The sequence below is a fragment of the Actinomadura sp. 6N118 genome, assembly GCF_044326415.1.
Classification (GTDB): Bacteria; Actinomycetota; Actinomycetes; order Streptosporangiales; family Streptosporangiaceae; genus Spirillospora.
The window spans coordinates 285,454-340,466 of the sequence record NZ_JBIRAZ010000002.1 but is presented as its reverse complement, the minus strand read 5'-3'; the positions used below and the strand labels follow the sequence as shown (position 1 = coordinate 340,466).

Below are 55,013 nucleotides of genomic sequence, written 5' to 3'. Positions count from 1 at the left end.
CGGCGCCGGGACGATGACGATCTGGGACCGCGGCACGTACGAGACCGAGAAGTGGTCCGAGCGCGAGGTCATGGTCGTGCTGCACGGCTCGCGGGTGTCGGGCAAGCACGTCCTGTTCCGCACGCGCGGCAAGAACTGGATGATCCACCGCATGGACCCGCCGGCGGACCCGGACGCCGAGCCGCTGCCCGAGCGGCTGCGCCCGATGCTTCCCGCCGAGAAGAGACGCCTCCCCCACGACCAGGACGCCTACGGCTTCGAGTTCGCGTGGGGAGGCAGGCGTCTGCTCGCCTACGTCGAGGGCGGCCGGACCCGCTTCACCGACGGCCGGTCGCGGGAGGTCGGCGGCCCGGCCGGACTGGGCGGCCCGCTCGGACGCGACGTAGGCGCCCGTCCCGTGCTCCTGGACGGGGAACTGGCACAGGTGGAGGGGCGCGAGACGTACCTCATCTTCGATGTACTGCATCTCGACGGCCACTCATTGCTTGACGTGCCCTACTCCGAACGTCGCGAGCGCCTGGAGGAAATGGGCCTGTCGGGGCCTCGCTGGCAGACCACGCCCTGGTTCCCCGGTGAGGGCGAGGCCGTCCGGGAGGCCGCCGCCGCCCAGGGGCTACCCGCAATCGTCGCCAAGCGCCTCGGCTCCGTCTATGAGCCCGGTGCGCGGACCGAGGACTGGCGGCTCATTCCCGTCCGATAAGACCGTCAGTAGGCCACGCTGATGCGGCGGCCGACGGCGTTCCGGTTCTCCAGTTCGTCGACCAGCGCGATGGCGTAGTCCTCAGCGCTGATCCGGCTGTTGCCCTCGGCGTCAGTCAGGAGCTGGTCGCCGCCGATCCGGAACGTGCCGGTCCGCTCCCCCGGCTCGATGACCCCCGCTGGCGAGACGTAGGTCCACTCCAGGTCGTCCGCCTCCTTCCGGATCAGGTCCAGCAGGTCGGCCTGCGCCAGGGACTCGGCCTTGTAGATCTCCGGGAAGTGCGGGTCGTCCACGTGCCGGACGCCCGGCGCGACCTCCAGGCTCCCCGCGCCGCCGACCACGACCAGGCGCCGGACTCCGGCCTCGCGCAGCCCGTCCAGCACGGCGCGCCCGGCGGCCAGAAGGGGGCCGGAGGCTTCCGAGCCGTCGCGCGGCGGCGAGATCGCCAGTACGACGGCGTCGTGGCCCGCGGCGACCGCCGCGACGGCCGAGGTGTCGGTCGCGGTGAGCTTCGCGGTCCCGTCGGCCCCGCCCCGGGTGGTGCCGGTGATCTCGTGACCGCGGTCGCGGGCCTCGCTGGCGACCCGGCTCCCGATCATGCCGGTGGTCCCGATCAGCAGAATCTTCATGGCTCTGACCTCCGTTAACGTCGTTGCGGGCCAACAGTATCCATCGGATACTGGTTACTTCAACGTTCCATTGGTACCCTCGAGAAACCATGCAGCACGGAGACGCGTTCGACCCCAACTGCCCCACCCGGCTGGTCCTTGACCGCATCGGCGACAAGTGGTCGGTGCTGGTCGTGCTGAGCCTGCGCGACGGACCACGCCGCTTCACCCAGCTCCGCGACATGATCGGCGGCATCACCCCCAAGGTCCTCACCCAGACCCTGCGGACGATGGAGCGTGACGGCCTGCTGACCAGGCAGGTCTTCGCCGAGGTGCCACCCCGCGTCGAGTACGCCCTGACCCCGCTGGGCCTGTCACTCCAGCGGCCGATCCAGGCCATCACCGACTGGGCCGAGGAGAACGTGAACGAGGTCATGACGGCCCGTTCCGCCCACGCGGGAACCTGAGCCGCCCCGCCCACCTCAAATCGGTAGAGCCCGGCACCGGCGCGCCGTCGCCGGTGCCGATCACCATCCGGTTAGAGTCCGGCCGTGGCGACGAAAAAGGTGAATACGCGGGTGAAGCTCGCATGATGGGCCGAACGCACGCTCTCAGCGGGGCGCTGGTCTGGATGGCCGCCGTGCCGGTCATCAGCCAGGAGAAACTCCTCGGCGACTACGCCGTCTCACTGTCCCCCCAGCAGGTCCTCGCGGGCGCGGTCGTCTGCGCAGGTGCGGCGATCCTGCCGGACATCGACCATCACAACGGCCGCATCGCCAACACCTTCGGCCCGATCACGAAGGTCATGTGCAAGTGGATCGGCAAGCTGTCCGGCGGGCACCGGATGGCCACCCACTCGATCCTGTTCGCGATCCTCATCGGCTGGGCCATGGACGCCCTCGCCACCCACGTCGTCTACGCCTGGTGGGCATGCCTCTTCATGATCGTCGGCCTCGGCCTGCGCGGCGTGGGCTTCGACTTCGAGGGCAAGGAGCCGCAGTCCGCCTTGATGGACTGTGCCCTCGCGGGCATCGCGGTCTGGCTCATGCACGGCCTGGACATGAGCTTCGTCGGCTTCGCGATAACGCTGGGCTGCCTGGCGCACGTCGCCGGAGACTGCCTGACACCGCGCGGCTGCCCGGTCGTCTGGCCACTCAAGATGCGCGTCGAGGTCCCGCTGATCCCCCGTACGGACGGCAAAGTGGAACGCTTCGTGGTCGCACCGCTGCTGACCCTGGGCGTCGCCATCCTCACCGTACGGTCGATGCTCGGCGACGTCGCCGCGGACTGGCTCAACCGGACAGGTTGAGCGGCTTCTCCTCTCTCAGGTCGCGGTAGTCCTCGCACGAGAGCACCCGCCAGCGGGGGGGGTGCTCTGTGGTTTCCGGCGCACTGGTCAGCCGAACGTTCACCCGGTCGTTCGCGACCAGGGCCTCCCCGGTGCACGCGACCTGCCCGAGCGCCAGCCTTGACCAGTGCGCCTCCTGATCCGGTGTGACGTCCAGGGTGAAACCTCCCTCGGACTCGTTGAACCGTGCCCACAGGCGGGCGACCGGCACTTCGGAGTACAACCCATTGCTTTCCTCGTAGTAGGTGGGCGGCACACCGAGCTGGGGAATCGCGAGCAGCCCGTAACCGGGGACCGTCGGGCGGGTCGTCTCGACCAGCTTCCCCTTCCGGACCAGGAACACCGTGATCGTGCCACGCGGCCCCCCGGCCTCGGGCGCGGGGCCCGCGCTGATGATCGCGGTGGCCCGAACACCCCATCCGCCGCCCTCCGCCGCGTTTCCCGCCTCCAGCGCGCCTCCGTGCAGCACCGCGTTCTCGCGGGCGATGGACAGGCCCAGACCGCTCCCCTCACTTCGCGATCGGGCGGCCTCCGCCTTGACGAACCGGTCGAAGATCACCGGCAGGACGTCGGAAGGAATGCCCGGCCCGCTGTCGGTGACCACGAGTTCGAGTCCCTCCCAGCCGTCCCGGGAGGCGCAACCGAAGCCCAACCGGACCGGCGGACGACCGTGCCGGATGGCGTTGCCCGCCAGGTTTGCGACGATCACGTCGAACCGGCGCGGATCGAGCCGGGCCACCAGATCGGCGGGCCCGTCCACGTCGATCTGGTCCGCCAGGCCCCGGGCACCGAGCGTGGCGGCGACCGCGTCGGCCATCACGACGTCGTCCAGGACCAGGCGCGCCGCGCCCGCGTCGAAGCGGCTGATCTAAAGGAGGTCGTCGGTGAGACGGTGCAGGCGGCGGGTCTCCTCGGCCACGAGCCGGACGGCCGTGGCCCCGTCACCGTTCGCCGCCGTCTCCTCGGCGAGCACCTCCGTGGCCGCGACCATCGCTGTGAGCGGCGTGCGCAGCTCATGCGACACGTCGGCGACGAACCGGCGCGACGCGGCGTCCTTCGCCCGCAGTTCGGTCACCATGCGTTCCAGCGCCTCGGCGGTGCGGTTGAAGGTCTCGGCCAGGTCGGCGAGCTCGTCCCGGCCGCGGACCGTCACCCTCAGTCCGAGCTCTACCCGGAGGGCATCCGGGACCTCGCGGGCAACGTCGAGACCCGCATGACGACGCTCGACGGCCAGCTATGGGCGTGGTCGGGGGCCGCCGGTCAGATCTGGTACCTCGTCGTCTCCACCTGGGGCCTGGCGGGTGTCGGCCTCGTGGCGCTGCTCGCCGCACTCTCCAGGAGAGGAACGGGCGGCACGGACCGCTTCATAGCGGCCGTCGTGCTGGCGGCCACGTTCGGAGTGGCGTACGCGTCATCCGCCGCTTTGCGCTACGAGCACCGGGTGGGCAACTTCGCCTATGGCCGGTACCTGTCCTGCCTCGCGCTCGTCTATGCGCTCATCGGACTCGCCGCCTTGATCCGTGCGACGGGGAGGCAGCGCACCGGACTGGTGGCGGGCGCGGCGGCCGTCCTGGCGGGCAGCGGTCTGTGGGTGGCCCTGTACGCGGGCGAACGGCTCCGCACCCACCAGTTCATCGGATTCGACTTCCCCGAGACCTCGTTCCTGACCGCCGACCGGACCGCGTTGCACCTGACCACGGCCTCGGTGTCGGCGTTCGTGCTGCTGGCGGGCTTTGCGGCCCTCCGGAGGATGAACGCGCTCGCGGCGGCGGCGGGACTGCTCGCGGTCAGCCTGGCCGCCATGACGTTCATCATGGGAACCAGCACGAAGCGGGTCGCGCCCGTCTCGCCCGTCGAGAGTGTCGGCGGGCGGGCGCGTGGCCATCGAGCCGTCGTTGTGGGTGATACGGATCGTCCTGCTCTATCCGGTCTGGTGGACGCAGCTGGAGCGGCTCGACCCACGGATCGCCCGGCCCGCACCGGACGTGTGCACAGTGATCGTCAATCGGCCCGCCGGGACGAGCGTGGCGGCCTCCTGGCCCGGCCGCCCGGCGGGATGGGCGGCCACGCCAGGCGCGTCGTGGGGCCTCTCCTGGGTCGTCTGGCGGGCGCCATCCTGCCCCTAGAAGCGCGTGACGAGCGCGATGCGTTCGTGGTCGATGAGGAAGCCGTCGGAGACGAAGGTGACCTCGCCGCCGTATTCCAGGGCGGTCTCGATGATGTTGTCCACGACGTCGTCGACGACGTCGGCGCCCTTGAGGGCGCCGAGCGGCCCCTCCACCGGGACGACCTCGCCCTTGGCCCGCACCGCCGGGACGTAGTAGCCGCGCTCGACCACCAGGTGCTCGCCGCGGCCCTCCTCGACCAGGCTCAGGACCTCGGCGATCCCGGCGGCGTAGCGCTGGAGGCTGCGCGCCGCCTCCAGCTCGCTGAGCACCCCGACCTCGCGGAAGTCCTCGTAGGCGTGCAGGGCCGGCCGGGCCAGCTCGGCGAGCCGGCCGGGCGAGGCGCCCGCGTGGCTGCCGTCGACGCGGCCCGCGACGGTGATGCCGGGGCCGGCGAGCTCGTCGAAGAACGCCTGGTGGCGGGTGACCCCGGCGACGATGACGGGCCGCCGGTCGTGGGCCAGCACGTCCTCGAGCGCCCCGACGACCTCGCGGATCAGCTGCCGGTGGTGCTCGTCGCCGTGCCGGGCGGGACGCGGCGAATGCCGGGCGGTGCGTTCCTCCTCCTGCACGGGAGTGATCGGGAACCCGTGCTGCGTGACCTCGGTGAGCTCGTCGCCCTGGCCGTCCCACAGCTGCGTCTGCTGGTCGGAGATCGACAGCAGCCAGTAACGCATGGTGCGGGTGTAGGCGGCGACGAGGTCACGGGTGGCGAACGTGGTGTCGACGATCACGCGTTCGTCCACGGGCTGATCGATCGTGAAGGCATGATGCTCGCCACCCGGCGCCGCGAACAGCACCAGGCTGTCCTCGGCGTGCCGCAGATCCACCTCGCCGGCCGCCTGCTCCAGGCCGCGCACGACCTCGTCCACGGCGGCCGGGTTGACCCGGGTGTCCTCGCGCAGGCGGCGGCGCACCTCGGCCAGGAGGTTGCGCAACCGGATCGGGTCCTGCCGGTTGTCCGGCGCCCGGCGGTTGGTCGGCATCATCACCGACACCGCCGGGAAGGTCCGCGGTTTGCGCAGTTCGGACAGAGTAGCGGCGTCCATGATCCCCCGATCGTTGGGCAACTCCCTCTCGTCTCATTTGTAACTAGTCCCTGGTAAACGAGGCGTAAGCGGGGCTTGAGGATCCGGCCGGTTAAGCCAGAACCAAGATCACGACCACCGCCGGGCGGTCACCTGAGCCGTTCGATCACTGGGCCGAAGGTGTCCATGAACGACCCGTGCACGGTGACGTACGAGAAGCCGTACCGCTCCCGCCGCTCCCGCAGTTGCTCGGCCATCTGCTCTTCGGTGCCGATGAGCAGGTAGGGCGTCTCCAGGATCTCGTCGGCTGTGAGGTAGGGCAGCTTCTGAACGCCCATCTCCTCCGCCACGGCCCGGCGGTCGTCCGTGACCACCACGAACTGGACGAGCAGGTTCCATTCGAGGGCGTCCACGCGTCCGCCCGCGTGCTCTCGGACGAAACGCACCCGCTCGTCGGCCTGCTCGGCGGTGCCCAGCAGGAACGTCCCCGGCGGCTCGCCCTTGGCCTGGTAGGTCCCGGCGACGCCGACGATGTCGGCGTGGTCGGCGGCCAGCTCGAGGACGGTGTCGCCCGTCCCGCCGATGAGCAATGGCGGGCCCGACCCGCCGAACCCGGTCCGCTGCTCCGGGGCGAGATCGGCCAGCCCGAACGCCTTTTTCACCGCCCTCTGCTGCTCGAAGCCGGGCCGGGCGAAGAGGCGGCGCAGTTCCTCGATCATCTCGGCCAGCCGGTCCACCCGGGCGCCGAACGGCTGCCAGGCGATGCCCGCCTCGTCGAACTCCCACTTCATGTGACCCGCGCCGAGGCCGATCTCGACCCGCCCGCCGGTGAGCCGGTCGGCGGTCGCGATCTCCCGGGCGAGCAGATGCGGATTCCAGAACGGCACGTTCAGCACGAGCGTGCCGACCCGCATCCGGTCGGTGGCGTCCGCCGCCGCGACCATCGTGGTGAACGGCGCCGCAGTGCCCAGGTGGTCGGCGGCGAGCGCGACGTCATAGCCGAATCCCTCCGCGCGGCGGCAGCGCTCGACGAAGTCCGCCCGCGACCGCACGTCGACGACGTTGAAGCCGAATCGGAAGTCCCTCATGCCGTTCATACTTCCGGATCAGCCCGGTGTGATGAAGCCCGTCTCGTACGCGAAGATCACGGCCTGGGTCCGGTCCCGGGCCTGGAGCTTGCCCAGCACGTTGCCGACGTGGGTCTTGACCGTCTGCGGGCTGACGAACAGCTCCGTGGCGATCTCGGCGTTCGAGTGCCCCTTGGCCATCAGCCGCAGCACGTCGGCCTCGCGTTCGGTGAGCTGGGTGTGCCAGCGCACGCCGCCCCCGCTCCCCGCGCCGCTGCCGTGTGTGGCGGCCAGCGACCGGATCGCGGCCGGGAACAACAACGTGTCGCCGTGCGCCACCATGCGGATGGCCTGGAGGATCTCCTCGGGCCGCGTCCGCTTGAGCAGGAACCCGCTGGCACCGGCCTTGAGCGCGTCGTAGACGTACTCGTCGTTCTCGAACGTCGTGACGACGATGACCCGGGGCGGCGTGGCCGAGCTCTCCATGATGCGCCGGGTCGCCTGGATGCCGTCCAGCTTGGGCATCCGCACGTCCATCAGGATCACGTCGGGGTCCAGCCGCTTCACCTCGGCGGGCACGTCGGCGCCATCGGCTGCCTCGCCCACCACGGTGAGGTCGGGCTCGGCGTTGATGATGGCGGCCAGACCGGCGCGGATGAGCCGCTCGTCGTCCACCAGAAGCACTCGGACCATCCTCCAGCCCCCACCCTCCACCTTCAAAGGACAAGCTGCGCTTGCAGCCTCATGATCCCGACCTTAGGGGCAGCGACACCGCGACGCGCCACTGGCCGTCGTCCGGGCCCGCGGTCACGTGGCCGCGCAGCACGGTCACCCGTTCGCGGATGCCGTCCAGACCACGGCCGCCGCTGTGGTGGCCGGCGGACGCGCCGTCCAGCGGATTGCTCACCTCGACCTCCAGCCGGTCGTCGCCGATCGTGATGCGCAGCCGCACCGGCACCTTGCCTGCGTGACGCAGCGCGTTGGTCAGGGCCTCCTGGACGATCCGGTAGACCTCGCGCGACACCGCGGGAGGCACGTGCTCGATGCCCTCGTCCACTTCGGCGTCGAGTTTCACGCCCGCGATCCGGGTCTGCTCCAGCAGGCGGTCCACGTCCTTGAGGGTGGCTTGCGGGGCGGTACGTGGCGAGGCGTCCTCGCGCAGCAGGCCCAGCACGTGGTCGAGGTCCTCCAGCGCGGACCGCGCCGACTCCTCGATCGCGCTGAGCGCCTCACGGGCGAACGCGGGGTCGGTGTCGAGCACCCGCCCGGCCGCCCCGGCCTGCAGGGTGACCACGCTGAGCGCGTGCCCCACCGAGTCGTGGAGCTCGCGCGCCAGCCGGTTGCGTTCGGCCAGCTTCACGGCCTTGGTCTCCAGCTCGGCCAGCCGCTCGGACGGCGTCGGGCCGAGGAAGACCGGGGCGAGCCGGCTCAGGGTCTCCCCCGCCGCGATGATGAGCGCGAGGAGCACGAACACCATCAGCAGCCCGGCAGGGGGGCCGAGCCACTCCCACGAACTGTGCTTCCAGTCGTGCAGGGGCGACTCCTTGTCGGCCGTGTACTTGCCGCCGAGGAACGGGAAGAAGAGCAGCGCGAGTGCGAACGGCGGGATCGCCAGGCTCATCGCGGCGATCACCACGCCGGCGTGCAGGTGCAGGCTGAACCACGCACCAGCGCGCACCCGGGACTCCCAGGTGTCCGGCGGCCTCGCGTTCAGCTCGCTGCTCGCGCCGCGGAGCAGTTCCCTGGCCGCCACGCTCTCCAGCGGGCGCACGGTCGGGACCAGCCCGGTGACGAAGGCAGCGAAGATCGGCACGATGAGCACCACCACGCCGGCGACCCAGTCGTCGGGCACGAACGGGACGAACCCCACGAGCAGCATGCCGAGGAACCAGTAGGGCATGAGCAACGCGCCACCCACGACGAGATACGACCACCGCCGCCAGGTGGTCTTGTCGGTGACGCGGCGCAGAACCATGGACACACCACGATCCTTACAGATCACCCGGAACTGGTACTCCCCCGCAGGTCCGGCACAGTGTCCCCCGTGGTTCCCCCGTACGGGTGAGGTCAGGCCTTGCGGCTCTGGTCGTCCTTCTCTGCGAGCTTGGCCAGCCGCGCGTTGTAGGCCGCCAGCTCGTCGTCCTCCTGCTGTGCCTCCGCGGCGGCGGCCCGGTCGGCCTTGCGGTCCAGCCGCTTGGCCTGCCGCTGGTCGTCGAAGTACCACTGGAACGCCAGCACGACCAGCACGATGAACGTGGGTATCTCGCCGAAGCCCCAGGCGATGGCGCCGCCGGTGTGCTGGTCCTTGATGACCGACGTACCCCAGGGCGGGTTCACGGCGGTGTACCAGGCCTGGGCGAGCGGCTGCCCGAGGTTCATCAGCGCGAGGCCGAAGAACGCGTGGAACGGCATCGTCACGAACAGCAGCAGGATGCGGCCCGGGTAGGGCAGCTTCTTGGGCGCGGGGTCGACGCCGATCAGCACCCAGAAGAACAGCGTCCCCGAGAGCAGGAAGTGGATGCTCATCGCGATGTGCCCGAGGTGGTTGCGCATCGCGCCCTCGAACAGCGACGTGAAATACAGCGTGAACGTGCTCGCCACGAAGATCACCGTGGCCACGGCCGGATGCGCGACGACCGCGGTGACCCTGCTGTGCAGGGCGACGGTCAGCCACTCGCGCGGCCCGCGGTCGCCCCGGACCTTCGCGGGCTTGAACGCGCGCAGCGCCAGCGTCACCGGCGCGCCCATGACCAGGAAGATCGGCGACAACATCGACAGCACCATGTGCTGGACCATGTGCACGCTGAACAGCACCTGCGCGTAGCGCCCAACGCCGGTCTCGGTGACCGCCACGATGGTCAGCAGCCCGATGAACCAGGAGACGGTCCGCCCCACCGGCCAGGCGTCGCCGCGCCGCCGCAGCCGGATCACGCCGGCCAGGTACAGCCCGCCCAGCACGACCACGAGCACGGCGAAGAAGAAGTCGAACGTCCACATGGACGCCAGCCGCCCCGGCGTGATCTCGGGTGGCATCTCGTACCCGGTGAGGGCCTTGATCCGGGACTCCTCGGTCTCCGGCGCGGGCGGCGCGGTGCGCGCCAGCGCCACCGCGAGCCCCATCGTCGCGGCCATCACCACGGCCTCGACGCCGGCGAGCCGGGTGAACGCCAGCGGTCTGCGCTCGGCCACGGCGGGGAGCGTGCGCTCCCGGTGCCACCAGCCGAACCAGCCGAGCACCACGAAGAAGGCGATCTTGCCGAGCGCCAGCCGCCCGTAGTCGGTGCTCAGCAGCTCCGCCGGGTCGGGCAGCCGGGCGATCACGTTCACCAGCCCGCTGGCGCCGACGGTGATGTAACACCACAGGGCCATCCGGCTGAACCGGTCGGCCATGATGTCCAGCTTGTCGCGCTTGGTCAGCGCGTGCACGACCAGCACCCCGAGCCCGCCGACCCACGGCACCACGGCCGCGACGTGCAGCGCGACCCCCGTGACGGCCACCGAGTGGTTGGCCGCCGAGGCCGCGTGCCCCGTCAACGGCGGCGGCAACAAGGCGACCATCGCCATGACGAGCAGCCCGAACGCCGCGCCGGGCGTGGCCGCGGTCCGGGCCAGCAACGCGACGACGACCGCGAGGAGCACCACCAGCATCAGCGCGGTGCCCTGCGGAAGCTGGCCCACATAGCTGCTGAGCTCGCTCCCGGTGACGACCTGGCCCACCGGCTCGCCGAGGACGTCGGCGACCGTGAAGATCAGCGTTCCGGCGGCCGCCGTGGCCCACGCGGCGGCGACCCACGAGCCGGCCCGCAGATAGCCCACGGCGTCGTCAGAGAGCGTCGCCACCCGCCCGCCGCTGATCGGCAACAACACGGCGGCCGCCAGCAGCGCGCCCACCGTCACGGCGGCGCACAGGTTCATCAGCAGGCGGGAGACCGGCAACCCCCAGCGCGTGACCACGCCGGCGTCGCCCAGCCCCGGGATGATCTTCTCCGCCACCGCCCCGCCGAGCACCAGCCCGGCGACCAGCGTGCCGACCGCCGCCGCGAAGGCGACCACGGCGACCCGCAGGATGCCCAGCGTGCCCTTATTCACCGCCCGCCCCGTGCTTGCTCTTGGCCCGGAACACGATGCCGACCCCGATGCCGATGCCGATCAGCACCCCGATCACGATCATGATCCACGTGGCCCCGCCGGAGTTGGACTCCTTCGCGGCCTTCTCCGTCTTCTCCGTCTTCTCCGCCTTGAACGTCGGTGGGTCGGTCATGGCCTGCGCGGTGGTCGGCATGGCGGTCTCGGACGTGTCGCCGCCCTGCTGGGCCCCGGTGAGCTGCTCGCCCTCCGTCGCGGTGAACGTGAGGTCGTCCTTCCCGATCCGGTGCCCGTCCTCACCCACCACCGCGTACGCCACGGTGTAGTCCCCGGCCGGGAGAGCACCGTTCAGCTTCTGCGTGACCTTGGGCCCGGACCGCGTGGCCTCCCCGGACTGGAACTCCTTGCCCTTACCGTCCTTGACCAGCACCTTCGCCATTCTGATCGTGTCGCTGAAGACCAGTTCGACCTGGCTCACCCCGGCGGCCGTGGCGCCCTTCCCCGGCGTGCTGCTGATCAGCCGGGTATGCGCCAGCGCAGGCGTGGCGAAGACCCCGCCGAAGAAGAGGAGCAGTGCGATGACGAGACCGGCGCGCCAGGCCCGCACGCGGAGTGTGGTGATCATAGGAGGCCGACATTCTCCAGTAAGGGATTGAAGCCACCCACACCCTACTGAGACTCCGCCATGGGTGCGCCGCGGGGCGAGAACAGGCCGGTTACAGGGTGCTCAGGATGTGGGTGCGGCCGTGGGACTCGAACTCGGCGCGGAGGGCCTTGGCGCGGGCCGAGTCGAGGGGCTCGTAGGCCAGGGCGCGGCCGGGACGGTGCCAGATGGGGTCGGCGGCCTCCCATCGGTCGCGGCGGAGGGGACGCTTGTCGACCTTGCCGGTGGCGGTGAGCGGCATGGAGCCGACGACGCGGACGAACCGCGGGGCCCATTTGGTGCCCAGATCGGGCTGGGCCGCCAGGAAGGCGGCGAAGGCCTCGGCGTCGAACGGGGTGTTGAGTTCGAGGGCGGCCATGACCTGGTCGCCCGTGCGCGGGTCCGGCACGGGGTAGACGGCGCACATGACGACGGCGGGCCAGCGGGAGAGGATGCGTTCGACCGGGGCGGCCGCGAAGTTCTCGCTGTCCACCCGGAGCCGGTCGGCACCGCGTCCGGCGAAGTAGAAGAAGCCCTTCTCGTCGCGATAGCCGAGGTCGCCGCTCCAGTACTTGCCGTCCCGGACCCGTTCGGCGTCCGCCTCGGGGTTCTTGTAGTAGCCCTCGAACGCCGACGCGACGTTCAGGCCGACGATCTCGCCGATGGCGTCGGTGTTGAGGAGCCCGTTGTGGTCGTCGAAGCGGGCACGGGGGCACTCGGCGCCGGTCTCGGGATCGAGGATGGCCACCTCGATGCCCGGTTGGGGCAGCCCGAGTGCGTCCGGGGGTGTCTCGGGCGTCTTCTGCATGGAGATGGCGCCCTCGCTGGAGCCATAACCCTCGATGATGTGGCAGGCGAAGCGGGTGCTGAAACGGGCCATGTCCTGGGCGGAGGCTTCGGTGCCAAAACAGGCTTGGAGGGTGTTGTCGGCGTCGGAGGGTTGCTCCGGGGTGGCCAGGATGTACGCGAGGGCACGGCCGACGTAGTTGAAGTACGTGACGCCGAACTTCCGCACGTCGGGGAGAAATCCGGAGGCGGAGAACTTCCGGCGCAGCGCCACGGTGGCCCCCGCGTGCACGGCCATCGCGAAGTTGGCCATGACCGCGTTGCCGTGGAAGAGCGGCATCGCGACGTAGGTGACGGAGTCGCGGGTGATGCCCATCCTCGCGGACATCACCGCGATTGCGGCGAGCCTGCCCTGACCGCAGGCCACCGCCTTGGGCGCTCCGGTGGAGCCGGAGGTGAAGAGGAGCAGCAGCCGGTCCCGGGGGTCGGCCGGGACCGGCTGGGCGGGGGGCGGCAGGGCGTTCCGGTATGCCGGAGTATCGATCAGGAGCAGGCTTTTGGCGCCGGTGTCCAGACCTTTGAGAAGCTCGGCGTGAACGGTGTCGGTGACGATGAGGTCACAGTCGGTGTGACGGATGTCGGTCGCGAGCTCTTGACCGCGCCGGGTGGGGTTGATGCCCACGACCGTGGCCCCTGCGAGGGTCGCCGCGCCGATCCAGAAGACGTACTCCGGCACGTTCTCCAGCAGGACGCCCACGTGCGTGCCGGGTGACAGCAGCCCGGCGCGGCGCCGGGCCGCGGTCACGACCTCGGCCCAGGTGAACGACTCGTCCTCGAAGCGCAGCCCGACATGGTCGTCGTCGGCGCGCGCCAGCACCAGATCCGCGAAGGTCACGATCGCCACCCGGCGAGCGTGTCACCCAAGCGATCGCTTGGTCAAGCCCCTGGTGCGTTCCTCAAAGCCGGCGCCATGCCCCTGGACGCCCGACCCCTAGACGCCCGCGCAGGTGAGCACGCCCTAGACGCCCGCGCAGGTGAGGGCGCGGCGGTAGGCGGCCATCCGGGGCTCCGGCGGGGCGCCCGTCTCGGCGAGAAGCTCAGCGAGGTCGAACCAGGCCTGGGCGGCCTCCCGGGAGGACTCCATCTCCTCCAGATGGGTCGCGGCGCGGGTGAGCACGTCGATGGCGCGGTCGCGGCGGCCGAGGCGCACGCACGCCTCGCCCAGGACGGTGAGGGCCCAGGCGGTGGCGCGGCGCGGGGCGTCGCCGAGGAGGTCGAGCGCCTGCTCGGCCAGCTCGGCCGCCTCGGCGGGACGGCCGAGCGCGATCTCGGCGCGGGCCAGCTCGGTCAGGCACCAGGCGACGTCGATCTCCCCGGCGGCGCTGGCGTTGATCTCGCCGCGCACCCGGGTCAGCAGGTCGTGGGCGCGGCTCGCCTGGTCGGGCCTGGCCCGCAGCAGCAGCCCCGCGTAGGCGATCCGGAGCCGGTGCAGGTTGCGCGGGTCTGCGCTCAACCCGCCCTCGGGCTCCTCGCCCGCCAGCACGAGCGCGCGCTCGGCGAGGGCGACGCCCTCCTCGTACTCGCCGCGCACCTCGGCGACGTAGGCGGCCTCCCAGTAGGCGGCCATGCGGGCGCGCGGGCTGCCGATCCGCTCGGAACGTTCGATCAGCTGCCCGGCGAGCTGGCGGGCGCGCACCAGGTCACCGCGTTCGATGAACGCGGCGAGCAGCCCGGCGCCCAGGTGCACGGCCGCGTCGGTCGAGTCGGCGCCGATCGCGATGAGGTGCCGCAGCGCCTCCTCGGCGACCTGCACGCTGGCACTGATGTCGCCGCGTTCACGCAGGCACCGGCTGAGCGCGACGTGCACCTTGGACCAGTGGTCGAGATCGGCGTCGGCGGAGGCCTCGGCGGTCAGCGCGCGCAACCCGGCGATCGCCTCCTCCAGCTCGCCCGCCGCCTCCAGCGCCAGGGCGTGGCCCCAGCGTGCCTGGTGCAACATCTCCGGCAGCGCGACCGCGTCGGCGTTGGCCAGGACCTCGGCGAAGCGCGCCCGCGCCTCGGCGGCCGCGCCGTTCTGCAGGGCGATCTCGGCGTAGTCGAGCGTCACCCTGAGCTCGTCGACGACGTCCTCGCTGACACCGCTGACCAGGTACGTCGGTGAGCAGCTCAGCTTGGTGGCGAGCAGCTCGATGACACTCGGTGCGGGCACCCGCTTGTCGCTCTCGATCAGCGAGATGTAGCTGTCGGAGAGCTCCGGGAAGGCCAGCTGAGCCTGGCTGACGCCCTGCCGGATACGGAGCGCCCGTATGCGCTGCCCCAGTGTCTCGCGATCCATCGTGTGACCACCCGTCTACCACGTACTCACCGCTGCGTCGCGCGCAGGGCGAGGAAGAAATCGACTCGATCTTCCAGTGTGCCGAGATCCCGCCCGGTAAGTTCCTCGATTCGGCGGATCCGGTACCGAAGCGTGTTCACATGGACATGCAGCCGCGTCGCGGTGCGGCTCCAGGAGCCCGAGCAGGCCAGGAACATCTCCAGCGTGTGCACGAGATCGGCTCGCTTGTCGGAGTCGTACTCCTCCAGCGGCCCCAGCAGGCGGTCCCGGAACGACCAGCGCACCCGCTCCGGCACGGACGCCAAGAGCAGCGCGTACGAGTCGACTTCCCCGACCAGCTCTCGCAGCTCTCGCATTCGCACCCCGGCAGGCTATACAGGGCGTCCCCTCCCAGTACAGAAGGGGTGCCTGCTGTACTTGGACGCATGAGTCTGTCCACTCACGTCCTCGACACCCACCGCGGGCGCCCTGCCGCCGCGGTTCCGGTCCGACTCGACCACTACGACGGGGATACCTGGCAGCCCGTCGCGGATGGTGTGACCGATGACGACGGCCGCTGGACGGCCCTCAAAGACTCGCCGCAGACAGGGACGTATCGCCTGAGATTCGGTACCGGCCCGTACTTCACGGGACTCGGCGTCGCGACCTTCTATCCCGAGGTGTGCGTCATCTTCGCGGTGTCCGACAGCGGAACGCGCCAGCACGTGCCCTTGCTGGTCAGCCCCTACGGCTACTCCACGTACCGCGGCAGCTGATCTCTGAACGAGGGCGGCGCCTCAGCGGGCGTTCGGAGCCACGAAGAGCTCGTACAGGTCGTCCAGGCGGATCACGAGCAGCGCGACCACGGCCACCGCGCCGGCCGTTATCACCATTCCGGCAAGCGGTGGCGAGCCCGCGGCTGACGCTGCGACCAGACCAGCCACCGCCGCGCAGATCAGCAGCACGTTGCGCACGACGTGCCGCCAGCCGATGGGGGCCGTGCTCGCGCCGAAGCACCGGCACGAGGTGCTCACCCCGGCGCGCAACGCGGTCACCATGGCCACACTGAACGCGCCGAGCAACAATGCCGCGACCCCCAGCCCGGCGGCGGCCGTGACCGGGAACAGGACCAGCAGCGCGGCCGCGGCCTCCGTGGCGACGACCACGCGCCCGGTCCAGGTCGCGGCCGGCCGGCTCACCTCGCGGCGGCGCAGGGCCGCGCCGAGCAGGATGCGGGTCGTCCGGGTGAACTCGGCGAACGCCGCGCGACCGCGCACCTTGCCGAAGGCCGAGACGACGAAGATCAGGCAGATCAGGCCACGGGCCCCGAACGCGACGTACTCCACCAGATGATCATGAGCCGCGGCCGGGACGGGAGTCAAGAGCTGGGGATCCGGTTCCTCATGTACTCCAATTTGAACCTGCGTACTCCGATTTGAACGTCGCCGATGAAGTTCTGGGTGTCAAATAGTGCCGTCATGGCGTAAGCAGAAGGTAGGGCCTTACCCCCCTGCGTGAAAGGCTGGCAGTTGGTGTCCGCGGACAATCCCCCCGATCCGCCCCCGCGCGGTCACGTACTGCTCGCGCCGGACAGGTTCGCGGGGACGCTCACCGCGCCCGAGGTGGCCCGCCACCTCGCCATCGGGCTGCGCCGCGCCCGGCCCGCGGTGCCCGTGGTCGAGCTGCCGGTCGCCGACGGCGGGGACGGCACCGCCGAGGCCGCCGTCGTGGCGGGCTACCGGCGCGTCGAGGTCGAAGTGTGCGGGCCCACCGGCCGTCCCGTGACCGCCTCCCTGGCGCTCGACGGCCACACCGCGGTGGTCGAGCTGGCCCAGGCCTCCGGGTTGCGGCGGCTGCCCAACGGCAAGCCGCAGCCGCTCACCGCGACCAGCCTGGGCACCGGGCAGATGGTGGCGCACGCGCTGCGCCTGGGGGCGCGGCGCATCGTGCTGGGCCTCGGCGGCGGCGCGTGCACGGACGGCGGCGCGGGCCTCGTCCAGGGCCTCGGCGGCCGGCTCCTGGACGCCACGGGCAAGGACCTCCCGCCGGGCGGGGCCGCGCTTCGTTCACTGCACGCCCTGGATCTTCGCGCGATGCCCGACCTGTCCGGCGTCTCGATCGTCCTCGCGGGCGACGCCGTCGACCCGCTCCTCGGGCGCAACGGCGCTGCCGCCTCCGGCCCCCGTAAAGGGGCGAGCCGGGACGAGGTACGGATTCTCGACGCGGGCCTGCGCCGCTGGGCCGATCTGGCCGAGGCGGCGTCCCGCAGACCCACCCGTGACCGGCCCGGCGCGGGCGCGGCCGGGGGCGTCGGGTTCGCTGCCCTCGCGTTCCTCGGCGCCCGGTTCGAACCGGGCATCGCCCTGCTGCTCGACCTGCTGGGGTTCGCCGAGAAAGCCCGTGGCGCGCGGCTGGTCGTCACCGGTGAGGGGACGCTCGACGTCCAGACGCTGCGCGGCAGGCCGTCGGTCGGGGTGGCCAGGGCCGGGGCGCGCGCCGACGTGCCGGTGGTGGCCGTGGCCGGACGGCGCGGGCTGACCGGTGAGCAGCTCCGGCGGGCCCGTATCCAGGCCGCCTACGTGCTCACTGACATCGAGCCGGACAGCGATCGGTGCAAGCGCCAGGCGGGCCCGCTGCTCGAACAGCTCACCGTCGCCATCGCCGACGAATGGCTGCCGCCGCGAGGCCCGCACGATTGATCTGCGGGGCTTTACATCTTGTTAGGAATGCGGGGAATGCCTATACACGTTGAAGATGGCAGGAGCAGGCCGCCACACCGCACGCTGTAGGCGTACGTGCAGGGCAGGCGTACATGCAGGCGTGCATCCTGGTCCCTTCCCTGGTCAACGATGATCAAGGGCACCGTCGTCGGAGGACATTGTGAAGGTCGGCGTTCCGCGCGAGATCAAGAACCACGAATACCGGGTGGCCATCACCCCGGCGGGAGTGCACGAGCTCACCCGTCACGGGCATGACGTGTTCGTCGAGCGTGGGGCGGGCCTGGGCTCCCAGATCCCGGACGAGGACTTCGCCGCGGCCGGGGCCAAGATCCTGGACGGGCCGGACGAGGTCTGGGCCGAGGGCGAGCTGGTCCTCAAGGTCAAGGAGCCCATCGCCGACGAGTTCCACCGGATGCGCCGCGGCCAGACCCTCTTCACCTACCTCCACCTCGCCGCCTCGCGGGAGTGCACCGACGCGCTGCTCGAGTCCGGGGTGACCGCCATCGCCTACGAGACGGTCCAGCTGCCCAACCGCTCGCTTCCCCTCCTGGCCCCCATGTCCGAGGTGGCCGGGCGGCTCGCCCCGCAGGTGGGTGCCTACAACCTGATGCGCTTCAACGGCGGCCGCGGTGTGCTGCCGGGCGGCGTGCCGGGTGTCGCCCCGGCCAAGGTCGTCGTCATCGGAGGCGGGGTCTCTGGTCTCAACGCCGCCCAGATCGCCGTCGGGATGGGCGCTGACGTCACGATCCTGGACGTCAACGTCGACCGGCTCCGCCACATCGACGCGATCTACCAGGGCCGCCTCAAGACCCTGGTGTCGAACGCCTACACCGTCGAGCAGGAGGCCCGCGCCGCCGACCTGGTGATCGGCGCCGTGCTGATCCCGGGCGCGAAGGCCCCGACGCTGATCTCCAACACGCTGGTCGCGCACATGAAGCCCGGCTCGGTGCTCGTCGACATCGCGATCGACCAGGGCGGCTGCTTCGAGGACTCCCGGCCCACCACGCACGCCGACCCCACCTACAAGGTGCACGAGTCGGTGTTCTACTGCGTGGCCAACATGCCGGGCTCGGTGCCCAACACCTCGACGTACGCGCTGACCAACGTCACGCTCCCGTACGCCGTGGCGATCGCCGACAAGGGCTGGCAGGACGCACTCCGCGCCGACCCCGCGCTGGCGCTCGGCCTCAACACCCACAACGGCCGCCTGACCTACGACCATGTCGCCGAGGCGCACGGCCTCCCGTTCACACCTGTCTCCGAAGTCCTCTCTGTTTCCGAAGCCCCCGCTGCTTCTGAAGCCCCCGCTTGACCGCCGTACAGTGGCCCGCATGGGGGAACTGATCATCCTGCGGCACGGCGAGACCGAGTGGAGCCGGGACCGGCGCCACACAGGCCGGACCGACCTCCCGCTCACCGCGCGCGGTGAGGATCAGGCCCGCGCGGTGGCACCGCTGGTCGCGGCGCGGCATCTCGTCCGCGTCGTCGCCAGTCCGGCTGAACGCGCCGTGCGGACGGCCGGGCTCGCCGGGCTGACGGTGAACGACGTCGATTCCGATCTCTGGGAGTGGGACTACGGCGGCTACGAGGGCATCACCAGCGCCGCGATCCGCGAAGAGCGGCCGGGCTGGTACCTCTGGGACGACGGGGTGATCCCCGGCGACGCCGGCCATCCGGGCGAGACCGTCGAGCAGGTCGGCAAACGCGCCGACGCGGTGCTGGCGCGCGTCCGGCCGCTGCTGGGAGACGGCGACGTGGCCCTGGTCGCGCACGGGCACGTGCTGCGCGTCCTCACCGCGCGCTGGCTGGAGCTGGAGCCCGCCAAGGGACGGCTGTTCGCGCTGGACACCGGCACGGTCTCCGCGCTCGGCACCGAGCACGGCCGCCCGGTCATCACCTCGTGGAACGTCCCACCGCCGGTCTGAGCGGGTAGGATACCCCCTGGGGGGTTACTCTCTCCAGCGAGTGTTCGTGGGAAGGCCCCGACGGAAGGCCCCCCGACGGAAGGCGAGGACGACGATGGCGACCGAGACTCCGACCCGCGGCTACACCGCCACCAAGGACCAGCTCCAGACCCGGCTGCGCCGGATCGAGGGCCAGGTCCGCGGCATCGAGCGGATGGTCGAGGACGACCGCTACTGCATCGACGTCCTGACCCAGATCAGCGCCATCCAGGCGGCGCTCGACAAGGTCGCGCTCGGGCTGCTGGACGGGCACGTGCGGCACTGCGTGGCCGAGGGCGCCGAAGAGGGCAAGGGCGAACTGATGTCCACCGAGCTGATGGCCGCGGTGGGCCGCCTCATGCGCCGCGGTTGACCTTGTGGCGAGGTTGACCTGTGGCGCGGTTGACCTTGTGGCACGGTGACCTTGGGGCGCGGTTGACCTTGTAGCACGGCCCGCTCCGTGGTCTGCTGTGGAGGAGCGGGATCGGGGGACCGGGACAGCCGACGTCTCGACGAGGGGCCTTCGCCATGGCCGACACAACGCCTGCCAAAACGCCACCGCCTGCCGGGCAAGCCGCCGCGCCGGCTCCGCCCGAACGGCTCGACCGCACGATCATCGTGCTCGGGCTGGTCATCGTGTCGGGCAACATCATGGCGATCCTCGACACGACGATCGTCAACGTGGCCCTGGAACGGCTCGGCCAGGACCTCGACTCCGGGCTCGCCACGATCCAGTGGGTCATCACCGGTTACCTGCTGGCGCTGGGGTCGGTCATCCCGCTGACCGGCTGGGCGATCGACCGGTTCGGTACCCGCCGGGTGTGGATGACCTCGATCCTGCTCTTCGTGGCCGGCTCGGTGTTGTGCGGCGTCGCCTGGAACATCGGCAGCCTCATCGCCTTCCGGGTCGTGCAGGGGCTCGGCGGAGGCATGCTCATGCCCGCCGGGATGTCGATCCTGATGATGGCCGCCGGCCCGCACCGGATGGGCAGGGTCATGAGCATCGTCGGCGTCCCGATGCTCCTCGGCCCGGTGCTCGGACCGGTCCTGGGCGGCTGGCTGGTCGAGGTCAACTGGCGCTGGATCTTCTTCGTCAACCTGCCGGTCGGCATTCTTGCCCTCACGCTGGCCTGGTGGAAGGTCCCCGACGAACGCGGCGCGGACGGGGCGTCGGCGCTGGACCTGCGCGGTCTGCTCCTGTTGCCGCCGGGCTTCGCGCTGCTGATTTACGGGCTCTCCACGGCGGGCGGGGAGGGCGGGTTCGGCAAGCCGTCGACCATCGCCTGGCTCGTGGCCGGCGCCGTGTTCATGGTGCTCTTCGTACTCCACAGCCTGGACCGCCGGGAGAAGGCGCTGATCGACGTGCGGCTGTTCGCCGACCGCACGTTCGCGGCGGCGGCCGTCGCCGTCTTCTTCGTCGGCATCTCCCTGCTCGGTGCGCTCCTGCTGCTGCCGCTCTACTTCCAGGTGGCGCGCGGGGAGGAGGCGCTGGCCACCGGCCTGCTGCTGGTGCCGCAGGGCCTCGGCGCCGCCTGCGCCATGCCGATCGCGGGCCTGGTCACCGACAAGTTCGGGGCCGGACGGATCGTCCCGGCCGGGATCGTGCTCCTCGTGGTCGGCACGATCCCGTTCACGATGCTCGACGCGGGCACCTCCTACTGGTGGCTCGGCGCCGCGCTCTTCGTCCGCGGGCTGGGCCTGGGCTGCACGATGATGCCGACGATGTCGGCGGCCCTGACCACGCTGACCAAGTCGGCGGTCCCCCGGGCGACCAGCTCGCTGAACATCATCCTGCAGCTCGGCGGCTCGTTCGGCGCCGCGCTGCTCGCGGTGGTGCTCTCCAACCAGCTGCGGTCGAACCTGCAGGTGGCTGCGCCGGGCGGCGGGGGCGAAGGCCGGATCGGCGAGATCCCCGACGAGATCAGGGAGCGGTTCGGGCCGATGCTGGCGGAGTCGTTCAGCCACACGTTCTGGGTCGCGCTCGGCCTGACCGCCGTCCTCATCGTGCCGGCGTTGCTCCTCCCCCGGAAGGGCACCGGCGGCGGAGGCCCACCGCCGATGGCCTAGCGGGTACGGCAGGGCTGGGCGTCAGGACGCTATCGACCAGGTGTTGACGGCCTCTTGGTGCTCTCGGGTGAGCTCACGCGCGCGCTTGGCGTCCGGCGAATACCGGATCCGTTGCGGGAGGACGTGCGTGGTGCGGTAGAGGCCCTTGAGGGTCAGCGTCGCGGCGAGATCCGAGGTGGGGAGGCCCGGCAGCCCGTACATCCGGCGGGCCCAGCGCGGCAGCGTGGCGACGACCAGCATCCCGATGCCCGGGGCCGCCAGCTTGAGCGGCAACATCTGCCGGGGCACGTTCGGGTTGAACATGCGGCGCAGGCCCACACGGGCCTCCTTGCACGCCCAGAGGTGCGGGCGCATCCCCTCGTAGTAGTCCCTCATCTCCGCGACCGTGGCGGGGACGTCTGCGGGATCGAGGCCGACCACCTCGGCGGCCCGCCGCTGCTCGTCCACGAACCGGTCGGCGTCGGCGTCCGACAGCGGCACCCCGGCGCGGCGTGCGACGTCCAGGTAGGAGTCGACCTCGCCCATGTGCACCCAGAGGAGGTTCTCCGCTTCGTCGATGCGGAAGGTCTCGCCGGTGCGCATGTCGAGCCCGGTCAGCTTGGAGTGCAGCTTGCGGATCCGGCGGCCGACGCGGTCGACCTCCTCGTGCGTGCCGTAGGTGCGGACGCGCACGAACTCGACGGTCCGGCCGAGCCGCGCCCAGGCGGCCTGCGGGTCCATGAGCTCGGAGTTCTGCGCGGTCCCCCACATCGACCGGGGATGGAGCGCCTGTAGCAACAGGGCCCGCACACCGCCGACCATGAGCACCGGCTCGCCCATGACCCGCCAGGTCACCGAGCCGGGCCCGAACAGCCCGTAGTCCTCGTCACACACTGGTCCGCCTTTCTCCGAAGCCGAAGAGAACCACACCACCCCGAAGTAATTAAAGACTTATTGCCCAGATATGACCTGCGTCACACAGTCGTCACACAGGTGCGGGCCGGTCAGCGGTCGGCGAGGCGGACGACGAAACGCTGACCCGACCACGTCTGGTCCACCGCGCAGACCTTGTTGTCGACCATCCCGGTGGCCAGCCCGTACTCGCGGACGACGTCGTCGGACAGGTCGGTGGCGACCCCGCTCGACTTCTTCGGCCAGGCGATCCAGAGCCCGCCCGCCGTGTCGAGCCGCTTGCGCAACGTGTCGTACCGGCGCTCCAGCGTGGCGAGATCAGGGCAGAACGCCAGGATCACGTCGTACGGGTCGCGGCCGGACGGGCGGCGGTGCAGGACCACGCCGGCCGGAAGCGGGTCCAGCTCGAAGCCGTCGGGGGCGTCGACCATCAGCACCCGGTGCTCGGCCTTGATGCCCAGCTTCCGGGGCAGCGGGGTACCCGAATAGCCGGCCTGCGCGGCCATCAATCGACCGCCGCGTCGTCGACGGCCTCATCCTCCTCGGCCGGCTCGGTCTGCTCGGACAGCCAGGCGAGGTAGTCCATGCTGCCCGCCACCACGGGGGTCGCGATGATCTCCGGGGTGTCGTAGGAGTGCCCGTCGGTGATGAGGCTCGCCAGCTCGTCGAACCGGTCGGCGGTGGTCTTGAAGACGACCATCCACTCCTCGGCGTGCTCGATCTCGCCCTCCCACCAGTAGGTGCTGGCGAGGGGGCCGACGAGCTGCGCGCACGCGGCGAGCCGGTCGGTGACCGCCGACCTCGCAAGCTCGGCCGCCTCCGCCCGCGAGTCGGTGGTCGTGGTCACCTGTACGTACGCCTGCGCCATGGCAAGCTCCTTCCCCCACAACCGATCGTAGTCGCGGCGTTGGCCGCTTACCTGGCGGGACGCACGACGAGCGCGGCGCCGCCGCCGCGGCGGACCGGCTCCGCGACCGCCTGCACCAGTCCGGGACGCAGGAACTCCAGGCCGGTGGCGGCGCCGATGACGCCGACGGGCGGCCCCTGGAAGGGCTCCAGCCGGTGGCCGCGGGCGGCGAGGGCCTGGCCGTACTGCGTGATGAACGCCTGCTCGGCGAAGACCGCCGGGGTGTTGCGCTGGGTGGCGCGCGGCGCGGCCAGGGCCGTGGGCAGGTCCATGCCGAGGTCGACCCGGTTGAGCAGGATCTGCAGCACGGTCGTGATGATCGTCGAGCCGCCGGGCGTGCCCACCGCGAGCATCGGGCGGCCGTCCTTCAGCACGACCGTCGGCGCCATGCTGCTCCGCGGGCGCTTGCCCGGTCCCGGCAGGTTGGGGTCGGGCGCCGCGCCGGGTGCGGGCGGCTGCAGGCTGAAGTCGGTGAGCTCGTTGTTGAGCAGGAAGCCGCGGCCCGGCACCGTCAGCCCGCTGCCGCCGAACTGCTCGATGGTGATGTTGTACGCCACGACGTTGCCCCACTTGTCGGCGACGACGAGGTGGGTGGTCTGCGGGCCCTCGTACGCCAGTGCGCGCGTCGACTGGCCCGGCGGGATGCACGGGGTGTAGCGGCCGTCGGGCGAGCCGGGCGCCACCGGGGCCTGGGCCGCCTGGCCGGGCTTGATCAGGCAGGCTCGCTCTCGGGCGAATCCGGTGGAGAGCAGCTCGTCCAGCGGCACGTCCACCTTTTCCGGGTCGCCGACGTACCGGCCTCGGTCGGCGTAGGCGAGCTTGCTCGCCTCCAGGTAGTAATGCAGGCTCCGGACCGGGTCCTTGGGCCCCAGCCGGAAGTTGCTCATGATGTTGAGCGCCTCGCCGACGGTGGACCCGCCGGACGAGGACGGCGGCATCCCGTACACGTCCAGCCCGCGGTAGGTGGCACGGGTGGGCTTCTTGGACAGTGCCTTGTAGGCGCGCAGGTCACGCGGCTCCATCAGGCCTGGGCGGACGTTGCGGGTGGACGCGGGGTCCACCGGCGGGCGCTTGACCGTCTGGACGACCTCACGGCCGAGCCCGCCCTCGTACAGCCAGCGCGGCCCGCGCTTGCCGAGCTCGCGGTAGGTGCGCGCCAGATCCGGGTTGCGGAACGTCGAGCCGACCTCCGGAAGCTTGCCGCCGGGCAGGAACAGGGCCCGGCTGGGCACGATGTCGCGGAACCGCCCCTCGTTGGTGGCGGTCTGGTCGCGGAACTCCTGGTCGACGACGAAGCCGCGTTCGGCGACCTTGATCGCGGGCTTGAGCAGCGAGCGCAGGTCGCGGCTGCCGAACCGGCGCAGGGCGAGCTCCCACTGCGCGACCGTGCCGGGCACGCCGACGCTCAGCCCGCTGGTGACGGCCTGCTCCGGCGGGATCGCGCGGCCCGTGGCAGGGTCGATGAAGGAGGTCTCGGTCATCGCGTTCGGCGCGGTCTCCCGGCCGTCCAGGGCGTAGACCTTGCGGGTCTTGGCGTCGAAGTAGGTCATGTAGCCGCCACCGCCGATGGCTGCCACGTAGGGCTCGGTCACGCCCAGCGTCGCGCTCGCCGCGACCGCCGCGTCCATCGCGTTGCCGCCCCGTTTGAGGACCTCGATGGCGGTGCGGCTCGCGTCCGGGTCGACCGTCGAGACCGCGCCCCCGTAGCCCGTGGCCACCGGCTGCCGCGACGGCGGAGCGGTCGGCGCCGTCGGCGCCTTCGTGGTTGTGGCGGCGGAAGCCGCTGGGAGCGGTGCGACGAGAGCGAGCGCGAGAGCCGGTAGGACGGCCGCCAAGGTACGCCGGTGTTTCGTGCTGGGGGACACGGAACCTCCTGGAATGCGCGACGCCCCCAACCGTCCCATCGATCTCTATCGGCCGCCAGCGCCCCGGCCAACCCCGGCCTCACGGGACCGCTTCCATATAGGAAGCACTGTCCGAATCGTGGGAAGACGTTGCGGTTTTACCTCTACGTGGTGAATTCTTAGGAACTTCAGCAAGCTCTGTCTCGCGAACAGCGGCGCGGGTTCAGGCCAAGGGACACCTATGACCTGGGACATCCGCATGCGTAACGACATGTTCCGACGGTTGCCGGTGGAGCAGGCGACCGGACAGCTGTACGGGGGCCGGCACCGGTTGCGCGTCGTCTACCGGACCCGAGACCTCATCGTGCTCGGCCTCGGCGTCATGATCGGCGCAGGGATCTTCAAGGTGGCGGGCCAGCAGGCGGTGAACAACGCGGGCCCAGCAGTGATCATCTCGTTCGCCGTGGCGGGGATGGTCTGCCTGCTGGCGGCGCTCTCGTACGCGGAGCTCTCCTCGATCATCCCGGTCGCCGGGAGCGCGTACTCCTTCAGCTACGTCGCGTTCGGCGAGGTGTGGGCCTGGGTCGTGGGCTGGTCGCTCATCCTCGAGCTCCTGCTCGCCACCTCCGTGCTGGCGCGCGCCTGGTCGCTCTACGCGACGCAGGCGCTCAGCGACTTCGCGGTCCCGATCCCGGAGCCGCTTGCCGGGATCATCGGCCAGGAGAAGGGGTTCGACCTCTTCGCGCTGCTGATCCTGCTCCTGGTCGTGGTGATGCTGGCCACCGGCAGCCGGCTGGGCCTGCGCACGCTCTGGTACATGGTCCTGGCCAAGCTGATCGTGCTCGGCCTTGTGATCGCGACCGGGCTGAAGTTCTTCGAGCCGGCCAACCTCACCCCTTTCGTGCCGCCCGCGCAGCCCGCACCGGACACCAGCAGCCAGACCGTCCTGGACGCGATCTGGGGCGGCATCACCGGTGGCAGCCCGCAGGTGTTCGGCGTCTGGGGCATCCTGGCCGCGACGCCCGCCATCGCGTTCGGCTACATCGGCTTCGACCTGATCGCCACCGCGTCGGAGGAGACCGAGGACGCCCCGCGCAAGGTGCCGCGCGGCATGATCGTCTCGCTGGCCGTCACGATCATCCTCTACATCGGCGTCGCCATCGCCATGATCGGCATGGTCTCCTACAAGAACCTGGATCCGAACAAACCGCTGCTGGCGGTGGCGTTCGGCAAGGTGGGCGCCGACTCCATGGGCAAGATCATCGACGTCGGCGTGGTGCTCGGGCTGACCACCGTCATCCTGGTGCTGGTCATCAGCCTGACCCGGGTGCTGTTCTCCATGGGGCGCGACGGCCTGCTCCCGCGCGGCGTCGCCCAGATGAGCCGCTTCAAGGTGCCGTCCCGCGCGACCCTGGTGGCCGGCGTCGCGGCGATCGTGATGTCGCAGACCCTGGACGTGCTCACGCTGGAGCAGATGGTCGTGATCGGAACGCTGTTCGCGTTCCTGTTCGTGGCGGCCGCGGTGCTGGCGCTCCGCCGGAACCGGCCCGACCTGCACCGCCCGTTCAAGGTCCCGACCGCCTCGCTGACCGTGCTGGTCACGATCCTGGCCGTCGGCTGGCTGATGCTCAATCTGCAGGTCCAGACGTGGAGTTACTTCGCGGTCTGGATGGCCATGGGGATGATCGTGTACGTCGTGTACGGGCGCCGCAAGAGCCAGCTGCGCGAACTGCTGGAGACGGCGGCCGCCGGCCCGCCGCTGATGCCCGCCGCCGCGCCGCTCGCAGCTCCCCCACCCGGCTCGCTCCCTCCGGCGGCCACGCCGGGAGGCACGCCGGTCGCCCGCTCGCAGACGACGGGCGCGTTCGCCGCCGACCCGTACCACTTCAGCGCGCGGCCGAGCGAGCCGTACCCAAGCGACCCGTACCCGAACGACCCGTATCAAGGTGATCCCTACTACCAGGGCGACTCTTATCCGAGCGATCCCTACCGTGACCCGCCGCGCCGGCACGGCCAGCAATCCCCGGAGCAGCATCCGACCGGCCAGTATCCGACCGGTCAGCCTCCCGCTGGCCAGTCCCTCACCGGCCGGTTCCCGTCCGGCCAGTACTCGTCCGATCCGTACCAGAGCGCCCCGCGCCGTCCCAGCCCGTACGACCCCTATGACCCGTACGCGGACGAGCCAGGCGACGAGAATCCGGACCCGCCGCCGACCGGTGGGCGGCATCGCCGCTAAAGCCCAGGCCAGCTGAAGCCCAGGCCAGAGGCCGTCTCCCTTGTGGGAGGCGGCCTCTGTTCCGTTTACGCGCGATTAAGGGGTGGACGGACGGCTCCGGTCCGGGTTATGTTCTTCTCAGAACGAGATTGACTCACCTTGAGATCTACTCACAAGGAGATCAACGCATGATCCCCGATCCGCGGCGCGACGAGCGGGAGTTCCTCGCGAACTACGACCCCCGGGACTACGACCCGGTCGCGGTGACCGTGGACGTCGTCGCGCTGACCATCCGCGACGGCGGCCTGAACGTCCTGCTGGTCCGGCGCGGCAACGCCCCGTACGCCGGGATGTGGGCGCTGCCCGGCGGTTTCGTCCGGGGCGTGCGCGACGCGGAGGATCTGCCCGACGCGGCGGTCCGGGAGCTGGCCGAGGAGACCGGGGTCAGCGCCAAGGGCGGCGTGCTCGGCCGCGTCCATCTGGAGCAACTGGGCACGTACGGCGCGCCCGGCCGGGACCCGCGCATGCGCATCATCTCGGTCGCCTACCTCGCGTTCGCACCCGAGCTCCCCGACCCGGAGGCGGGCAGCGACGCCGTCGACGCCGCCTGGGTGCCGATCGACGCGCTCGGCCTCACCGAGGCCGCGGACCAGCGCCCCGGGACCACGCGCAAGCTCGCCTTCGACCACGCGCGGATCCTGAGCGACGGGCTCGAACGCGCCCGCGCCAAGCTCGAATACACGCCGCTGGCCACGGCCTTCTGCGCAGGCGAGTTCACGATCCCCGAGCTGCGCGCGGTCTACGAGGCCGTCTGGGGCGAGGAACTGCACGCCGGCAACTTCCACCGGAAGGTCCTGTCCGTCCCCGGCTTCGTGGAGAGCACCGGGAGCACCTCGGACAAGGGCGGCCGGCGCGGCGGCCCCCGGCCCAAGCTCTACCGCGCGGGCGACGCCCGCCTCCTGCACCCCGCTCTGCTCCGGCCCAGCCGAGAGGAAGAGATCAGATGACAGTGTCTTCAGAGCAACCGCTCGAACTCGACGACGCCCTGGCCCGGCTCGACCGGGTGCGCACTCCGGCCGACCTGTTCGGCGCCGACGCCACCGAGGCGGCCCGGACCTACCGGCGGCTGGCCCGCCTGGTCCACCCGGACGCCACCGGCGGCCGCACCCGCGACGCGTTCACCAGGCTCAACGCGCTTTGGCGCACCTACAAGCTGAACGACGCCAACCTCAACGGCGCGGCCACCATGAGGACCCGCCGCCACTCCTACCGGCTCGGCGGTGTCAAGGCCGAGGGCGACCTCGCCAACCTCTACGCGGCCTCGTACGACGGTGCGCGCCCCGCGATCGTCAAGCTGCCGCGCGACCCGCGCGACAGCGACCTCGTCGAACGCGAGGCGGTGGCCCTGCGCCAGCTCCCCGAGGACGGCGACGAACGGTTCCGGGCCTACGTGCCGCGGCTCATCGAGACGTTCCGGCACCGCGACGCGGCGACCGGCGAGCAGCGGCAGGTCAACGCGATGGCCGCGCTCGACGGTTTCCACAGCCTCGCCGACGTTCGCGCCGCCCATCCCGGCGGGGTGGATCCGCGCGACGCGGCCTGGATGTGGCGGCGCCTGCTGGTGGCCCTCGGGTTCGCGCATCGCGCGGGTGTCCTGCACGGCGCGGTGTTGCCCGACCACGTGCTCATCCATCCGGAGAAGCACGGTCTGGTGCTGGTCGACTGGTGCTACTCGGTGCCCGGTTGCTACTCGTACGCCGACGCCACCGGCCGCGTTCCCGCCATGGTCGACCGCTATGCGGCCTGGTACCCGCCGGAGGTCCCGGCGCGGCAGCGGGCGAGCGCCGCCACCGACATCTTCATGGCCACCCGATGCATGACCGAGCTCATGGGCGGGGCAGACCAGGCGGGCACCGCACCCAAGCCGATGCGCCTGTTCGCCAAGGGCTGCCTGCTCACCTCGCAGAAGCGGCGCCCGGACGACGCCTGGAAGCTGCTGGACGAGTTCGACGAGCTGCTGGAACGCCTTTACGGGCCGCGCCGGTTCCGCCCGTTCCACATGCCCGACCCCACACCCACCGCTCTGTGATCTAACCGCCCTGTGATCTGAAGGAGGACACAATGGGAAGCGGAAACTGGTCCACCGACGTCTACGCTGCCGCGGCGAGCTACCGCTCGGCCACCGGTGCGAGCGCCTTCGCCTACAGCGACAGCGGCGCCACCACCGTCCATCCCGATCTCGACCCGCACGGCGTGACCGTACGGGAGAGCCGGGACTCGGACGACCATCCCGAATCGCTGGCCATCGCGGTGCTGTTCGACGTCACCGGCTCGATGGGCACCGTCCCGCGCACGCTGCAGTCCAAGCTGCCCGATCTGCTCGGCCTGCTGCTGCGCAAGGGCTATGTCGAGCACCCCCACATCCTGTTCGGCGCGGTCGGCGACGCGACCTGCGACCGCGCCCCGCTGCAGATCGGGCAGTTCGAGGCCGACAACCGCATGGACGACGACCTCGGCAAGATCTACCTCGAGGGCGGCGGCGGAGGGCAGATGACCGAGTCGTACGAGCTCGGCATGTACTTCATGGCCCGGCACACCTCGATCGACTGCTTCGAGAAGCGCGGCAAGCGCGGCTATCTCTTCATGATCGGCGACGAGCTGGCCTATTCGAAGGTCAGGCGGCGCGAGATCGCCAAGGTGATCGGCGGCGAGCCCGGCGAGGACATCCCGATCGAGGAGATGCTGCGCGAGCTGCAGCGCATGTACGAGGTGTACTTCATCATCCCCGAGGGTGCCTATCACTCCCGGAGCCGGAAGCTGAAGGACTTCTGGCAGGGCCTGCTCGGCCAGCACGTGCTCTACCTGGACGATCTGGACGCCGTCTGCGAGACCATCGCGCTCACGATCGGGCTTGCCGAGGACGCCATCGACCTCGACGAGGGGCTGGAGCACCTCGACGAGTTCGGCTCCGCCGCCGGCGCCTCGGTCTCGCGGGCACTCGCCCGGCTGGACGCGGACCGCTCCCCGACCGCGTCGTCCGCCGTCCCGGCCGATCTGCGCAGCGCCCCGTCGGCCACGACCCGGCTGTAGGTCTCCATGAGCCGGCATGTGATCGTGGCCGACCTGGGCTTCGGCGACGCGGGCAAGGGCACCGTCGTGGACTGGTTCTGCTCGCGGGGGCCTGAACCAGTGGACGCGGTGGTGCGGTTCAACGGGGGCGCGCAGGCGGCGCACAACGTCGTCGCCCCGGACGGGCGGCACCACACGTTCGCCCAGTTCGGGTCGGGGACGTTCACGCCGGGAGTGGCGACGCACCTGTCGCGGTTCATGCTGGTCGACCCGCTCGCACTCGCCGCCGAGGCCGATCATCTGCGGAAGCTGGGGATCCGCGATCCCCTGGCGCGGCTCACGGTCGACCGTGCCGCGCTGCTGACCACGCCGTACCACACCCCGGGCCGCCAATCGTGCACGCGAGGCGGCCCGGGGTGCGGAACGACACGGCTCCTGCGGCATGGGCATCGGCGAGACGGCCTCGTACGCGCTGACCCATGACGACGCGCCGCGGGCGGGCGACTGCCTCTCCCCCGCCCGCCTGCGGCAACGGCTCGCCGCGCTCCGCGACTGGTATCTGGACACGTTCCCGCGAGACGCGGGCGGGCAGGTGCCACCGGTCGATGAGTGCCTCGCGGTGTTCCTCGCGTTCGGTGAACGGGTCCGGATCGTTGGCAGCGAGCACCTCCCGGGGCTGCTGCGCACGGGGAACGTGGTCTTCGAAGGCGCGCAGGGCGTGCTGCTGGACGAGTGGCACGGATTCCACCCGTACACCACCTGGTCGACCACCACCTTCGCGAACGCGGAGACGTTGCTGGCCGAGGCGGGTGCCACCGCCACGCGCCTGGGCGTTCTGCGGACGTACGCGACGCGGCACGGCCCTGGACCGTTCGTCACCGAGGATCCGGCGCTCACCACGGACCTGCCGGACCGGCACAACGGACCAGGACGCTGGCAAGGCGCCTTCCGCGTCGGTCACCTCGACGCGATGACGCTGCGCTATGCGCTCGACGTGGTGGGTGGCGTCGACGAACTGGCGCTGACCCACCTCGATCTGCCTCGCAAGCGCGCCGACCTGCTGCTGTGCCGCGCGTACGAAATCGACGGGCGGCGTGTGGAGCGGTTGCCGACCGGCCCGGCGGGCGACCTCGAACGGCAGGCGGCGCTGACGCGGCGGCTGCTCGCGGCCCGGCCGGTCTACGAGCCGCTCGGCGACGCGGTGGCCAAGGTGGAGGAGATCTCGGGGGCGCCCGTCAGGTTGCGCTCGTACGGGCCTGCCACCACCGACAAGTCCTACGGCGACAAGACCTACAGCGACAAGTCCTACGACCAGGTGAGAGGGAGCGTGTCCAGACCGAGGAGCATGTAGGCGTGCTCGATCGCCTCGGCGTCGTCGGGGATCCGGTAGTCGGGGATCCGGCGATGCCACTCCTCCAGCGCGACCCGGATCTCCAGGCGGGCGAGATGGGCGCCGAGACAACGGTGCGGCCCGGCGCCGAAGGCCAGGTGCCGGTTGGGTGCGCGGTCGAGGATGACCCGTTCCGGCTCGGGGAAGACCGCCGGGTCCCGGTTGGCCATGGACAGCGGCAGCATCACCATCTCGCCCGCCTTGACCGGGCATCCCGCGGCGGTGACGTCGCGCGTCGCCTTGCGGGCCGGCTGAACGATCGAATACGCGCGGAGCAACTCCTCGATCGCCGAGGGCATGAGCGCGGGGTCGTCGCGCAACCTCGCACGGTCGCCGGGGTGCGTCGCCAGATGCCAGAACGTGTACGACAGCTGCGACGTCAACGTGTCCAGCCCGGCCATGAACATCAGCAGGCAGAACGCCAGCAGATCCTCATCGGAGATCGGCTCGCCGTCGATCCGCCACGTGACCGCCGCGCTCACCAGGTCGTCGCGGGGCTCGGCCCGCCGCTCCTCGATCAGCCCGGCGAACATCTCGGTCACCTTGCCCATCGCCTCCACCCGCGCGGGGTTGGCGGCGGGCGGGCCGTGCAGGATGGCGTGCTCCCACTCCAGGAACGTGTCGAGCCGGTCGACCGGCAGACCCATCAGCTCCAGGAAGATCACCGACGGGAACCTCAGGGCGAAGTCGGAGACGAAGTCGCACGAGCCCCGCCCGGCGATGTCGTCGATGAGGCCGGCGCAATGCTCGCGGATCCGGCCCTCCCTCGCCTTGGCCGTGGCCGGTGTGAAGTGCGGGCGGAGCAGGCGCCGCCAGAGCGTGTGCTCGGGCGGGTCAAGCATCTCGGGGATCCAGCGGTAGCGCGGCTCCGCGTCGAGCGCGTTCACCGAACGGTTGGAGAACCCCTCCGGGTCCTGGAGGGTCGCCAGGATGTCCGCGTGCCGCGTGACAACCCAGAAGCCGCGGCCGAACGTGGAGTGGAAGCCGGGGTGGTCGTCGCGCAGGCCGTCCAGCAGCGCGGCGGTGGTCCCGACCGGGCGGGCTCCCGCCACCGGGTTGAAGTCGAGTCGGGCGTGGGTCGTGTCCTGCTCGGTCACCCGCGTGCCTCCGATGTCACAGAATGTGCGGTGTCTCAGGGTTTGCGGCCGACGCCGCAGAAGTACCAGGTCGGAAGGTCCTGCCGGGGCTCGGCGCCCTCCTGGGGACGCCACTCGGTGAGCCGCACCAGGCCCGGTTCGAGCAGCTCGAAGCCGTCGAAGAAACGTTTGATGGCAGTGTGGGTGCGCAGCGTCATGCTGTTGCTGGCGCGCCGGTAGACGTCCGCGCCCGCCTGCGCGCTCCCGGCGTGGTCGGCGGCGGTGATGTGCGAGATCACAAGGTGGCTGCCCGGCGCCATCACCTCCCGCAGGCGCGCCACGATCTTCCAGGGGTCCTCGTCGTCGGGCACGCAGTGCAGGACGGAGACCAGCAGGATCGCCACCGGGCGGCCGAGATCGATCAGATCGGTCAGCTCGGCCGAGCCGAAGATCTCGTCCGGCCGCCGTGCGTCGGCCTGGACCACTCTGGTGCCCGCGGTGCCCTGGAGCAGCGCGCGGCCGTGGGCAAGCACGACCGGGTCGTTGTCGACATAGACGACGCGAGCGCCAGGGGCCACCCGCTGCGCGACCTCGTGCGTGTTCTCGAGCGTGGGGAGGCCTGCCCCGATGTCGATGAACTGGGTGATCCCGGCTGGACCCGCCAGGTAACGGACCGCCCGTTGGAGGAACGCACGATTCTCCTGGGCGAGGGCGGGCGTCTGCGGCGCGACCTTGAGCACCTGGTCGGCAAGGGCGCGGTCGGCGGCGTAGTTGTCCTTGCCGCCCAGGTAGTAGTCGTACATGCGGGCGACGTTCGGCACGTTCAGATCGATGCCGCCAGGCCCCTGGCAGCCGTCCATCCGCATCACTCCGACCGGGCACCGGGCCGTCCCTGCTGAGTCGCCCTGTTGACTTTTCACGAGATCTTACGGAATTCAGCCAAGTTGTCACTAGGGGCACCCTGAACGGACACCAAACCCCAGCCCGGCGGATCGAACAGCCCCAGGGCAACCGGCCTGGTCATCTCCATCTGGGAGGATCGGGCCATGCTTCAGGTGTGCCCGAACGGTCTCCTCGACCATTCCGTGCCGTTCTCCCCCGATGAACTGGCCGCCTCAGTACGGGACGCGGTCGTCGCGGGCGCGGAGGACATCCATCTGCATCCCAAGGGTCCGGACGGCGTGGACTCCCTCCAGCCCGACCATGTCGCCGCGGCGATCCAGGCCGTCCGTGCCGCCGCTCCCGGGATCCGCGTCGGCGTCACCACCGGCGCCTGGGCGTGCCCCGACCCGCGCCGGCGCGTGGATCTCGTCGAGTCCTGGAAGGTCCTCCCCGACCACGCCTCCGTCAACTGGCACGAGGAGGGCGCCGAGCTGGTCGCCGACGCGCTGCTGGACCACGGGGTGGCGATCGAGGCGGGCATCTTCTCCGGCACCGGCGCGGCCCAGCGCTTCCTGGCCTGGCCGTCCCGGCACCGTGTCCTGCGCGTGCTCGCCGAAGTGGTCGACACCGATCCGCGGACGGCGCCCGCGACGGCCGCCGCCCTGCTCGCCGAGCTGGCGCCGAACGAACGTCCGGTGCTGTTGCACGGCGAGCAGGGCGGCGCATGGCCGGTTCTGCGCCTGGCGGCCTCGCTGGGGCTGGACACGCGGATCGGCCTGGAGGACACCCTGCTGCTCCCGGACGGCTCCGCCGCACCCGACAATGCCGCGCTCGTCAGAGCCGCCCGGCGGATCCTCTCCGAGAACGACGGGCAGCCCCAACAGTCCGCCGGATAGCCCCAGCGGTCCGCCGGATACCCTCGGCGGTCACGTCAAGCCGGGTACTTCCAGCAGCTCGAGCCGTTCCAGAGCGGTCTGGCGCGAGGCCCTGCCGGGAGCACCCGCGGCCCACTCCCGCCAGACCGGCCACAGGTCCTGGTCGAAGTCCTCGCCGGAGTAGTCGTCGTCGGTGTCGATCAGGCCGCGGACGAGCTTCTTCCTGTCCTCGTCGACGATGCCCGGCCACTCCATGTACTCGATCGACCAGGCCAGTCGCTTCTCCCCGCCCTTGGAGCAGTGGTGGAGGTGCACGTCGAACGCGAGCACGTCACCGGGCTCGGTCTCCAGGACCGTGTCCGGCGTGGGAAGTCCCGGCTGGAAACCCTGGTTCATCGGGTCCCGGGACAGGTACCGCTCGACGCGGCGGGCGAACGCGGGGTCGTGCGAGCCGGGGAGGACGCGCAACGCGCCGGTCTCGGCCGTCCTCGGGTCGAGGTGGACGAGGAACTTCACCCCGCGGACGTCCGGCCCGACGTCGGTGTGCCATCCGGCGTTGGCCGTGAAGCAGATGGCCATGCCGGGCGCCGGGACCATCGGCGAGCCGGTCAGTTCGGTGGCTCCCTGGAAGAACCGCAGATCGTCGGCGATCAGGGACTGCGCGAAGGGCGCGCGGTCCACCGTCAGCGGCAGGTAGTCCCCGGAGATGCCGCCCTCGTCGCCGGGATCGGTGCCGAGCCCGCCGAAAGCGGCGGTCAGCTCGGTGGTCACCTCTCCCTTGAGGCGGGTGACCTCGCCGGCCGTGAGCAGGCCGCGGAGCACCACGAAGCCGAACGCCTCGAAGTGCGCGATCTCCGTGTGGCTGAAGATCTCACTGTGGCTGAAAACGTGACGGAACACGTGTCGTCTCCTTGGTCGTCGTCTCGTACGGGTCGTGGACACGTCGAGACGGCGGCGGAGCACGCGCGCGTCAGCGTCAAGTGAATCCGGTCTTCATGCCCCTTGCCTCTCAGCTCTCGGTTACTTCTCAGCGCTCAGTGTCGGGCACTGCGTGCGGGATCCCCGGCGCCGTCGATCCGGCGCCGGGGACCCCAGCAGTGTTCCGCAGTCCGTTGCGGGTGATCTATCCGTTTCGGGTGATCTAGTAGACGCTCACGCCGTAGGCACTGAGCGCTTCGGTCACGGGCTGGAAGAAGGTCGTGCCGCCGGTCGTGCAGTTGCCGCTGCCGCCGGAGGTCAGGCCGAGGGCGGCGCTGCCGGCGAACAGCGAGCCACCGCTGTCACCGGGCTGCGCGCAGACCGTGGTCCGGATCATGCCGGTCACGGTGCCCTCCGCGTAGCGGACGGTCTGGTTGAGGGCGGTCACACGGCCGCTGCGCACCTGCGTGGTGCTGCCGCTGCGGCGGACGGTCTCGTTGACGACCGCGTTGCGCGCCGAGGTGATGTCCTGAGTGCCGGAGTAGAGGTAGACGTCTCCACCCTTGGCGATCGAGGTGTTGGTGTAGCGGACGATGCCGTAGTCGTTGCCCGGGAAGCTGGTGCCGGTCCGGGTACCGAGCACGGTGCTCCCGCTGGAGTTGGCGTACCAGGTGGAGCCGATGTTGGTGCAGTGTCCGGCGGTCAGGAAGAACGTCGTGCCGGCGCTGTTGCGGACGTTGAAGCCGAGGGAGCAGCGGGAGCCGCCGGTGTAGATGGCCTGGCCACCGGAGATCCGGAGGCTGAACTTGCCGGCGACGTGCTCGAGCCGGACGGCGGATCCGTGCTTGGCGGCCGCGGCGCGTACCTTGGCGAGTTTCGCGCCGGTGACGGAGTCGTCGTACGAGAGCACGACCTGGTTCGATGTCGAGTCCACGGCCCACGCGGTGCCGGCCACCTTGACCGAACGGTCGATGGCGTCGGTGACCTTCTTGAGGGCCGCGCCGCTCCGGAGAACGGTCTTGGGCACGGCGCCGGCTGCCCGCACCTGCTGGGCGGCACTGGCGTCGGAGACGGTGACGACGAGCTTGCCGCCGTCGAGGTAGGAGCCTGCACTGCGGGAGCCGAGCTTCGTGGCCAGGGAGGTAGCCAGCGTGCTTGCGTCGGGAGCGGGGGCGGGGGACGGGGATGCCGCCTGTGCGGCGGGGACGGCGGTCAGCATGGCAGCGGCGGTGGCGGCGGCCAGGCTCACGACAGTGACGGGGCGGATGGGTCTCATCCTCACTGTGCCTCCAACGAGTCAAGGCAGGTCCGGGTGACGTGCCCTGAGTCATTGAGAATCGTGAAGAAAGCTCGCGTTGACGGCAAGGGGAGAATTTGCTCAATAGCCTGACTTCCTCTGGCAAACCTGCGCAAGACCCATGTCAGGGACGGATGGATCGATCCGTCGCGGCCGTCCCGAGCGCCCGTGGCCGGATGCGGCCACGCCGGCCGGGCTCGCCGGCCACGGCGGCCGAGTCGAGGACCACCCGGGCCAGTGCGTCGGTTGCGACGAGGGTCGTCACGTGCCCCCGGCGAGGCAGCAGGGTCAGGCGGCCGTCCCGGCATGCCCGCAGGAACTCCCTCTCGTGCCGGCGGAACGCGTCCCGCTCCCCGTTCACCAGCCAGACGGGTCCCTCGTACGAGGCCAGCGAGCGCAGCGGGCTCGACGCCGAAATCGCCTCGATCACCTGCGGCATGACCTCACTCGCCAGCCCGCCCGCGACCACCGCCTCTCCGACGGCCCCCGGCAGCACGCGGCGGAAGACACGCTCGCTCAGCCGGTCGGCACGTTCGGGATCGCGGGACGCCAGCCATCCGGCCGCCCGGTACGCGTCGCCGAGCAGCCCGCGCGGTCTCATCGTGCAGCCCATCGCGACCAGCCCGGCCACCCTTTCCGGATGGCGCCCGGCGGTGGCGATGCCCAGATAGCCACCCATCGACAGGCCCACGACCAGGGCCCGCCCACCCAGCGCGTCGATCGCCTCGGCCACGACATCCAGGGCGGACTCCATGGTGAACCGCTCGCCGCGCCTGCAGCCGTGACCGGGCATGTCCGGGGCCAGCACCGGATGGTGCTCGCCGACGATCTCCATGACGGGCCGCCACATCGTGCCGCTGATCCTGATCCCGTGCAGGAAGACGACGGGTAGTCCCTGGGAGAGCGCGTTGTCCATGGCATGACTTTCCACGCTGGAGCGGCTCCCGCCAAGGAGGCTCGACTCCGGCGAGCCGGGCGAATAGATCGCAGAAGAGCGGGCAGGTCGTCCTCGTACGAGGATCGTACGGAAGGAGGGATCATGGGATTCCTCGACAAGCTCAAGAACAAGATGCAGAAGGCCAAGGGCCGGAGCAAGGAACAGGCCGGCCGCGACACGCGTGACCCCAACCTGGAGGCCGAGGGCCGCAGGGACCGCATGGCCGGTGGCGCCAAGCAGGTCGGCGAGCAGGCCAAGGACGCGGCCAAGGAAGCGCGCGACACCTTCAAGCGGTGATCTGAGACCCGCCAGGCGGTGATCTGAGACCCGCTCAAAGGGCCCCTCGACGCCGAGGGGCCCTTTCTCAAGGCCTGCACTTTAACCACCCGGCTTAACCATACGGATTAACCCTATGGCTTATCCATGCGGTTTAACCAACTGGATGGTTTCACGCTAGGCTCGGCGGCATGAGTCAACGGGAGAGCCTGCTGGCGGCGGCCAAGCGCTGCCTGGCGGAACGGGGTTACGCGCGGACGAGCTCGCGCGACATCGCGGCCGCGGCGGGGGCCAACCACGCTGCGATCAACTACCACTACGGCTCCAAGGACGCGCTGCTCGTCGCCGCGCTCATGGAGACGGTCGAGGCCTGGGGCGACACAGTGATTCCCACGGGCGACACCTGGAAGCAGACCATGGAGTCGCTGCCTGCCAACCGCCCGATGCTGGTCGCCACGCTGGAGGCGCTGGCGCAGGCCGAGCACATCCCGGAGGTCCGCGCGCACATCGCCGCCGCGTTCGAACGCGCCCGGCCCGAGCTGGCGGCGACGCTCTACGGCATCGACGCCGAGGCCGACGAACGGACAGCGCGGGCGGTGGCGTCGATCCACATGGCCCTGATCGCGGGCTTGTCACAGCAGTGGCTGGTGGACCCGGAGCGGGCCCTCACCGCCGACGAGGTGAAGCACGGTCTGCGGGCACTCCTGGAGCGGCTCGGGGATGCCTGACTCCGCCCACCATTCCGCCCGCCATTCCGCTCATCGCTTCGCCCATCTCCACGTACACACCGAATACTCGCTGCTCGACGGCGCCGCTCGGCTCGGCGACCTGGTCCGGGCGGTCGGCGACCTCGGCATGAACGCGGTCGCGATGACCGACCACGGCAACCTGCACGGCCTGTACGACTTCTTCACGCAGGCCACCGCCGCCGGGATCACCCCGGTGCTCGGCATCGAGGCGTACGTCGCGCCTGAGCATCGTTCCGTCCAGAAGCCGGTCCGCTGGGGCAGCCCCGCGCAGAAACGCGACGACGTCTCCGGCGCGGGCGCGTACACGCACATGACGCTCTGGGCGTACAACGCGACCGGCCTGCACAATCTCTTCCGCCTGCAGTCGCGCGCCGCGCTGGAGGGGCACTTCCGCAAGCCTCGCATGGACCGCGAACTGCTCGCCGAGCACGCCGACGGCCTGATGGCGACCACAGGCTGCCCCTCCGGCGAGGTCGCCACCCGCATCCGGCTGGGCCAGCAGGACGAGGCGCTCAAAGCAGCGGGCGAGCTCCAGGAGATCTTCGGCAGGGACGGCCTCTTCGTCGAACTGATGGACCACGGCATCGAGATCGACCGCCGGGCGCGCGCGGGCCTGGAGGAGATCGCCGGCAGGCTGAACGCGCCGTACGTCGTCACCAACGACTCGCACTACACCTACGAACGTGAAGCCACGGCGCATTCGGCGCTGCTGTGCGTCCAGACCGGATCCAGGCTGGAGGCCCCAGCGTTCCAGTTCGAGGGCTCCGGCTACTTCATCAAGTCGCCCGAGCAGATGTACGCGATCGACTCCTCGGACGCCTGGCAGTCGGGGTGCCGCAACACCGCGCTCATCGCCGAACGCGTCGACACGACCGGCATGTTCGAGAAGAAGGACCTGCTGCCGCGTTTCCCCGTGCCCGCAGGTCACACCGAGGAGAGCTGGTTCCGCGAGGAGGTGTGGCGCGGGCTCGCGCGCCGCTTCCCCGGAGGCCGTTTTCCCGGAGGCCAGGAGGACGCCTATCGCGAACGTGCCGAGTACGAGATGGACGTGATCGCCCGCATGGGCTTCCCCTCGTACTTCCTCGTCGTCGCCGACTTCATCATGTGGGCCAAGGGGCGGGGCATCGCGGTCGGGCCCGGCCGGGGCTCGGCGGCCGGATCGCTCGTCGCGTACGCGATGGGCATCACCGACCTCGATCCGCTCCTGCACGGCCTGATCTTCGAGCGGTTCCTCAATCCCGAGCGCGTCTCGATGCCCGACATCGACGTGGACTTCGACGAGCGGCGGCGCGGCGAGGTGATCCGGTACGTGACGGACCGCTGGGGCGCCGACCGGGTCGCGCAGATCGTCACGTTCGGTGTGATCAAGGCCAAGGCCGCCGTGAAGGACGCCTGCCGCATCCTCGGCCACCCGTACGCCCTGGGCGACCGCATCACCAAGGCGATGCCCGCGGACGCCGGCGGCAAGGGCATCCCGCTCTCCGGCATCACCGATGCCGCGCACCCGAGGCACGCCGAGGCGGCGGAGGTCCGGGCTCTGTACGAGAACGAGCCGGATGTGCGCACGGTCGTCGACACGGCGCGCGGCATCGAGGGGCTGATCCGCCAGACCGGGGTGCACGCCGCCGGCGTCATCATGGCGGCCGAGCCGCTCACCGAGCACATCCCCGTCTTCATGCGGCCGCAGGACGGCGCCGTCATCACGCAGTTCGACTACCCGACCTGCGAGACGCTCGGGCTCCTCAAGATGGACTTCCTCGGGCTGCGCAACCTCACGATCATGGACGACGCGGTCAAGGCGATCGGCACGGGCATCGACCTGCTGTCCGTGCCGCTGGACGACCGGCTGACGTACGAGCTGTTCGCACGCGGCGACACGTTGAGCGTCTTCCAGTTCGACGGCGCCGCCATGCGGTCGCTGATGCGGCTGATGAAGCCCGACGAGTTCGCCGACATCACCGCGGTCACCGCGCTCTACCGGCCGGGCCCGATGGGCATGAACTCCCACGTCAACTACGCCCTGCGCAAGAACGGGCAGCAGGAGATCACGCCGATCCACCCCGAGGTCGAGGAGCCCCTGCGCGACATCCTCGGCGAGACGTACGGCCTGGTGGTGTACCAGGAGCAGGTGCAGCTGGCCGCGCAGAAGCTCGCCGGTTACTCCCTCGGCCAAGCGGACCTGCTGCGGCGCGCTATGGGCAAGAAGAAGAAAGAGATCCTCGACAAGGAGTTCGGGCCGTTCCGGGAGGGTTGCCGCGAGAGGGGCTATTCCGACGAGGCGGTCCAGGCGGTGTGGGACGTGCTCGTCCCGTTCGCCGGCTACGCGTTCAACAAGGCCCACGCCGCCGCGTACGCCCTGGTCTCGTACTGGACCGCCTACCTCAAGGCCAATCACCCGGCCGAGTACATGGCGGCGGTGCTGACCAGCGTCCGCGACGACAAGGACAAGATGGCGCTCTACCTGGGCGAGTGCCGCCGGATGAACCTGCAGGTCCTGCCGCCGGACGTGAACGAGTCGGCGGCCGGCTTCGCGGCGCGCGGCGACGGGCGGATCCGGTTCGGGCTGGCGGCGGTGCGCAACGTCGGCGCGAACGTCGTCGAGTCGATCACGGCGACCCGCACGGCCAAGGGCCGCTACCGGTCGTTCCCCGACTTCCTCGACAAGTCCGAGGCCGTGGTCTGCAACAAGCGCACCATCGAGTCGCTGATCAAGGCGGGCGCGTTCGACTCGCTCGGGCACACCCGCAAGGGCCTCGCCGAACGGCACGAGCAGGCCGTGGACGCCGTGATCGGCCTCAAGCGCAGCCAGGCGTACGGCCAGAACGACCTCTTCGGCCTCGGCTCGGCGGACGTCGAGGGCGACCACGCCTTCGGGCTGGGGGTGGAGTTCTCGGCAGAGGAGTGGGACAAGCCGTACCGGCTCGCGCAGGAACGCGACATGCTCGGCCTGTACGTCTCGGACCATCCGCTGCTGGGGCTGGAGGGCTTCCTGCGCTCCCGCACGGATCATCCCGTCGCGGCGCTCACCGGCGACGACCGGCTCGGTGACGGGACGATCGTCACCATCGGCGGCATCATCTCCGGGATCCAGCGGAAGATGACCAAACAGGGCAAGCCGTGGGCGATCGCGACCGTCGAGGACCTCGCCGGGTCGATCGATTGCCTGTTCTTCCCGTCGGCCTACCTGCTCGCCGGAGCGGCCCTCGCGCCGGACCGGATCGTGCTGGTGAAGGGCCGTCTCGACAAGCGGGAGGACGTGCCCCGCCTCGTCGCCATGGAGCTGGAAGTGCCGGAACCGCCTGACGCCGCGGCCGCCGCGGCGCTCACCCTCACGCTCGCCGAATCGAGGGTCAACCTGCCGCTCGTCCGGCGCCTGAAGGAGATCCTGCTGGCGCACGGCGGCTCTGCCGAGGTGCGCATCCGGCTCACCATGCCGGCGAAGTCGGTGCTGATGAGCATCGACGACCGCTACCGCGTCACGCCGAGCGCGGCACTGACGAGCGAGCTCAAGGAGGCCTTCGGCGCCGACGTGGTGTGAGCCGCTCGAAACGATCTATGCCGTCCCGCAACAATCTACGACGCCCCCCTTGGCAACCAAGCGTACGCACGCGATGCTTCTGTGTTATGCCATCCCACAGCCCCCGCCCAACCACCCTTTCAACGGACAAGCTCCGCTTGACGCACTAAGATGCGAGGCCGCCATGAGGGACACCGCCGTCGACGTGGTCGTCGTGGAGGGGGAACGGCACACCACCGTGCTGCTCTCCGGCGAGATGGACCGCATGTCCGCTCCCGCGGTGCGCTGCCGCCTGCTCGACCTCGCCGGCGCCGCGAGCCGCCCGCTGGTGCTCGACCTTGCGGGGGTGTCGTTCTTCGACGCCGAGGGCATGCGCGTCGTCTCGGCCGCGGCCCGTCGCTGCGACGAGCTCGGGGTGGGGCTCGCCACCGTCGGCGTGCGCCCGTTCGCAGCCAAGATGTTCCACATCCTGCGGTTGCACGAGCGCATCCCGCTCTGCTCCTCAACCGAGGAGGCGCTGTGGTGTGTGCTGCCGCCCACCGACGCCGAGCTGGCGGAGTGGCTGAACGGCTGACTCGCTGAACGGCTGACTGGCTGAACGACTAGGCGACCTTGGTGTAGACCATGTCGAAGTCGCGCTCCCACTCGATGCCGTCGGCCGACCTTTCCCAGGTGGCCTCGATGGCGGCACCGCCCGGGACGACGGTGCCGGTGAAGCGCTGGTGGAAGCCCGGGGCGTCGCGCCACAACCGCCAGACCCCGCCGTCGAAGGACATCCGGTAGATCCTGAACATCCCCCGCGCGTCGGCGAAGAACTGGCAGAACTCCCCGCTCGCGTCGTCCAGCCCGATGATCGTCGTGGTGGGCAGCGGCGAGTCGGCCACCCACTCGGGCGACGCCCCGTCGGCAAGCTCCCCGTCCGCGTGCTGGACGAGGAACCTCCCCTCCAGCCACTCGAACGTCGTCCAGGCACGCCGGTAGATCTGCACGGGGAGATCGACGGTGATCTCCCACTCCCCCACGAGCACGTCCAGCCGCCGGAGCAGGCGGTCGGGCGCCGGCTGCCCCATCAGGTGTCGGCCTCCTGGTCCGGCTGCATCACCTCACGCACCACGATCTCTTCCAGCCGGCGCTCGACGATCGCGCCCACCGGCCAGTCACGGACCAGGATGCGCAGCTCGGCGGCCTCGTGCTCGGCATAGGAGGAGTCATACCCCTGCTGCTCCAGGCTGGAACGGATCGCCAGGACGTAGTCGTCGTCGGAGAAGCCGGGAATCTCCCGGATCATGGCGGTCGTCGTGGCGCGGTGCGAGTTGAGGCCGGCGAACGCGCGGCCGCAGCCGCAGCCCCCGTCCGGGTCGGCCTGGTCGCGGGCGCAGATGACACCGATGTGCACCAGCTCGCCCTCGACGCACCAGTCGAAGTCGTTGTGACGGTATCCCTGGGTGGCGTTCGTGGCGGTGAGGAGTTTCAAGGCCCGGCCCCCTTCGTGTCGCGCCCACCGTACGACGCGGGTCCGACATCTCACACCGGATCGTGAAATCCCCTGCTCGTGCGGGGTGGATCGTTCTGACGTAGCGTCACGTTCATGAGCGATGTTCTGGTCCAGCGCGACGGCGCCGTCACGACGATCACCATGAACCGGCCACAACGCCGCAACGCCCTGTCCAGGGAGTTCCTGCTGGCGCTCACCGAGGCGTTCCACGAGGCAGGGCGCACCGACGCCCTCGGGATCGTGCTGGCCGCGAACGGGCCGGTGTTCTCCGCCGGTCACGACTTCGCCGACATGGCCGGTGCGTCGCACGCCGACGCGCGCAGCCTCCTGCAGACCTGCGCCGAGCTCATGCGCACGATCCAGGCCGTGCCCCAGGTGGTGGTCGCCCAGGTGCACGCGCTCGCCACGGCGGCGGGCTGTCAGCTGGCGGTGACCTGCGATCTGGTGGTGGCAAGCGAGGAGGCGGGCTTCGCGGCGCCCGGCGGCAAGGGCGGCTGGTTCTGCCACACGCCGATGGTCGCGATCTCGCACAACATCGGCCGCAAGCGCGCGATGGAGATGGCCCTGACAGGCGACGTGGTCGACGCGCGAACGGCGTACGAGTGGGGCCTGGTCAACCGCGTGGTGCCGGCGGCCGAGCTGGAGAAGGCCACCCGCGACTTGCTGGAACGCGCCACCCAGGGCAGCCCGCGCAGCAAGGCGCTCGGCAAGCAGGCCATGTACGCCCAGCTGGATCGCACGGAGGCGGACGCCTACACCTACGCGATCGAGGTGATGGCCGCCTCCAGCCAGACCCCGGAGGCGCAGGAGGGCATGAGCGCCTTCCTGGAAAAGCGCCGTCCCGAGTGGCCCGCCTGACCCGCTATATGTCCTCTGACCCGCACCGATAGCAAGTCTGAAGGGAGCCTTAAGAAAGATTCAAGAAGGGTTGAACCGTCAATGGACGCCTCGTCGTACCGACTGCTGACCGCCCCGATCTTCAAGGGCCATCCCCCCAGACCCCCGGAGACGCTCGGCCATGGCAGCATCCAAAACTGCGGGTCGCGCGGCCGGTGGATTGCGGAACATCCTCCGCTTCCCCCGGCCGGCGCCGGCCCCCGACGACGAGCTGATCGTCAAAGAGCTGTACCGCGAATACCACCAACCGTTGCTGAAGTTCGTCATGCGGCTGACCGCTGGAGACCGGCAGTGGGCCGAGGACGTCGTCCAGGAGACGTTCATTCGGGCGTGGAAGAGCGCGGACCGGCTCGACTCGACGGCGGGCTCGCTGATGCCGTGGCTGGCCACGGTCGCCCGGCGCATCGTCATCGACAACAGGCGTGCCCGTTCGATCCGGCCTCCCGAGGTGGACGACGAGATGGCGCTGGAGAACCTGGCCGTGGCCGACGAGATGGACGGCATGCTGCGCAAGGTGGTGGTGGCTGAGGCGCTGAACGCGCTGACGCCCGCTCACCGGGAGGCACTCACCGAGACGGTGCTCCGGGATCGGACGGTCAACCAGGCGGCCGAGGTGCTCGGCATCCCGGTGGGGACGGTCAAGTCCCGCGTGTACTACGCGCTCCGCGCCCTCCGCGTGGCGCTTGAGGAGAGGGGGGTTACGGCGTGATCTCGCAGGTGGAGCACAGCGATGTGGGCGCCTACGCCCTGGGCCTGCTGGAAGAGGACGACCGCCGCGCGTTCGAGGAACATCTCGCCGGCTGCGAGCAGTGCCGGAGGGAGCTCGCGGAGTTCGGCGGCATGGGCGAGCTGCTGACCGGTCTGGAGGACTACAAGGACGCGGCCACGGCGCTCGACGAGCCGCCGGGCGAGGTGATCGACCTGCTGCGCCGCCGCAGGCGGACCGACCGGCGTGGCACGTACGTCATCGGTGCGGCGGCGGCCGCCGCGTTGATCGCGACCGGAGCCACCGTGGGCGCGGTGCTGACCGGACCGGAGACGGGCGACGGGCACGACCGGCACAGCCCCGCGCAGGCGCTGGTCGTCGCGGGTGAACGGCATGCGGCGACGGACGCCAGGACGGGTGCCCGCGGCCTGGTCGGGCTGGAGGGGAAGGGCTGGGGAACGCACGTCGGCCTGGAGCTGAAGGGCGTCAAGGGGCCTCTGCGCTGCCACCTGGAGGCGGTGTCCCGCACCGGCGCACGGTCGGTCGTCACCGGCTGGCAGGTCCCCGTCAAGGGCTACGGCGTGCCCGGCAGCCCCAACCCGCTGGTCACGCATGGCGGGACGGCGATCCAGCGCAAGGACCTCGACCGGTTCGAGGTGAAGGTGGAGGGCGGCGGAACCCTTCTCACGATCCCCGTCTGAGCCCCGGCGAAGACGAAGACCGCCCGGTCCGACGGACCGGGCGGTTTGCTGCGTCGAACGCCGGGCTGATCGGTCTTTCCAGCCCTTCCACCTCCCGTAATAGGGCTTCGTTATCGAGCAGATCGGTTGAACCAATCGATCGCCACCGGTCGTACGACCTGCCGAGGGGACTAACTGGGAGGACCGCGTTGCCCGAGCACACCGATGTCGCCGCCTACTCGCTGGGGGTCCTCAGCGAGGACGCTCGGAGCGCCTTCGAAGCACACCTACCGGGCTGCCCGCGCTGCTCGATCGATCTCGCCCGGCTCACGGGCGCGGCCGGGTGGCTGCTCGAGCACGCGGAGGCGACGACCGGCGAGGAGCCTGACCCCGTCCCGGCGGAACGCGCGGACGTCGTCGGACTTCTCCACCGGCGCGGCGCCGATCTGCGGGCCCGGCGGCACAGGCACGGGAGGCTGGCCGCCGTCGCCAGCGCGCTGCTGTTCGCGGTCGGCGGCGCGCTCGGGACGGCCGCGGCGGGACCGGACGGCGAGACCCCCGGCGACCTGGCCGGATGGGGCCAGACGCGGTCCGCATCCGACGGCCGGACCGGCGCGGCGGCGATGGTCGCCCTGTCGGGGAAGGGCTGGGGGACGCACGTGGCGGCGGAGCTCGGGAACCTCCGTGGCCCGGCGACCTGCCAGCTGATCGCGGTGGGGAGGGACGGCACCGAGTCGGTGGTGGCCGGGTGGAGCGTGCCCGCGAGCGGGTATGGCCCGCTCGGTTCGCACCGTCATCTGCAGGTGCGCGGCGGCACCGCGCTCACGCGGGCCGATATCGCGTATCTCGTGGTCAGGTCGAGCGGAGGCGACGAGCTCGTCCGCATCCCGGCCTGAAACCGGGCCTGCCGTCGTCGAAACCGGGCCTGCCATTCGGTCGTTATGGACGTTACACTTCCGCCAGGAACAGCTTTTGCTGTAATCGGTGTTCCTTCGGCGGAGGTGCGGTGCCCGGTGAACCTGGACGAGCTGGACAAGCGCATCGTCACCGTGCTCGAACGGAACGCGCGGGCGACCTACGCCACCATCGGCGACGAGGTGGGACTGTCCGCACCGGCGATCAAACGCCGGATCGACCGGCTGGTGGCGGGCGGCACCATCCGGGGCTTCACCGCCCGGGTCGACCCGGCCCTGTTCGGCACGGCCACCGAGGCCTACGTCGAGCTCCACTGTGACAGGTACATGTCCTCCGCCGCTCTGACGGCCATCGCCGCGAGGTACCCGGAAGTGGTCTCGGCGTGCACGGTCGCGGGTGACGCGGGCGCGCTGCTGCATGTGCGCGCCAGCGACATCGAGCACTTCGAACGTGTCCTGGAACGGATCGGCGCCGAGGACTCCGTGGTCCGCACCAGAAGCGTCATCGTCCTGTCGCGAGTGGTCGACCGGGTCCAGCCGGTGACCGAGCGGCCGCGCGCCGAACACGCAACGGATCGCCGCGACGCGCAACAGCGCACCGTTGGCACCCGCCGGCGGGCTTTCTAGGCTCGTCCCAACGTCACCCCACCGCCCCGAGGGTTCAGCTCATGCCCCCAGCTACTCCGCAGCCTCCCACCGGGAAGCCGCGCGGCTTCGGCCACGCCCGCGCGCCGAAGTTGCCCGTACGGATCGTGCACGGCGAAGGGGCGTGGGTCACCGACGACGCGGGCAACCGTTACGTCGACTGCGCCGGCGGCGGCGCGCTGACGTTCGGGCACCGGCATCCCCGGCTCGTCGCGGCGGTGCGCCAGCAGCTCGACCGCGTCGCGCTCACCGGACAGGGTTATCAGGACGACCGGCTGGACACGTTCTGCTCCGAACTCACCGGCCTGCTCGGCACCACCGCCGCGCTGCCGATGACGACGGCCGTGCAGGCAATGGAGACGGCGGTCCGCGCGGCCGTCGCGTGGGGCGGGGCGACCCGGGGCGTACCTGACTGGCGGGCGAACGTCGTCGTGGAGGGCGCGCCGCCCGTCCGGCCGGTGACCCCGACCGTGCGGCCGGTCCGCTACGGCGACGCCGACGCGGTGGCCGACGCGATCGACGAACGCACGGTCGCCGTCCTGGTCGAGCCGGTTCGCGGTTCGGCTGGGGTGGCGGTACCGCCCGCCGGGCACCTGCGCAGGCTGCGCGAGCTGTGCACCGAACGCGGGCTGCTGCTGGTCGCCGACGAGACCGAGTCGGGGCTGAGCCGGACCGGCCTGACGCTCGCCTTCGACCACGAGCGTGTCACGGCCGACCTGACCGTGCTCGGCGGAGCGCTCGGCGGCGGTCTCGTGCCGCTCGCCGCGGTGACCGGCGACCACGACGTGCTGGAGGCGGCCGGGTCCGGAGCGGGCGCCGACGGAGCGGACGGCAACCCGCTGGCGTGCGCGGTCGGCGGAGCCGTGGTCGGCCTCCTGGCCGCGGGGACCTATCAGGCGCGGGCGCGGACACTCGGTGAACGGCTCCGCGAGGGGCTCGACCGCCTGGTCGGCAGGGGCCTGACGGCCGTCCGGACGCGCGGGTTGTGGGCGGGGATGGATGTGGATCCGTCCTGCGGCGACGGGCGGACAGTGATCGAGGCGCTGGTGACGGCGGGCGTGCTGGCCCGGCAGGCGGGCGAGCGGACCCTGTGCCTGGCGCCGCCGCTGACCATCTCGGCCGGTGACCTGGACTGGATCGTGGACGAGCTCGGCGCGCTCCTGGAGGATCTCGACTCCACGCCGACGGTGCCGCTCCGATCGCGCCGCACGTGACGGGGCGCACGTGACGGAGCGGCGCACCGGAGCGGCGCCAGAGCGGCCCGTTGACGACGCGCTACGCTCACGGCGTGGACGAGGTTCGCGTTGAGGGCATGGCCGAGACCATCCGGCGGCGTCTCGGCGACTGCAGCCCCGCCGAACGGAAGGTGGCCCGGGTGCTGCTGGCGAGCTACCCGTCGGCGGGCTTCGAGACGGTCGCGCGGCTGGCCGAGCGAGCCAAGGTCAGCCCGCCCACGGTCCTCCGGTTCGCCAACCGGCTCGGTTACGACGGTTTCCCCGAGTTTCAGCGCGCGCTCCGCGACGAACTCGACCGCGGCATGTCGGGCTTGGGCGTCGCGCCGTCCCGGCAGGACGTGGACACCGACGACTTCACCCGCGGCGCCGACGCGCTCGCGTCGGCGGTGGCCGAGACGTTCGCCGCGCTGCCGCCTGACGACGCCGCCGCCGCGATCGCCCTGCTGTCGGACGTACGCCGCCGCGTGTACGCCTACGGAGGCCGGTTCAGCCACCTGATCGCGCGTTACCTCGCCCTCCAGCTCGCCGAGCTCCGCCCCGGGGTGAGGTCGCTGCCAGACCCGGAGTGGGAACGCGCGGTGGTGATCACGGACCTGGCACGCAGGGACGTGCTGGTCCTGTTCGACTTCCGGCCCTACGAGGACCATTTGCACCAGCTCGCGGCGTTCGCGGTGGCCCGGGGCTCCAAGGTGATCCTCTTCACCGACACCCATCTGTCGCCGATCGCCGCGCTCGCGGAAGTGGTGCTGCCGAGCCGCACCGAGGCCCCACCCCCGCACGAGGGCCTCGTGGCCGCGCACGCGCTCGCCGAGAACGTGGTGGCCGGAGTCCTCACGACGCTCGGCGGAGCGGCGGCGGAACGGCGGGGGGGTGCCGACGACGCGGCCCGTTCCACTGGCCTTTACTGATGAGCGACGTTTTCGGGACGGATTCCCCGGCGAATAATTGACGCCTTCCGCCCTCATGAATTAGGCAGTGTCGGCCATTCGCGTTTTATTGGCGAGGTCCGTCGGAGTTGGCCGTTCCATCAACCGGGAAAGCACGATGATGCTCCGGGTCTGCACGACGCGGGGTTCGTTGCGGATATGTTCCAGCACCCGGTCCAGCCGTGACATGTCCGGCGCCAAAAGGCGCACCAGGGCGTCGGCCTCACCCGCGACCGTGCGCACGTCGGCGACCTCCGGAAGGACCGCCAGTGCCGCGCACAGGTCGTGGGCGGAGGTGCCGCCCGCACAGGACAGCTCCACGAACGCCTCGATCCTCGGGCCCTGCACGCCCCGGTCCACCACGGCGGTGAAACCCTTGATCACGCCGACGACGCGCAGCCGGTCGACCCGGCGCTTCACCGCCGGCGCCGACAGGCCGATGCGCGACCCGATGTCGGCGTAGGTGCTGCGGGCGTCCTCGACGAGACATGCGATGATCTTCTCGTCGAGGTCGTCGACGGACATGTGATGCACAGCTGCTCCTCCCGGTCCTCCTGGCCCTCCTGGCCCTCATTCAGATGCACGTCCCCGGAGCCCTACGGGGATCGACCGGACGCGGATGTTCTCCGTCGGCACTACCCGGCGGCCTCAGAATCGTGCGGTCGCCAGCAACGTGCCGTCCTCCCCCACGACCTGCACGGCGGCGACGTCCGCGGCGGCGACCGAGGCCGCGCCGTCCACCGGCGCCCCGCCCTCCCCCGAAGTGACCCAGGTCCCGGCCGAGTGCGCGACGCCGAAACGGTCGAGCACCGAGATCCGGCAACCGCGCCCCGGGGCGATCCCGCTCATCGCCACCTTCAGCCGGATCCAGCCGCGCGCCGGGATCACCGTCGCGCGCATGCCGACCCCGTTGGAGCCGGCCGCGGTCACGGTGCGCGTTCCGGGCGGCAGGGCGGTCGCGGGCGGCGTGCCGGTCACGGGCGGCGTGCCGGTCGCGGGCGGCGCCGACGGTCGCGCGATCGGAGGGCGTCCGCCGTCCTGATCCGACACCACCCCCAGCCCGACCCCGAGCCCGCCGGCGCCCACGCCCACCACGGCGGCCGCCGCGACGGCCAGTGCCACCCGGGCACGCGGCCCGCGGCCCCGGCCGTGCGTCCGGGTCCGAGTCCGGGTCCGGGTCCGGGCGTTCGTCGGCGTCTGGCGCGAGGGCAGAGCCGTGTCCTCCGCCTCCGCACGGACGCGGCTCAAGGTGCGGCGCAGGAACAGTTCGTCGGCGTCTAGCGGCTGCTCGGCGAACGCGCTCGGCGGGACCACGGCGAGCAGGTCCCGCGTGTCGTCCAACTCCGCCAGCTCGGCGCGGCACCGCTCACAGAACGCCAGGTGCTCCTCGATCTCCCACACCTCCTCGCGGTCCAGTACGCCAAGGCTGTAGGCGCCCAGAAGGAAGTCGTGCCGTTCCCCGCTCATCGGTCCTCCACGCCGTCCGCCAGTGCCGTGCGCAGAGCGCGGACCGCGTAGTGCGTCCGCGACTTCACCGTGCCCTGCGGGATCTGGAACATCTCCGCCACCTCCGCCACCGAGCGGTGCCGGAAGTAGATCTCGACGAGCACACGGTTGTGCTCGGGAGACAGTGATTTCAGCGCCTCCAGTACCACCACCGAGTCGACGATCCGCTCGGCGTGGTCCCCGTGCGCCGCGCCGCCCTCGGGCAGTTCGGGCACCTCGGACGGCCGCACCGCCCGCCGCCGCGCCCGGTCGAAGGACAGGTTGCGCAGGATGGTGAGCAGCCAGCCGGTCAACGGGACGGTCGCGGTCGCCACGATGTGGGCGTGCCGCCACGCCCGGATCATCGTCTCCTGCACCAGGTCCTCAGCCGCGCCGCGGTCCCCCGTCATCCGGGTGGCATAGGCCAGCAACATGCGACCGTGCTCGGCATAAAGGTCTCTCATCAATTTCTCGTCGCGCGCGGGGTCACGCTCATCCGTTATCTCCGAAACCGCTCTTGATCCCACCGTCATTGATCCTCCAGCGCTCTGCCGGAGTCGCGCCAATTGTTTGGCCTTCGCGCACCCCGGACTGAATACCGGCCATTTCTGCCAGCCCGTACGAGCTCTGTTCATTTGACGGTTCAAGAAAGTTTCCTGGCTAAATAGTTCAATTTTCGGGACGAATATCCATTGCGTCTCAGCGGCGATCCGTTGCGTCCCGGGAAATGAAGAGCGCGCCGTCGCCGTCCAGCCCGGGGGGCGCGCCGTGGCAGCGCTTCGCGGGCGCGTCGCCGGGGTCGGCGGTGGTGGCACGCAGCCGCGCCAGCACGGACGCGTCGTCACCGGCCGGTCCGTCGCTGGAGGAACCGTCGCTGGACGAGCCGCTGCCTTCCTCCTCCCGGAGGTGGACGATGCGGTTCCGTCGTGTCGGCGCGTCCACCGCCAGCACCGTGAACGTGGTCGCGGCGGCGAACACGGCGTAGGCGTCGTCACCGGCGTCCAGGGACACCAGGCGCGCGTTCCCGGGCCACAGCGCGAACAACACTGGGCCCTCCGCGAGCGGCGGCCGGACGGTCGCCGCGACGAAGCCCGGTTCCAGCACCCGGCGGCCCGGCTCGTACACGGCCGTCTCCTCGGGCGTGAGATCGGAGGTGAGCCAGACCGGGGCGCGCACGACCGGCAACACGCGCAGACCGGCGACCAGGCAGGCGGCGTGCGCCGTCGCGGCGAGGACGTCCGCTCCGTCCACGTCGGCGTCGATCCGGGCGAGCGCGCGCAGGGTGCGGTCGAGTCCGGGCAGGTCACCCTCGACGTACGCTCGGACGGCCGCCAGCTCGGTGACGGCCGCGCGACGCCGTTCCGCGGGCAGGCCGCCCACGATCTCGGGACGCCGCGCCAGCACCCGCGCCACGGCGACCAGGTGTTCGTCGGCGCGCTCGCCGAGCGTCTCCCGATGCCGTGCACGTTCGGCCGGGCCGCTCACGTGGCCCGGCGGGACGAGTCCCGAGGTCCGGATGAGCCGGATGTCACGTGCGGGAGTGGCTTCGCGCCCGTCCTCGTCCTCGTATTCGTCCCCGTATTCGTCTTCGTATTCGTCTTCGTCCTCGTCCTCGTCGAGGTCAAGGCCCAGCTCGGTCTCCAGATCCGGCTCGGCGTCCGGAGCCCGCCCGGCGCCCGGGCCGGTGAGGATCGGGTCCGCGGCCGCCTCGGCCGGCAGGGCCGCGAGCATGTCCGCGACCCCGTCGGCCCGGTCTTCGGCGACCACGACGGTCAGCCGTTCCGGATCAGGATGGAGCGTGGCCGCGGTTCGCAGGAGCTCGGTCGCGTCAGGCGAGCAGAGGGCCACCCCGGCGGGAATGCGGAACGCGCCCGGCAGGCCGTCCGTCTCAAGGAGCGCCGTCTCCCATACCGGACGCGGATGCACGGCCCCCATCGCCTCGACGGGCAGCCCCGGCCGGAACCGGAACCACTGCCAGAACGTGGTCGGCCTCTCCTCGTGGAATCCCCAGGCCAGCACATGCTCGCCGCGCGTCTCCACCAGCCCGGAGGTCGCCACCAGGTCGAGCTTATGAAGGTCGGCGAACTCCTGGGCGGCGGGACCGCTCACCCCCGGAAGAACGAGCCGGATCGACGGCCCCGGCACCAGGTCGAGCACCGCGGCCACGGCAGCCAGCACCTCCGCCGAGCCCTGCTCGGCGTCCACCGCGATCGCCGGCCGATCGGCATCCACCGGGATTCGTGTGACCTCGTCCGCGCGTCCTCCGGCGGGGTCCCCGCGGTACAGCCAGAGCCCCGCGGGGATGCGGCGGACCGCCCAGCCCGGCGGGAGCACAGCGGTGCCGGGCTGGGCGGCGGTTGAGGGGCGCGACGCGACGCCACTGGACATACGGGCTCCTGAAGACGGTGATGGGCACCGGGGTCTACGAGCTGACCGGGGGCCGGGTTCACGTGAACCTCGCCCTTCCCCGCCTCGTAGTGCGATCGGGGCCCTCTACCGCTCGATCACTGGAGGAACCATTGGCCGCTCCACCCATACAGAGACCAGCGTCGGCAGAGACACCGCAGCGCACGCCCACCCGCTCCACCGGGTCCCCCGGGTCCGCCCGGCCCGCTCGGCCCGTTGCCGCCGGTTCGCCCGCGCCGCCCGGCGGCGGTCCCCGGCGGTTGCCGGTGCGCGGGTCGGTCCTCGGCCTGCGGGCCGGGCAGATCGCCGTGTGGCCGCCCGCGGCGATCGCGCTCGGCTACGGATGGGAGCACCCGGGGACGGCATTCGGGACCGGTCTGGTCGCTGGGGGCGGCGTGGTGTTCGCCGCGACGTTGGCGCGCTTCGGGCACCGATGGGGATACCAGTGGGCGGCGCTCGCGACCACACGGCGCAGGCGCCCGGTGCGCCGCGCGGACATCCTGCCGGACCCGCCGGACGCGAGGATCGCGGCGTTGCGCGCGGCGCTGCTGCCCGAGCTGCGCATCCCGTCCGCGGGCCCGCCGCGTTCCAAGATCGGAGTGATCGAGGACGGCGGTTCCTGGGCCGCGGTGATCGCGGTGGCGCACGGCCCGTCCGGCGGCGCGCCGCTGGACATCCTCCCCGGCGCGCTGGCCCCGGTGCTGCGCGGTGAGGAGATCGAGCTGAGCGCCGTCCAGGTCCTGGTGCACACGGTGCCCGCCGCCCCCGGCGCGACGGCGCGGCCCAGGTCGGAGTTGGTGCGGGTCGCGCTCCGGGTGGATCCGCGCGCGGCCGGTCCGGGGAGCGAAACGCTGCGGGTGCCCTCGTTCCAGCGGATGTTGCGGCTGCGCGCCCGCCGCGTGGTGGAGCTGCTCACCGAGGCGGGTCTGGAGGCGCGGATCATGGACGCCGAACGTGCCCGTGCCGCGCTGCTGGCCGACGCCGCGATCGAGCCGGCCGCGCCGCCGCCCCGGCAGGGCTGGCGCTGGTGGTCGTCGGGCCGCCATCGGCACATCGTCTACTGGGCCAAACGCTGGCCGCGCGCCGGGATGGCCGAGTTGCAGCGCGGGCTGGCCGCCGTACCGGCGCACGGGACGGTGCTGAGCGTGACGCTCGCACCCGCGCCGCATGGAGCGGTGTCCACGACCGCGCTGCTCCGCGTGATCACCGCTGACGGGCGCAGGCCCGCGCGGGACGCCCGGCGCGCGGTGCGCGCCGGCGCCCGCGCGGCCGGGGCGCGGCTGATCCCGCTGACCGGCGAACAACA

57 protein-coding genes and 1 pseudogene (2 of these 58 only partly in view) are annotated in these 55,013 nt (G+C 71.0%); 29 read left to right on the top strand and 29 right to left on the bottom strand.

Going from position 1 to position 55,013, the window contains the following annotated elements:
- Positions 1-700 carry the 3' portion of a DNA polymerase ligase N-terminal domain-containing protein gene (locus ACH34W_RS05380; protein WP_395959572.1) on the top strand. It extends 335 nt beyond the left edge of the window, so 700 of the gene's 1,035 nt are visible here — the last part of the coding sequence; its start codon lies off the left edge, out of view; it ends in the stop codon at positions 698-700.
- 5 nt (positions 701-705) lie between these two features.
- Here the strand turns inward: ACH34W_RS05380 and ACH34W_RS05375 are convergent, their stop codons facing one another.
- Positions 706-1,329, bottom strand: coding sequence for an NAD(P)-dependent oxidoreductase (locus tag ACH34W_RS05375; RefSeq protein ID WP_395959571.1), 624 nt, complete (start codon positions 1,327-1,329; stop codon positions 706-708).
- An 89-nt stretch (positions 1,330-1,418) separates the two neighbouring features.
- Here ACH34W_RS05375 and ACH34W_RS05370 point away from each other — a divergent pair, with 89 nt between their 5' ends.
- A complete protein-coding gene (locus ACH34W_RS05370) occupies positions 1,419-1,775 on the top strand; it encodes a winged helix-turn-helix transcriptional regulator (protein WP_395959570.1) in 357 nt (118 codons plus the stop codon).
- A 122-nt stretch (positions 1,776-1,897) separates the two neighbouring features.
- Entirely contained in the window at positions 1,898-2,617 is a 720-nt protein-coding gene (locus tag ACH34W_RS05365) for a metal-dependent hydrolase (protein ID WP_395959569.1), read from the top strand.
- Here the strand turns inward: ACH34W_RS05365 and ACH34W_RS05360 are convergent.
- From ACH34W_RS05360 to ACH34W_RS05350, 3 genes are all read right to left on the bottom strand, one after another.
- On the bottom strand, positions 2,601-3,473 hold the full coding sequence (locus tag ACH34W_RS05360) for an ATP-binding protein (protein WP_395959568.1): 873 nt from the start codon (positions 3,471-3,473) through the stop codon (positions 2,601-2,603). The genes ACH34W_RS05365 and ACH34W_RS05360 overlap by 17 nt on opposite strands.
- Before the next feature lie 51 nt (positions 3,474-3,524).
- Positions 3,525-3,815, bottom strand: coding sequence for a histidine kinase dimerization/phospho-acceptor domain-containing protein (locus ACH34W_RS05355; RefSeq protein ID WP_395960049.1), 291 nt, complete (start codon positions 3,813-3,815; stop codon positions 3,525-3,527).
- A 329-nt stretch (positions 3,816-4,144) separates the two neighbouring features.
- A complete protein-coding gene (locus ACH34W_RS05350; RefSeq protein WP_395959567.1) occupies positions 4,145-4,459 on the bottom strand; it encodes a hypothetical protein in 315 nt (104 codons plus the stop codon).
- A 74-nt stretch (positions 4,460-4,533) separates the two neighbouring features.
- Here ACH34W_RS05350 and ACH34W_RS05345 point away from each other — a divergent pair, with 74 nt between their 5' ends.
- Complete coding sequence (locus ACH34W_RS05345) at positions 4,534-4,782, top strand: hypothetical protein (RefSeq protein ID WP_395959566.1); 249 nt, start codon at positions 4,534-4,536, stop codon at positions 4,780-4,782.
- On the opposite strand, the gene ACH34W_RS05340 is transcribed toward ACH34W_RS05345, so the two are convergent.
- The 9 genes and pseudogenes from ACH34W_RS05340 to ACH34W_RS05300 form a co-directional block, all read right to left on the bottom strand.
- Entirely contained in the window at positions 4,779-5,870 is a 1,092-nt protein-coding gene (locus ACH34W_RS05340) for a hypothetical protein (RefSeq protein WP_395959565.1), read from the bottom strand. The two genes, ACH34W_RS05345 and ACH34W_RS05340, sit on opposite strands and share 4 nt — an antisense overlap.
- A 128-nt stretch (positions 5,871-5,998) precedes the next feature.
- Entirely contained in the window at positions 5,999-6,937 is a 939-nt protein-coding gene (locus tag ACH34W_RS05335) for an LLM class F420-dependent oxidoreductase (RefSeq protein ID WP_395959564.1), read from the bottom strand.
- A gap of 18 nt (positions 6,938-6,955) precedes the next feature.
- Complete coding sequence (locus ACH34W_RS05330; protein WP_395959563.1) at positions 6,956-7,609, bottom strand: response regulator; 654 nt, start codon at positions 7,607-7,609, stop codon at positions 6,956-6,958.
- Between the two features lie 49 nt (positions 7,610-7,658).
- Positions 7,659-8,891: a sensor histidine kinase gene (locus ACH34W_RS05325; protein WP_395960048.1), complete on the bottom strand. Its 1,233-nt coding sequence runs from the start codon at positions 8,889-8,891 to the stop codon at positions 7,659-7,661.
- Positions 8,892-8,983: 92 nt separating this feature from the next.
- Complete coding sequence (locus ACH34W_RS05320; protein ID WP_395959562.1) at positions 8,984-11,005, bottom strand: cytochrome c oxidase assembly protein; 2,022 nt, start codon at positions 11,003-11,005, stop codon at positions 8,984-8,986.
- The gene (locus tag ACH34W_RS05315; protein WP_395959561.1) at positions 10,998-11,627 is read right to left on the bottom strand and encodes a copper resistance protein CopC; all 630 of its coding nucleotides are present in this window, start codon (positions 11,625-11,627) and stop codon (positions 10,998-11,000) included. The genes ACH34W_RS05320 and ACH34W_RS05315 overlap by 8 nt, the downstream gene beginning before the upstream one ends.
- 91 nt (positions 11,628-11,718) lie before the next feature.
- Positions 11,719-13,335 carry an AMP-binding protein gene (locus ACH34W_RS05310; RefSeq protein WP_395959560.1) on the bottom strand — a complete coding sequence of 539 codons (1,617 nt, stop codon included), beginning with the start codon at positions 13,333-13,335 and terminating at the stop codon, positions 11,719-11,721.
- Positions 13,336-13,449: 114 nt separating this feature from the next.
- Entirely contained in the window at positions 13,450-14,766 is a 1,317-nt protein-coding gene (locus ACH34W_RS05305; RefSeq protein ID WP_395959559.1) for a tetratricopeptide repeat protein, read from the bottom strand.
- A gap of 26 nt (positions 14,767-14,792) precedes the next feature.
- Positions 14,793-15,095: pseudogene (locus ACH34W_RS05300) on the bottom strand (PucR family transcriptional regulator); the annotation flags it as partial.
- Positions 15,096-15,191: 96 nt separating this feature from the next.
- Between ACH34W_RS05300 and uraH the strand changes: the two are divergent.
- On the top strand, positions 15,192-15,521 hold the full coding sequence (gene uraH / locus ACH34W_RS05295) for a hydroxyisourate hydrolase (RefSeq protein ID WP_395959558.1): 330 nt from the start codon (positions 15,192-15,194) through the stop codon (positions 15,519-15,521).
- Positions 15,522-15,542: 21 nt separating this feature from the next.
- On the opposite strand, the gene ACH34W_RS05290 is transcribed toward uraH, so the two are convergent.
- The gene (locus tag ACH34W_RS05290; protein ID WP_395959557.1) at positions 15,543-16,091 is read right to left on the bottom strand and encodes a MauE/DoxX family redox-associated membrane protein; all 549 of its coding nucleotides are present in this window, start codon (positions 16,089-16,091) and stop codon (positions 15,543-15,545) included.
- Positions 16,092-16,274: 183 nt separating this feature from the next.
- Here ACH34W_RS05290 and ACH34W_RS05285 point away from each other — a divergent pair, with 183 nt between their 5' ends.
- The 5 genes from ACH34W_RS05285 (at position 16,275) to ACH34W_RS05265 (ending at position 21,475) form a co-directional block, all read left to right on the top strand.
- A complete protein-coding gene (locus ACH34W_RS05285) occupies positions 16,275-17,444 on the top strand; it encodes a glycerate kinase (RefSeq protein ID WP_395960047.1) in 1,170 nt (389 codons plus the stop codon).
- Positions 17,445-17,625: 181 nt separating this feature from the next.
- A complete protein-coding gene (gene ald / locus ACH34W_RS05280; RefSeq protein ID WP_395959556.1) occupies positions 17,626-18,777 on the top strand; it encodes an alanine dehydrogenase in 1,152 nt (383 codons plus the stop codon).
- A gap of 19 nt (positions 18,778-18,796) precedes the next feature.
- A complete protein-coding gene (locus ACH34W_RS05275; protein WP_395959555.1) occupies positions 18,797-19,390 on the top strand; it encodes a histidine phosphatase family protein in 594 nt (197 codons plus the stop codon).
- A 94-nt stretch (positions 19,391-19,484) separates the two neighbouring features.
- Positions 19,485-19,781, top strand: a complete 297-nt coding sequence (locus tag ACH34W_RS05270; RefSeq protein ID WP_395959554.1) for a metal-sensitive transcriptional regulator — start codon at positions 19,485-19,487, stop codon at positions 19,779-19,781.
- Between the two features lie 155 nt (positions 19,782-19,936).
- Positions 19,937-21,475, top strand: coding sequence for an MDR family MFS transporter (locus tag ACH34W_RS05265; protein WP_395959553.1), 1,539 nt, complete (start codon positions 19,937-19,939; stop codon positions 21,473-21,475).
- A 21-nt stretch (positions 21,476-21,496) separates the two neighbouring features.
- On the opposite strand, the gene ACH34W_RS05260 is transcribed toward ACH34W_RS05265, so the two are convergent.
- From ACH34W_RS05260 to ggt, 4 genes are all read right to left on the bottom strand, one after another.
- Complete coding sequence (locus tag ACH34W_RS05260; protein WP_395959552.1) at positions 21,497-22,348, bottom strand: oxygenase MpaB family protein; 852 nt, start codon at positions 22,346-22,348, stop codon at positions 21,497-21,499.
- A gap of 110 nt (positions 22,349-22,458) precedes the next feature.
- The gene (locus ACH34W_RS05255; protein WP_395959551.1) at positions 22,459-22,872 is read right to left on the bottom strand and encodes a hypothetical protein; all 414 of its coding nucleotides are present in this window, start codon (positions 22,870-22,872) and stop codon (positions 22,459-22,461) included.
- Positions 22,872-23,234 carry a divalent-cation tolerance protein CutA gene (gene cutA / locus ACH34W_RS05250; RefSeq protein ID WP_395959550.1) on the bottom strand — a complete coding sequence of 121 codons (363 nt, stop codon included), beginning with the start codon at positions 23,232-23,234 and terminating at the stop codon, positions 22,872-22,874. The genes ACH34W_RS05255 and cutA overlap by 1 nt, the downstream gene beginning before the upstream one ends.
- Positions 23,235-23,281: 47 nt before the next feature.
- Positions 23,282-25,138 (bottom strand): gamma-glutamyltransferase, encoded by a 1,857-nt coding sequence (gene ggt / locus ACH34W_RS05245; protein WP_395959549.1) that lies wholly within the window; start codon positions 25,136-25,138, stop codon positions 23,282-23,284.
- A 220-nt stretch (positions 25,139-25,358) separates the two neighbouring features.
- Between ggt and ACH34W_RS05240 the strand changes: the two genes are divergently transcribed.
- The 6 genes from ACH34W_RS05240 (at position 25,359) to ACH34W_RS05215 (ending at position 31,752) form a co-directional block, all read left to right on the top strand.
- Complete coding sequence (locus ACH34W_RS05240) at positions 25,359-27,353, top strand: amino acid permease (protein WP_395959548.1); 1,995 nt, start codon at positions 25,359-25,361, stop codon at positions 27,351-27,353.
- 167 nt (positions 27,354-27,520) lie between these two features.
- Complete coding sequence (locus tag ACH34W_RS05235) at positions 27,521-28,339, top strand: NUDIX hydrolase (protein WP_395959547.1); 819 nt, start codon at positions 27,521-27,523, stop codon at positions 28,337-28,339.
- Positions 28,336-29,421: a molecular chaperone DnaJ gene (locus ACH34W_RS05230; protein ID WP_395959546.1), complete on the top strand. Its 1,086-nt coding sequence runs from the start codon at positions 28,336-28,338 to the stop codon at positions 29,419-29,421. The genes ACH34W_RS05235 and ACH34W_RS05230 overlap by 4 nt, the downstream gene beginning before the upstream one ends.
- A 32-nt stretch (positions 29,422-29,453) precedes the next feature.
- Positions 29,454-30,422: a hypothetical protein gene (locus ACH34W_RS05225; protein WP_395959545.1), complete on the top strand. Its 969-nt coding sequence runs from the start codon at positions 29,454-29,456 to the stop codon at positions 30,420-30,422.
- 6 nt (positions 30,423-30,428) lie between these two features.
- The gene (locus ACH34W_RS05220; RefSeq protein ID WP_395959544.1) at positions 30,429-30,884 is read left to right on the top strand and encodes an adenylosuccinate synthetase; all 456 of its coding nucleotides are present in this window, start codon (positions 30,429-30,431) and stop codon (positions 30,882-30,884) included.
- Positions 30,844-31,752 (top strand): adenylosuccinate synthetase, encoded by a 909-nt coding sequence (locus tag ACH34W_RS05215; RefSeq protein WP_395959543.1) that lies wholly within the window; start codon positions 30,844-30,846, stop codon positions 31,750-31,752. The genes ACH34W_RS05220 and ACH34W_RS05215 overlap by 41 nt, the downstream gene beginning before the upstream one ends.
- On the opposite strand, the gene ACH34W_RS05210 is transcribed toward ACH34W_RS05215, so the two are convergent.
- Positions 31,707-32,888 (bottom strand): cytochrome P450, encoded by a 1,182-nt coding sequence (locus tag ACH34W_RS05210; RefSeq protein WP_395959542.1) that lies wholly within the window; start codon positions 32,886-32,888, stop codon positions 31,707-31,709. The two genes, ACH34W_RS05215 and ACH34W_RS05210, sit on opposite strands and share 46 nt — an antisense overlap.
- A 35-nt stretch (positions 32,889-32,923) precedes the next feature.
- The gene (locus ACH34W_RS05205; protein ID WP_395959541.1) at positions 32,924-33,727 is read right to left on the bottom strand and encodes an SAM-dependent methyltransferase; all 804 of its coding nucleotides are present in this window, start codon (positions 33,725-33,727) and stop codon (positions 32,924-32,926) included.
- Between the two features lie 186 nt (positions 33,728-33,913).
- Here ACH34W_RS05205 and ACH34W_RS05200 point away from each other — a divergent pair, with 186 nt between their 5' ends.
- The gene (locus tag ACH34W_RS05200; protein WP_395959540.1) at positions 33,914-34,645 is read left to right on the top strand and encodes a 3-keto-5-aminohexanoate cleavage protein; all 732 of its coding nucleotides are present in this window, start codon (positions 33,914-33,916) and stop codon (positions 34,643-34,645) included.
- 30 nt (positions 34,646-34,675) lie between these two features.
- On the opposite strand, the gene ACH34W_RS05195 is transcribed toward ACH34W_RS05200, so the two are convergent.
- The 3 genes from ACH34W_RS05195 to ACH34W_RS05185 all read right to left on the bottom strand — a co-directional run bounded on the left by ACH34W_RS05195 (position 34,676) and on the right by ACH34W_RS05185 (position 37,755).
- Positions 34,676-35,524 (bottom strand): phytanoyl-CoA dioxygenase family protein, encoded by an 849-nt coding sequence (locus ACH34W_RS05195; protein ID WP_395959539.1) that lies wholly within the window; start codon positions 35,522-35,524, stop codon positions 34,676-34,678.
- Between the two features lie 241 nt (positions 35,525-35,765).
- Positions 35,766-36,818 carry a S1 family peptidase gene (locus tag ACH34W_RS05190; protein WP_395959538.1) on the bottom strand — a complete coding sequence of 351 codons (1,053 nt, stop codon included), beginning with the start codon at positions 36,816-36,818 and terminating at the stop codon, positions 35,766-35,768.
- A gap of 145 nt (positions 36,819-36,963) precedes the next feature.
- Entirely contained in the window at positions 36,964-37,755 is a 792-nt protein-coding gene (locus ACH34W_RS05185) for an alpha/beta fold hydrolase (protein WP_395959537.1), read from the bottom strand.
- A gap of 123 nt (positions 37,756-37,878) precedes the next feature.
- Between ACH34W_RS05185 and ACH34W_RS05180 the strand changes: the two genes are divergently transcribed.
- From ACH34W_RS05180 to ACH34W_RS05165, 4 genes are all read left to right on the top strand, one after another.
- Entirely contained in the window at positions 37,879-38,073 is a 195-nt protein-coding gene (locus ACH34W_RS05180; protein ID WP_395959536.1) for a CsbD family protein, read from the top strand.
- Positions 38,074-38,243: 170 nt separating this feature from the next.
- Positions 38,244-38,780, top strand: a complete 537-nt coding sequence (locus ACH34W_RS05175) for a TetR family transcriptional regulator (RefSeq protein ID WP_395959535.1) — start codon at positions 38,244-38,246, stop codon at positions 38,778-38,780.
- Complete coding sequence (dnaE, locus tag ACH34W_RS05170; RefSeq protein ID WP_395959534.1) at positions 38,773-42,339, top strand: DNA polymerase III subunit alpha; 3,567 nt, start codon at positions 38,773-38,775, stop codon at positions 42,337-42,339. Before ACH34W_RS05175 ends, dnaE begins: the two co-directional genes overlap by 8 nt.
- A gap of 163 nt (positions 42,340-42,502) precedes the next feature.
- A complete protein-coding gene (locus tag ACH34W_RS05165; protein ID WP_395959533.1) occupies positions 42,503-42,892 on the top strand; it encodes an STAS domain-containing protein in 390 nt (129 codons plus the stop codon).
- Between the two features lie 28 nt (positions 42,893-42,920).
- Here ACH34W_RS05165 and ACH34W_RS05160 read toward each other — a convergent pair whose 3' ends face one another.
- Both ACH34W_RS05160 and ACH34W_RS05155 read right to left on the bottom strand, forming a co-directional pair.
- On the bottom strand, positions 42,921-43,388 hold the full coding sequence (locus ACH34W_RS05160) for a hypothetical protein (RefSeq protein ID WP_395959532.1): 468 nt from the start codon (positions 43,386-43,388) through the stop codon (positions 42,921-42,923).
- Positions 43,388-43,792: a hypothetical protein gene (locus ACH34W_RS05155; RefSeq protein ID WP_395959531.1), complete on the bottom strand. Its 405-nt coding sequence runs from the start codon at positions 43,790-43,792 to the stop codon at positions 43,388-43,390. Before ACH34W_RS05155 ends, ACH34W_RS05160 begins: the two co-directional genes overlap by 1 nt.
- A 114-nt stretch (positions 43,793-43,906) precedes the next feature.
- Here ACH34W_RS05155 and ACH34W_RS05150 point away from each other — a divergent pair, with 114 nt between their 5' ends.
- The 7 genes from ACH34W_RS05150 to ACH34W_RS05120 all read left to right on the top strand — a co-directional run bounded on the left by ACH34W_RS05150 (position 43,907) and on the right by ACH34W_RS05120 (position 49,798).
- Positions 43,907-44,671 carry an enoyl-CoA hydratase-related protein gene (locus tag ACH34W_RS05150; RefSeq protein ID WP_395959530.1) on the top strand — a complete coding sequence of 255 codons (765 nt, stop codon included), beginning with the start codon at positions 43,907-43,909 and terminating at the stop codon, positions 44,669-44,671.
- Positions 44,672-44,831: 160 nt separating this feature from the next.
- Positions 44,832-45,419 carry a sigma-70 family RNA polymerase sigma factor gene (locus ACH34W_RS05145; RefSeq protein ID WP_395959529.1) on the top strand — a complete coding sequence of 196 codons (588 nt, stop codon included), beginning with the start codon at positions 44,832-44,834 and terminating at the stop codon, positions 45,417-45,419.
- Positions 45,416-46,117, top strand: a complete 702-nt coding sequence (locus ACH34W_RS05140; protein WP_395959528.1) for an anti-sigma factor family protein — start codon at positions 45,416-45,418, stop codon at positions 46,115-46,117. The genes ACH34W_RS05145 and ACH34W_RS05140 overlap by 4 nt, the downstream gene beginning before the upstream one ends.
- Positions 46,118-46,305: 188 nt before the next feature.
- Positions 46,306-46,992: a zf-HC2 domain-containing protein gene (locus ACH34W_RS05135; RefSeq protein ID WP_395959527.1), complete on the top strand. Its 687-nt coding sequence runs from the start codon at positions 46,306-46,308 to the stop codon at positions 46,990-46,992.
- A gap of 117 nt (positions 46,993-47,109) precedes the next feature.
- Entirely contained in the window at positions 47,110-47,637 is a 528-nt protein-coding gene (locus ACH34W_RS05130) for an Lrp/AsnC family transcriptional regulator (protein ID WP_395959526.1), read from the top strand.
- A gap of 41 nt (positions 47,638-47,678) precedes the next feature.
- Positions 47,679-48,869: an aspartate aminotransferase family protein gene (locus tag ACH34W_RS05125; protein WP_395959525.1), complete on the top strand. Its 1,191-nt coding sequence runs from the start codon at positions 47,679-47,681 to the stop codon at positions 48,867-48,869.
- 74 nt (positions 48,870-48,943) lie between these two features.
- Positions 48,944-49,798, top strand: a complete 855-nt coding sequence (locus ACH34W_RS05120; RefSeq protein ID WP_395959524.1) for a MurR/RpiR family transcriptional regulator — start codon at positions 48,944-48,946, stop codon at positions 49,796-49,798.
- Between the two features lie 60 nt (positions 49,799-49,858).
- Here the strand turns inward: ACH34W_RS05120 and ACH34W_RS05115 are convergent, their stop codons facing one another.
- From ACH34W_RS05115 to ACH34W_RS05100, 4 genes are all read right to left on the bottom strand, one after another.
- Complete coding sequence (locus ACH34W_RS05115) at positions 49,859-50,341, bottom strand: Lrp/AsnC family transcriptional regulator (RefSeq protein WP_395959523.1); 483 nt, start codon at positions 50,339-50,341, stop codon at positions 49,859-49,861.
- A gap of 123 nt (positions 50,342-50,464) precedes the next feature.
- Entirely contained in the window at positions 50,465-51,283 is an 819-nt protein-coding gene (locus ACH34W_RS05110) for an anti-sigma factor family protein (protein ID WP_395959522.1), read from the bottom strand.
- Positions 51,280-51,765 carry a sigma-70 family RNA polymerase sigma factor gene (locus ACH34W_RS05105; RefSeq protein WP_395959521.1) on the bottom strand — a complete coding sequence of 162 codons (486 nt, stop codon included), beginning with the start codon at positions 51,763-51,765 and terminating at the stop codon, positions 51,280-51,282. Before ACH34W_RS05105 ends, ACH34W_RS05110 begins: the two co-directional genes overlap by 4 nt.
- A gap of 235 nt (positions 51,766-52,000) precedes the next feature.
- The gene (locus ACH34W_RS05100; protein ID WP_395959520.1) at positions 52,001-53,689 is read right to left on the bottom strand and encodes a hypothetical protein; all 1,689 of its coding nucleotides are present in this window, start codon (positions 53,687-53,689) and stop codon (positions 52,001-52,003) included.
- A gap of 284 nt (positions 53,690-53,973) precedes the next feature.
- On the opposite strand from ACH34W_RS05100, the gene ACH34W_RS05095 reads away from it, so the two are divergent.
- Positions 53,974-55,013, top strand: partial view of a type VII secretion protein EccE gene (locus tag ACH34W_RS05095; protein ID WP_395959519.1) — the 5' portion only. 682 nt of this gene lie beyond the right edge of the window; only the first 1,040 of its 1,722 coding nucleotides appear in the window; it begins with the start codon at positions 53,974-53,976; the stop codon falls past the right edge of the window.

What these genes read in the sequence shown, in the direction of transcription:
- ACH34W_RS05375 (WP_395959571.1), bottom strand. Translation starts at nt 1,329, where the DNA reads ATGAAGATTCTGCTGATCGGGACCACCGGCATGATCGGGAGCCGGGTC.
- ACH34W_RS05370 (WP_395959570.1), top strand. Translation starts at nt 1,419, where the DNA reads ATGCAGCACGGAGACGCGTTCGACCCCAACTGCCCCACCCGGCTGGTC.
- ACH34W_RS05365 (WP_395959569.1), top strand. Translation starts at nt 1,898, where the DNA reads ATGATGGGCCGAACGCACGCTCTCAGCGGGGCGCTGGTCTGGATGGCC.
- ACH34W_RS05360 (WP_395959568.1), bottom strand. Translation starts at nt 3,473, where the DNA reads ATGGCCGACGCGGTCGCCGCCACGCTCGGTGCCCGGGGCCTGGCGGAC.
- ACH34W_RS05350 (WP_395959567.1), bottom strand. Translation starts at nt 4,459, where the DNA reads ATGGCGGCCAGGCTGACCGCGAGCAGTCCCGCCGCCGCCGCGAGCGCG.
- ACH34W_RS05340 (WP_395959565.1), bottom strand. Translation starts at nt 5,870, where the DNA reads ATGGACGCCGCTACTCTGTCCGAACTGCGCAAACCGCGGACCTTCCCG.
- ACH34W_RS05335 (WP_395959564.1), bottom strand. Translation starts at nt 6,937, where the DNA reads ATGAGGGACTTCCGATTCGGCTTCAACGTCGTCGACGTGCGGTCGCGG.
- ACH34W_RS05330 (WP_395959563.1), bottom strand. Translation starts at nt 7,609, where the DNA reads ATGGTCCGAGTGCTTCTGGTGGACGACGAGCGGCTCATCCGCGCCGGT.
- ACH34W_RS05325 (WP_395960048.1), bottom strand. Translation starts at nt 8,891, where the DNA reads ATGGTTCTGCGCCGCGTCACCGACAAGACCACCTGGCGGCGGTGGTCG.
- ACH34W_RS05315 (WP_395959561.1), bottom strand. Translation starts at nt 11,627, where the DNA reads ATGATCACCACACTCCGCGTGCGGGCCTGGCGCGCCGGTCTCGTCATC.
- ACH34W_RS05305 (WP_395959559.1), bottom strand. Translation starts at nt 14,766, where the DNA reads ATGGATCGCGAGACACTGGGGCAGCGCATACGGGCGCTCCGTATCCGG.
- uraH (WP_395959558.1), top strand. Translation starts at nt 15,192, where the DNA reads ATGAGTCTGTCCACTCACGTCCTCGACACCCACCGCGGGCGCCCTGCC.
- ACH34W_RS05275 (WP_395959555.1), top strand. Translation starts at nt 18,797, where the DNA reads ATGGGGGAACTGATCATCCTGCGGCACGGCGAGACCGAGTGGAGCCGG.
- ACH34W_RS05270 (WP_395959554.1), top strand. Translation starts at nt 19,485, where the DNA reads ATGGCGACCGAGACTCCGACCCGCGGCTACACCGCCACCAAGGACCAG.
- ACH34W_RS05265 (WP_395959553.1), top strand. Translation starts at nt 19,937, where the DNA reads ATGGCCGACACAACGCCTGCCAAAACGCCACCGCCTGCCGGGCAAGCC.
- ACH34W_RS05255 (WP_395959551.1), bottom strand. Translation starts at nt 22,872, where the DNA reads ATGGCCGCGCAGGCCGGCTATTCGGGTACCCCGCTGCCCCGGAAGCTG.
- cutA (WP_395959550.1), bottom strand. Translation starts at nt 23,234, where the DNA reads ATGGCGCAGGCGTACGTACAGGTGACCACGACCACCGACTCGCGGGCG.
- ACH34W_RS05240 (WP_395959548.1), top strand. Translation starts at nt 25,359, where the DNA reads ATGACCTGGGACATCCGCATGCGTAACGACATGTTCCGACGGTTGCCG.
- ACH34W_RS05235 (WP_395959547.1), top strand. Translation starts at nt 27,521, where the DNA reads ATGATCCCCGATCCGCGGCGCGACGAGCGGGAGTTCCTCGCGAACTAC.
- ACH34W_RS05230 (WP_395959546.1), top strand. Translation starts at nt 28,336, where the DNA reads ATGACAGTGTCTTCAGAGCAACCGCTCGAACTCGACGACGCCCTGGCC.
- ACH34W_RS05225 (WP_395959545.1), top strand. Translation starts at nt 29,454, where the DNA reads ATGGGAAGCGGAAACTGGTCCACCGACGTCTACGCTGCCGCGGCGAGC.
- ACH34W_RS05220 (WP_395959544.1), top strand. Translation starts at nt 30,429, where the DNA reads ATGAGCCGGCATGTGATCGTGGCCGACCTGGGCTTCGGCGACGCGGGC.
- ACH34W_RS05215 (WP_395959543.1), top strand. Translation starts at nt 30,844, where the DNA reads ATGGGCATCGGCGAGACGGCCTCGTACGCGCTGACCCATGACGACGCG.
- ACH34W_RS05205 (WP_395959541.1), bottom strand. Translation starts at nt 33,727, where the DNA reads ATGGACGGCTGCCAGGGGCCTGGCGGCATCGATCTGAACGTGCCGAAC.
- ACH34W_RS05200 (WP_395959540.1), top strand. Translation starts at nt 33,914, where the DNA reads ATGCTTCAGGTGTGCCCGAACGGTCTCCTCGACCATTCCGTGCCGTTC.
- ACH34W_RS05190 (WP_395959538.1), bottom strand. Translation starts at nt 36,818, where the DNA reads ATGAGACCCATCCGCCCCGTCACTGTCGTGAGCCTGGCCGCCGCCACC.
- ACH34W_RS05185 (WP_395959537.1), bottom strand. Translation starts at nt 37,755, where the DNA reads ATGGACAACGCGCTCTCCCAGGGACTACCCGTCGTCTTCCTGCACGGG.
- ACH34W_RS05180 (WP_395959536.1), top strand. Translation starts at nt 37,879, where the DNA reads ATGGGATTCCTCGACAAGCTCAAGAACAAGATGCAGAAGGCCAAGGGC.
- ACH34W_RS05175 (WP_395959535.1), top strand. Translation starts at nt 38,244, where the DNA reads ATGAGTCAACGGGAGAGCCTGCTGGCGGCGGCCAAGCGCTGCCTGGCG.
- dnaE (WP_395959534.1), top strand. Translation starts at nt 38,773, where the DNA reads ATGCCTGACTCCGCCCACCATTCCGCCCGCCATTCCGCTCATCGCTTC.
- ACH34W_RS05165 (WP_395959533.1), top strand. Translation starts at nt 42,503, where the DNA reads ATGAGGGACACCGCCGTCGACGTGGTCGTCGTGGAGGGGGAACGGCAC.
- ACH34W_RS05160 (WP_395959532.1), bottom strand. Translation starts at nt 43,388, where the DNA reads ATGGGGCAGCCGGCGCCCGACCGCCTGCTCCGGCGGCTGGACGTGCTC.
- ACH34W_RS05150 (WP_395959530.1), top strand. Translation starts at nt 43,907, where the DNA reads ATGAGCGATGTTCTGGTCCAGCGCGACGGCGCCGTCACGACGATCACC.
- ACH34W_RS05145 (WP_395959529.1), top strand. Translation starts at nt 44,832, where the DNA reads ATGGCAGCATCCAAAACTGCGGGTCGCGCGGCCGGTGGATTGCGGAAC.
- ACH34W_RS05125 (WP_395959525.1), top strand. Translation starts at nt 47,679, where the DNA reads ATGCCCCCAGCTACTCCGCAGCCTCCCACCGGGAAGCCGCGCGGCTTC.
- ACH34W_RS05115 (WP_395959523.1), bottom strand. Translation starts at nt 50,341, where the DNA reads ATGTCCGTCGACGACCTCGACGAGAAGATCATCGCATGTCTCGTCGAG.
- ACH34W_RS05110 (WP_395959522.1), bottom strand. Translation starts at nt 51,283, where the DNA reads ATGAGCGGGGAACGGCACGACTTCCTTCTGGGCGCCTACAGCCTTGGC.
- ACH34W_RS05105 (WP_395959521.1), bottom strand. Translation starts at nt 51,765, where the DNA reads ATGAGAGACCTTTATGCCGAGCACGGTCGCATGTTGCTGGCCTATGCC.
- ACH34W_RS05100 (WP_395959520.1), bottom strand. Translation starts at nt 53,689, where the DNA reads ATGTCCAGTGGCGTCGCGTCGCGCCCCTCAACCGCCGCCCAGCCCGGC.